Raw genomic sequence first — 45,889 nt, 5'->3', positions numbered from 1 at the left:
GCCCGCCTACGGACCCTTTAAACCCAATGATTCCGGATAACGCTCGGACCCTCCGTATTACCGCGGCTGCTGGCACGGAGTTAGCCGGTCCTTATTCTTACGGTACCGTCAGACACCTACACGTAGGTGCGTTTCTTCCCGTATAAAAGCAGTTTACAACCCATAGGGCCGTCATCCTGCACGCGGCATGGCTGGATCAGGCTCCCGCCCATTGTCCAATATTCCTCACTGCTGCCTCCCGTAGGAGTCTGGTCCGTGTCTCAGTACCAGTGTGGGGGATCCCCCTCTCAGGGCCCCTAACCATCGCTGCCTTGGTGGGCCGTTACCCCACCAACTAACTAATGGTACGCATGGCCATCCCTGTCCGATAAATCTTTAACCGAAATATCATGCGATATAACGGTACCATGGGGCATTAATCCAAGTTTCCCTGGGCTATTCCCCTGACAGGGGCAGGTTCCATACGCGTTCCGCACCCGTGCGCCGGTCGCCACCAGAAAAGCAAGCTTTTCCGTGATGCCCCTCGACTTGCATGTGTTAGGCCTGCCGCTAGCGTTCATCCTGAGCCAGGATCAAACTCTTCATTGTATTTCCTTGAATGTCTGTCCGACACCCGGAAATCCGAGTCCCTGCATCAAAATGGTTCATTCTTAATTCTACGCTGTCGTTACAATATGTATATGAACTTCTTTTGTTTTTTCCTTCGGATAACGCCTCTCGGCCCCTCCAAAGCGCCCTGCCTTATCAGCTAAGCGGGTGCAAATATACGCACCTTATTTCCGTACCGCAAAACAATTTTCAATATTTTTTTAGAAAAAAAATCAATTGATTTATAAGTGCTTGTTTTTCAGTATTTCTTTATTTACTTCTCATCAAATTTTATGAAAAGAAATTCCAGACCAGCCCAAACCTGATAACAAAATCACGGTACGGATAGTTTGGTGCTGAGTAATAATTGGGTTCTGAAAAAATGGAATTGAGATGTTCTGCCTTTAAATAAATCCTGGTTTGCTTCACTTTGGCATTTATAAAAACGTCCATTAAAGGATATCCTCCCAACTCCTCATTGTTCTGGATATAGAATTCGCCCAATAATGGATTATAGGCATTCATATTATATGAAGTGAAGTATTTAAAGGTCACTCCTGTTTGAAGGAACATGGCTTTCTTAAACACATCGCTTGAAAAGTATAATGTATTTCTTGTAACCAGCTGGGGAAGATTGAGTACCTGATTGTCCTGGGTTACTTCTTGATACATTACCGTATTCATCAACGCCCACTTTCTCCATTTTAATTCCTTTTTATACTTCACCTTTAGGTGGTTGACAGTACCTGATTCCTGGAACGGCCTCACGAAAGCTGTTTCTTGCCCCAATCCTATTTGTTCCTCGTTGGCGGAAGAAGCAAAATAGGTATAATTGTTCAACAGACTGTACTCAGCTTCGATTTGACCAAAATAATGGGAATCAAAACCAAACTTGATACTCTGTGTTTGCACCTTATCGAAGGTATTGTTGTTTTGCCAGTTGAAATTACGGTAATCACTTTGATACAGTAAATAATTAAAGTCTGGCATTCTCGAGGAAACATTTATGCTCCCTGTGATTGTGTTTTTATCATTTAAACGATATCTCGCCAATGCATCAATATTATTCCCCGTAAGTTCCCCAGAAACGGTATAGTTCACATTTCCTGAAAGAAACAATGGCCCTATGGTATTGTGATAGGACCCGCCTACCGAAATTTCCTCCCCCTGTAATTTGTTCTGAATCGTCCCTTCTTCGGTAATGAGAATACTGTTGAAGAAGTAATTATAATTGTACAGGCTTACATTACCTGACAATTTGCCCAATGTTCTGTTTGAAAATGCGACGGTTCCCCTATTGAACATGGTCTTTAATCTGGCCCTATCTTCAATGGGTGTTAAAAATGGATCTTGTCCAAAGGCATCATTCTGTCGGGTTTGTTCAAAATCGTAGATTTTGGATTCGTAACTGAACTCATGTCCAATCGTCAATGTTGTTGGCTCCTTGTCCGTGGAATCTTTTTTATGATTGACGAGTTTGAATTGTTGGTCCAAGTAATAGCGCTTTCCCAATATCCGATTGTTGGCGTCTTCATACAACAAATCAATTTTAGCCCTATCCTGAAAATCGTCCAGATTATCTTCAAATTGTCTTCTATCCAATAGCCCCCCACTTTCTTCGCTTTGCAACTCTTGAGCCGCAATATGCCCCCTAAGCCCATACTTTTCATTTTTGGTGATGTAGGTAAGGGTTACCCTAAACTTTCCGTCCTGTGCTTCTTCGTACCTATATTTACCCAAGGACCGAAAACCATTGTAAGCGATAGATGCATTTAGCCTTTCCGTCATATTAAAGGTTAACAGTGCATCGAGATACTGCCCCTGCTCCATGGTTGTTTTGAACATAAGTTCGGTCATTGGAGTGGGAACATGATAATAGTTGATATCCTCTTTTTCAAAATACCCCGGATGTTTTGCAGTGGCACCTATTCTTGGATAGTAGGGCGTTCCAGAAAAACTCTTACCGAGTTCGTTGTAGGGTTGTCCCATATTGGCAAAGGGCATTAATTCAAAATCATCTTCCCTAATATAATTGTACTTGTAATCTTTTTTAATGGTAAGGGAGGTATCCACAAAAGTGGTGTCGCGTTGGTACGAAATTATTTTATAATCACTAATGCCAACGGAATCTTTCTTCTTGCTCGCCATCCCACGCATTTTTTTGTCCTTTAGTTTTTGTCGAGCAGCGTCTTTTGCAATGGAGTCCTTGGAGGTCATCAAAAGAGAATCTTTATCCTTTAGCCTTAATGAATCCAACCCTTTTACTGGTGGCAGTGAGTCTTGCTGTGCCAAAAGGAATTGTCCAAAGCATAAAAGTAGGGTCAACAGTATAAATCTCATTCCATGATATTGGTTGGGCAAAGGTAAAAGTTTTGTTACTAAGGAAATGTGAAAAGTTGATTGACCTGCTCTAAAAAGAATTTACATTTTTATATTGCCTAAATTTTATCAAAACTGGCTTGGTCAAATTTTTACGGTATATGTTGAAACAATATTATCATTCTTTATTTGAGGCAGGAACCGATGAAGCCGGGAGGGGTTGCTTGGCAGGTCCGGTTACCGCTGCAGCCATTACTTTGCCCAAAAATTTTACCAATGACGTATTAAATGACTCCAAACAGCTTTCAGAAATTAAAAGGATTTTGCTAAAGCCCGTTTTGGAAAAAGAAGCTGTTTCTTTCTCCGTCTGCCACGTTTTCCAAGATGAGATTGATGAAATCAACATTTTAAACGCCTCTTTTTTGGCCATGCATCGTGCCATAGACAAGTTACAACCACAACCCGATTTTATAATCGTGGACGGAAACCGCTTTAAAGCTTACCCAAATATTGACCACGAATGCATAATTAAAGGGGATGGGAAATACATGAGCATTGCAGCAGCTTCGGTTTTGGCAAAGACCTATAGGGATGAGTACATGGCCAAAATACATGAAGAATTCCCGATGTACAACTGGAAAAAGAACAAAGGATATCCCACCAAAGAGCACAGGGAGGCCATAAAAAAATACGGCATTACCAAATATCACAGAAAAAGCTTTAGACAACTACCCGAACAATTGACACTGGATATTTAAAAATCCTAACTTTGTGTCAAACTTCAAGAATGAGATCAAAGGCACTTTTTTGTTTGCTCCCCATTTTAATTGCATCCTGTACAAAAGAGATAAAGACCAAAGATTCCCTTTTGGCACATCTGCCGCCCAACCCAGCACTCGTTTTAAAGATCACCAACCTGACCAATTTTAAAAGTGAGCTTAAAAACAATTCCATCCTTAAAAGTGTAGAGAGTTTTTCCCATATAAAGCAGGTTTCGGATAAGATTCAAGGCTTGGAATATCTAACCACCGATAAAACCTGTGTTCTTGCACTTTATGAAGTAGGCAAGGACAACTATGATTACATATTGGTGGCCAAAAACAGTTCAGGACTATTTAATGTGGACAGTGTAGCCAACAAAACAGTAGAAACTTTAACCTACGAGGGATCCCATGTGACCAAGTACGAGCTAGACGGCCTGGAAGTCTTCAGCTTGCAAAAAAACAAGGACATTTTAATGAGCTCTTCCATGATGCTCATGGAGAACATTATCAGGGTAAGCGAAAACACACCTGTTGACCCAACTTTGAAAAAACTTTATGAGGCAAGTTCCCTTGATAAGTCCGCCACCATTTTCATCAACCCAAGCGTAAACACTTCTGTATTGTCCTTAAAGGAAAGTTCTACCACCCTGGAAAACCCCTTTTCTTCTTGGGTTTCTTTGGATTTCACGGCAAATTCGGACGAAATCAACCTTAATGGTGTGGCGATGGCCCCCGATTCCACTAAAAATTTCATTAATTTATTCAAAGGCACTTCGCCCTTGGCCAACAAAACCCCTTCCTATACACCTTTAACGGCTCAGGCTATATTGTCCTATACTTTTGATGATTATCAAGTATTTGCCAAAAACCAAAACACCTATCTGGACAGAGTAAAGAAGAACGACTCCCTTTTCAACACCATTGAAGAAGTAGGGCTGATGTACTTGAACAATGAAAGAGCAGTCCTATTGAAATCCTTCGGGACTGAAAGCCTTTACGACTATTTGGATAGCAAAAAATCGGCTTCAGAGAATTATCAGGGCAGTGAAATTTTGGTGTTGGATGAAACAAATCTAGTTGAAGATGGATTTACCCCCTTGGTCAAAGATTTTGATTCCAATTACTGCACCATCATAGAGAACAGTTTCATCTTCTCCGAAGAAAAAGAAGTGTTACAGACCGTCATTAGCAACCACAAGAGCTCCTCATCTTTTGATGATGATGAAGGCTTTCAAACCGCTAAGGCTTCCATGGCCAACGAATCCAGCATGCTTTTTGTCTCTAATGCTTCGGGCATTGGTTTTTTTGCCGAACATGAACTTTCGCCAGAAGTTTTTGAGGATATAAAGGACAACGACTTTAAAGAACACGTCTTCGCATCACAAATGGTAATGGACCATGGCTTTGGCCATTTCAACGTTCTCGCTTCCAAAATCAAAAAAAACCAAGAAAAAAATACGGTGTCCCCCTTATTCACCTTGGAGCTGAACACGGACTTGGCCACCGAGCCACAATTTGTGAAAAACCATCGGACCAAGCAACAGGAAATCGTGGTACAGGACCAGAACAATGTGCTCTATCTGATTTCAACGGACGGTAAGGTACTTTGGACCAAGCAACTGGATGGCAGAATACAAGGGGAAATACAACAAGTTGATATTTACAAGAATGGAAAATTGCAGTTGGCCTTCACCACAAACGACCAATTCTTGGTCTTAGATCGCAATGGTGATGTAGTTCCTCCTTTCAACATTGATTATGAGGGTGGCAACTTAAATCCTTTGGCGGTATTTGATTATGACGGGAGCCGAAATTATCGCTTTGTGGTCACACAAGGCCGTAAGGTTTATATGTACAACAATCAAGCTGAAATAGTTCGAGGATTTACTTTTTCCGAGGCCCCTAGCAATATTTTGGGTGCTCCAAAACACTTTAGGGTGGGCAACAAGGACTATTTGGTGTTTAAGCAAGACAATAGTACCCTCAGAATTTTACATCGTGTGGGCAGCGACCGAATTAAAGTACCCGAGAAAATTGATTTTTCGAACAACGAGGTATTTCTATACAAGAACAAGTTCTCGGTAACCAATAAAACTGGTGTGCTGCACCAAATTGACACCAACGGAAAACTGACAGCCACCAATTTTAATCTTAATCCCGACCATGGGTTTTATGCAACCAGCAACACTTTGGTATTTATGGATGACAATGTACTCAGCATTAAAGGAAGAAAAGTAGAGTTGGAACTGGGCGTATATTCCAAACCAAAAATCTTTTACATCTACGATAAAATCTATGTGGGCGTGACGGATATCCAGAACCATCAAATCTACTTGTTCGACAGTCAGGCGAAACCTATCCCCAATTTTCCCATATTCGGCAGCTCTTTGATTGATTTGACCGATATGGACAACGACAAAAAACTGGAATTGGTAGCCAAAGACCAAGACAACTCCCTGATTGTCTATACCATAAACTAATACGCCATCTTGGTGCGACTTATACAATTCCTGCTACGGAACATACATTTTTAAAAAGACTGAAGGTTTCATTTAAGTAGTTTAGTTTGAATTACTTTATCAACAAACTAAAACACTATTTAATGAAAACCTCGAACAAACTCTGCTACTGTATGTTCTTTGCCCTCCTCTTGGGCAATAGCTCAGAAGCACAGTTCTTTAAGAAATTGGCCAAGAAAGCTGAAAAAGCGGCCGAACGCACGGTTGAACGACGTGTAGAAAGTGAAACTTCCAAAAAAACAGATCAAGCCCTAGACAGTATCTTAGAACCCGGTTCTGGTGGAAAACAAGCCCCGGATACCCAAGGCAACGGAAACACCACTGGCACCAACAGCGAGAGCACAACATCTACTGGCTCCGTTGCAACAGGGCCCAAAACCATCCAAGTCTACAGCAAATTTGATTTCGTCCCAGGAGACAAACCGTTGTTCTACGACGATTTCAACGATGAATTTATGGGTGATTTTCCATCCAAATGGAATACAAATGGTTCGGGAGAGGTGGTGACCATTGGGACACTGCCGGGCAAATGGTACTCCGTGGCCAACAGAAGCCTTACCATACCCAACTTGGGAACCACACTTCCAGAGGATTTTACCATGGAGTTTGACCTTAAGGTGGTCAATTTGAGCAGAAATACCGGTTCAGGGGCCATTTTGGCCATTTACCTTTCCGAAACCGATGGACTCAAGACCAATGAAAACTATGTAAAGGCGAATCTGAATTTTTGTCAATACATCGCCATCGGGGTGAGGGTGGACAATAATTTTAAAGGAGACCCCGCTCCCATTGCAAACACCTTACAACAAGATTTTAGAGAACTATACAAAGATGTGGTCCATGTTTCCATCGCCGTAAACAAAAACAGGTACCGACTTTGGCTCAATGAGAACAAGGTTGTGGATCTTCCTCAATTTATTGTGAGCCCAGAATTGATCAATTATGTTAAGTTTTATGTGAATGGCATCGATAAGCAAAAGAGACAGGAACAAGTGTTGATCAGCAACCTGAAAATATCCGAAGGCGGCGTTGATTTGAGAAGAAAACTGATGTCCGAAGGGAAAATTTCCACCAACGGCATACTCTTCAACTCAGGTTCAGCAGACATTCTGCCACAATCCATGGGAATCATAAGACAGATTTCGCAAGTGCTGAACCAAGATTCCTCCATCAGTCTCAACATCGTTGGCCATACCGATTCCGACGGTTCTGACGAAAGCAATATTACACTTTCCAAGGACAGAGCGGAAGCAGTAAAAAAAGCCTTGGTATCCGTTTATGGCATTTCTGAAGACCGTTTGAGCTCCGAGGGAAAAGGAGAGGCGGAACCAGTTGCCGACAACGGAACGGCACAAGGCAAAGCACAAAATCGCAGAGTTGAATTCATTAAAAAATAATACTTAAAAACATGAAACAATATTTTATATTATTCCTAGTGGCTGTATTTGCAGCACAAACATCCAATGCACAATCCAGCTGCAGTACTTATTATCCTTTGGTTGATGGCGCCAATTTCCAATACACCAACTACGATAAAAAGGGCAAAGAGGAAGGTCAAATCAATTATACGGTAACCAATGTGGAAAGTAGTGGCGATAACGTAAGTGCCACTATGATGATGGAAATGGTAGACAAAAAAGGCAATACTTATACCTCCGACTACAATATGGCCTGCGAGGGCAATGTGGTAAAGATTGATTTTAAATCTTTGATGAACGAACAAATGCTGAGCCAGATGGGAGATGTTGAAATGGATATTTCCGGAACCGATGTTGAATTGCCCAACAGTCTTTCCGTAGGACAAGAACTCCCCGATGCCAATATGCAGCTCAAAATGAAAATGGGCGGTGCCATAAACATGAACACCAATGTGGAAACCATTAACCGTAAAGTGGAAAAGCAGGAAAGCGTGACTACGCCTGCCGGCACTTTTGATTGTTATGTAATCTACAGCGAGACCAAGACCAAAATGATGATGACCAACCAAACCTTCCCTTCACGCACGTGGTTGGCCGAAGGCGTTGGTATGGTAAAACAGGAATCGTACAACAAAAAAGGAAAGTTAATGGGCAGTATGTTGCTCACCCAATTTAGTAAATAGGTGTTGTTTTATATAAGCAAAAAACCGAGGTTGATACCTCGGTTTTCTTGTTATTACATTTTTTTAGATTTTAAATCCAAGACCAAGACTTATCACGGAAGTTTTATAAAAATTGTTAAGCTCAATCAACCCCAAACCATACCTTGCATTCAATTCCAATCTATCGGTAATTTCAAAACCCAAACCACCATTGAGTCCAAAATCAAATCGGTCTAATTCTGATAGCGGGAATTTGTTTTTTTCACCTTCCAAGGAAGGGTCATATGGTACCTTTTTAAGCACTTCCTGTATTTTCACGAGATAGCCTGCCTGCATCCCCAATTCCAAATGAAGGCGATCTATCAATTCTATCCTAAAATTGACAGGCAATAAAATCACCAATTGGTTTATGTTGCTAACAATTTCACCTTCCGCTATCACTGGTTCACCAATATTAAAATCATTATTAATTTCTATTGAAGTTTTGGTTCCTTGGTTGGCCAATAGTAATTCAGGCCTTATACTTGTCTTATCTGAAATTCTGATATTAAAAAACCCACCAACATAATAGCCGATTTTTCTTTTGTAGGTATCATAATCCGCTATATACTTGGAATAATTGGTGCCAGCCTTGATACCAAAGCTATTATCGAATTGTGCTGATGCGGTAAAACAAATTACTAGTGCAATAAGTAGGTTTGCTTTTTTCATTTTTAGATATAAGGTGATTAATTATTTAAATGACCGAGACTGATTCGGTGGCGGGGAAAGTAGCAAGTATGGGGCAGATGGCATACCGCAAATTGACGGATGCCCCTTCTCGATTGACGGATGAAGAAAAATGGAATGAAAACTCCTCCGAAATCTGTACAAATGGTTTAAAAAAAAGAAAGAGGGTGAATTCTAAAAAATCTTCATAACTTGATTTGTCAGGTTGAGCCTGTCGAAACCGATATTGATTATCAGTAAGTTGAAAATATTTCGACAAGCTCAATATGACATCGCCTTACTTTTTAGGCATCCTCTTTTCTGTAGAATCAATTCCTATTCCTTATCCGGCAAAGGAGAAATCATAATATGCGCCCTGTGCGTGCCCGGGTTCATGATCCAAGGATGGTTTGGCCCAACAGGCTTTTCGGGAAGCCCGGTAGATTCTGCCGTGGCAAATGGCAAATAGACTACATAACGGTATTGCGCTCCTTCGACCTCATGGGTTTCTGGATTGTATTGGTCACTTTCCCCATAATAAATATGTAGGGTAGTCCCAGGTTTTCCCATATCCAGTTTACCTGATTTTGCTTCTTGTTCCCTGATGTCAAAGATTTCAGGTCCTGTTTTTCCCTCGGCTCGTAATTCTCGCCCTCTTGCCATAAAAGGTTCCAGGCTTTTGTGATAGCAGGCCGCATTGAATCCTGATTTTTTAGGGTCGTCGGCGAGGACAATGAATTCGTTATCCCCTTCCCGAAGTGTTACAAATTCGCCCGCCATATTGTACCCAATGACTTTGCACCCCGCTCGGCTTTCTTCTGGAGCGGCCATTAATGATGCGGCGATCAAAGCTTCGTCAGAGTCAATGGGAACGTAATTGGTTTCGACTTGTTCAACGGTATTGCTTTCCGCTGTTGCGGAATCATCCGTATCTTTTTTGCTTTCACCAGCATTCTTGCAGGAAATCAAAGCTCCTGCAAGGGCAATTACTACGAGAAATCTTTTCATGGTATGTTGAATTTAGTTATTGGAATATGAAGACCAAACAGGAGAACTTACTTTATACTCCGGTTTGCACCCCACATGTACCTTTTTAGTGCAAGTAGTAAGTTATAAAATATTTGGCACAAGAATAAATAGGAAGCATTAACACTGAAATAAGCACTTACGCATCCGTATTTCTATTAATAGTTAGGGATATTGCACTTATCGGTTAGTCTAAACCTATGTAGCGATACATTAGATGAAAGCTTTAAGGTTAGGACTAATTGAGTTGCAATATAAAGATTCTATAAAAAAGTAGGAGTGGAGCTATTTGGTTTAGGCATTGTTATCTGCTTTTATTTTATTTCTGATTTGCTAAAACTTATTATTTCATCGACAAGCTCAATTAATACTTGCAATCGCATATGAATATCTTGCCCATCTACATTAAGTTCAAGTGTTTCTTTCTTATAGGTTATTGGCAAGTGCTTTTTATCCTTTTTATGAAATCTCCATTTAAAGTCATGCGACATTGAGTTTACAATTAGTCTGGTGAATTGATACCAACTCTTTGACTCCATTTCTTCAAGTTGATTTGTGTCTGAACAGTAGGATTGAGCTAGTCTAAAGACTTCTTTGAGTAAGTTTCTTGTCAGAGCCCTATTTGCGTTTCTTTTAGTTTCAACTAGTGCTTTTTCACCTAAACTATTCACTTCGTTGACAAAGGAATCAAATGTCAATTTTCCTTCGGGTAGAATAGTCGCAAGTTCCTTTAAATTATTCGTTCCTTTATGGCAGTTTTTAATAAACTCATGCAAACATATCTGTCCGAAAATATCGTAGATAGCTGCATATCGTAGACTTAAAAGACTACCTGATAATTCTTGAGCTGATTTAATATTTCCTAATGCCATTTTAATTGCAGATAACGTTTAAAGATATGATTCGTTTTTAAATGAATTATATCGACCGATAAGTGAAATTAGTATTTTTCTGGTTAAAATTCCACCAGAAATTGACGAATGGTGCTTTTGACTTAACGAATAAAGAGATAGCTAAACCCCTGCCTTTTCCTTGATCAACTCCGCCTCAAAAAGCGTAGTAAAATGTTTCAGCAATTTTTCCTTTACGGTTGACATATCCACTTCCTTTTGGCCCAGCTCCACATTTAGGGAGGTAACCGCTTTGTCCTTGATGCCACAGGGAATCATCATATCAAAATAACCCAAATCCGTGTTTACGTTAAGGGCAAAGCCATGCATGGTTACCCAGCGGCTGGCACGTACGCCCATGGCGCAAATTTTTCGGGCAAAGGGAGTGCCCACATCCAGCCAAACACCCGTTTCTCCTTCGGAGCGCTCTCCTTTTAGGCCGTATTCGGCCAAGGTGAGAATCACCATCTCTTCCAAAAAACGAAGGTATTTGTGAATATCGGTAAAGAAATTGTCCAAATCCAGAATGGGATAGCCCACCACTTGTCCCGGGCCATGGTAGGTAATATCGCCCCCACGGTTTATTTTATAAAAAGTTGCTCCCTTTTCTGCCAGCTTTTTTTCATCCACCAACAAATTGTTCATATCACCACTCTTCCCCAGGGTGTACACATGGGGGTGCTCTACGAACAAAAAATGGTTGGGCGTTTCAAGACCTGCATCTTCCCGTCGGTTGCGGACTTTGGTATCCACAATATCCTTGAAAAGCGCTTCTTGGTAATCCCAAGTTTCCTTATAATCCTTGAATCCTAAATCCTGTAGGGCAACTTTCTTGTTCATACCGCAAAGATACGAAGCTCTCTAATGGAAAACTACTTCTCCAATTCCACTTCCAAATCCAGTACAGACGGGTTCTTCATCAAGTCCAGGAAATTGACCTCATAAATCAAGGTTTTTCCATCCTGGCTAAAAGTAGCTTCCTTTGCTGTTGTTGACTTGATTTTTTTCGGAAAGTGGTATTTGAGTGTATACGTAGACCCTGAAAGAAACATTTCCGATCCCTGCAAGCTGTCCAATTGTTGCTCAAACAACTCTTGGTCCACAATCTTGGCGGTACGGGTAAACTTATTTTTCTTGAATGTATAATTCACCTCCGTTGGTTGTTCGGCGGGTTTCATTTGTCCTTGCTGGGGATTCGCCTTACCTCCAATGGAACTGGCGTCTTGAAAGGCACTGAAAGCATCGTTCACTTCGTTTACATTTTTAAACTCGCTGAACAAATTAAACTTCATCACCTTTTTTTCAGGGTCCATCACCATACGCATGTTAAAAGGTTCCAACTTTTTTAACTTCTCTTGTTCTTCCTTTGGCAATTGAGCAATACTGTCCTTTTTCTCTTCCAAAAAATCCTTAAAAGAGATGATGGAATCAATAGGTTCCTCGTTGGTCTTGGTCAGTTCATCACCCGCCATATCCATCATTTCGGAACCATCAAAATTAATGGACAACTTTCCGGAACCATCTTCTTGTAAATGGATTTCCTCGGTAAAATTACAGGAAGCCGCCACAATGATCAGTGCGGCAACCAGTGCGTATTGAATTTTTTTCATGATTTGCCTCTTAATGGTTAGTATTTGTACTATTTGTCTTGATTCAAAGTATCTTATTAAAATCAAAAGTACCACAATCAACCAATATCTAAAACGACAAGAACGTATTTTGAACAATTGACCCCAAGTTTGCACTCCTCAGTAAAGAGACGGTACAACGGGTCGATACATTTAATTGGGATTGTTTAGAATGACCAAAGCGGCGATTACACCCGGCACCCACCCGCACAGGGTTAATAAAAAAACGATAAGAATAGAGCCACACCCCTTGCCTATTACGGACAATGGGGGGAATAGAATAGCAAGTAAAACTCTCCAGAAACTCATTGATTATATGATTTGATTGATGATACTTATAGGTAGCAAAAAAGCGTGTTTTGTTACAAAAAACTACTATTTTTAACCAAAATCGATTGAAAAATGCGGTTTTTCGTCCTCATCCTACTTTTAATCAACTCATCTGTCCTTTTCGGGCAATACCACTTTTCCGGGGAAGTTTCTCAAGAAAATGCTGGCAACGCCATTTATTTATCATTGGTAGAGGACTACCGTAAATCTTCACGCGTGTACCTTGACCAAATTGTTCAGAAATCGGAAGTGGATTCTTTGGGCCATTTTTATTTTGAAGGAAATAATCTCAACGAGCAAAACCGAATTTATCGCATCCACTTGGATGGATGTTCGGACAATACCGGAGCCAATCACTTTTTGGGCCAATGCAACAACAGTAAAAATGTACTCTTTATCGCCAATAACAAAGACACTTTAGAGTTCCCCACCTCTTTTGAAGACCAATCGCTTTGCACTATTAACTCTACCAATCCAAAATCGGGCCTGCTTTTGGAAATTGAAGGCTTAAAAGAACATATGGCCTATGATTTTGCGGACTACCCGAGTGAAGCCAACAAAAAATTGAATCTGGCGAAATGGTTCCGTACGCTACATACTTTTGGAAAGGAAGCCAATGAACCACTGGCAGAACTGTACATTTATGATTTTTTATCGGATAAACGGAACGAAACTTTTCGGTTTTATTTGGAAGACTTAACAACCACCGATTATTATGAAAACCTGTCCGAAAGATTGACAACAAGCTATCCCGAAGCTGAATTCACACAGCAATACCATGCTGAAATAACCACGGACAAAGAATTGGCCAGTTTTAACAAGCCCAAATCATCCAAATGGAACAGGACCATCCTTGCACTTTTGGCTGTTTCGCTATTGGGCAATGTCTTATTCTTTCTTGGCAAGAAAAAAAAGAACACTTCTCAATTGCTTGAAAAACTGACACCACAAGAGCAAAAAATCGTCAACCTGATGCTGGAAAACAAGACGAACAAAGAGATTGCTTCAGAACTTTTTGTGAGCGTAAGCACCATAAAAACACATATCAATAATTTGTATAAAAAATTGGATGTTTCTTCTCGCGAAGAGATGGCAGTTCGCTTCAAAAAATAAATTTCAACCCCCGGTCTAGTCCTGATTTCCAACGCACAAAAATTCGTTCGGCTATTGATTTTGGTGAATTTGGCCATCAAACCATAAATCAAAGAAATTATGAAACAAGTTTTAACTGCATGACTTATGCTATGCATTGTTGGTGTTTCGGCACAAGAATTCAACAAGGAAATTACCACCGAAAACGGACTTCAATTCTTAGTGGGCCAAATTAATCTGGAAGGCTTACAATCACAACCCTACAGGAATTGGTTCCAAAATAGGTACAACAACTACCATCCGGACGACACCATGGTTTTGCTATTCAAAGAAAAACTGTCAGACTACAACATCAAACTGTTTTTGGGCACCTGGTGCGGAGACAGCAAACGGGAAAGTCCCAGATTCATCAAAATATTGGAAGCCGCAGATTTTCCGATGGAGCAGTTGGAAATCATCGCCCTGGATTATCGCAAAGGACATTATAAAACCAGTCCCACTGGAGAAGAAAAGGGCTTGAACATCATAAAAGTGCCCACCATTATCTTTTTAAAAGATGGAAAAGAAGTCAACCGAATCGTGGAAAGTCCCCTGGAAACTTTAGAGCAAGACATCGCCCAAATTGTATTTAAAAAGGACTATGTACCCAATTATGCATATTAAGTTTGGCCAACGCTAAGGATTTAAAGCGCAAAAGTGTAATTTTGCGCTTTAAATTTTTACAGATTATGCAACTATCGGAACAAGAGATCGTTCGAAGGGAAAAATTGACCAAACTCAGGGAAATGGGCATCAACCCATATCCCGCAGCATTGTATCCTGTTGATGCCACTTCCAAGAGCATCAAGAATGATTTTGAAGAAGGAAAAAAGGTTGTGATTTCCGGTAGATTGATGTCACGTAGAATTCAAGGAAAAGCTTCTTTTGCGGAACTTCAAGACAGCGAAGGACGTATCCAAGTCTACTTTAACCGTGATGAAATTTGTCCAGATGATGACAAAACCTTGTACAACGATGTATACAAAAAGCTGTTGGACATTGGGGATATCATAGGTATTGAAGGGGAACTTTTCACCACTCAAGTTGGTGAAAAAACTGTGATGGTGAAAAACTTTTCACTTTTGAGCAAAAGTTTAAAACCGTTGCCACTACCAAAGGTAGATGACGAGGGAAAAGTATACGATGCTTTCAACGACCCAGAGCTACGGTACCGTCAGCGGTACGTGGATTTGGTAGTGAACCCGCACGTAAAGGACACCTTTATAAAAAGAACAAAAATCACCAACAGTATCCGTGAGTTTTATAATCAAAAAGGATATTTGGAGGTTGAGACCCCTATTTTGCAACCTATTCCAGGAGGAGCAGCGGCACGTCCGTTCTTAACGCACCACAATGCATTGAACATTCCGTTGTACCTGCGCATTGCCAACGAACTATATTTAAAAAGATTGATTGTTGGCGGGTTTGACGGTGTCTATGAATTTTCCAAAGACTTTAGGAATGAAGGAATGGACCGCACCCACAATCCAGAGTTTACCGTAATGGAACTTTATGTAGCCTACAAGGACTATAACTGGATGATGGATACCACCGAAAAACTATTGGAAAAAGTGGCCATTGATGCAACAGGAAGCTCCAAAGTGAAAGTAGGGGATCACGAAATTGAGTTTAAAGCGCCGTACCCAAGGGTTCCCATTTTGGAAGCCATAAAAATTCATACGGGTTACGATGTGGCGGAAATGGATGAAGACGAACTTCGCGATGTGGCCAAGAAATTGGATATTGAAGTGGATGAGACCATGGGTGTCGGCAAATTGATCGATGAGATTTTTGGGGAAAAATGTGAGCACCACTATATCCAGCCGACTTTTATCATCGATTATCCGAAGGAAATGAGTCCGTTGACCAAAGAGCACCGCACCAACCCAAGACTTACCGAGCGTTTTGAGTTGATGGTGAACGGAAAGGAATTGGCCAATGCCTACTCCGAGCTCAACGACCCTATTGATCAGCGTGAGCGTTTTGAAGATCAGCTCAAGCTTTCTGAAAAAGGGGATGATGAAGCGATGTTTATTGATCAAGATTTTTTGCGTGCCTTGGAATATGGTATGCCTCCAACCTCTGGTATCGGTATCGGAATTGACCGTTTGGTGATGCTGATGACCAACAATTCCTCCATCCAAGAAGTATTGTTCTTCCCGCAAATGCGACCAGAGAAAAAGCAGGTGGAGCTTACCGAAGAGGAAAAAGTTGTTTTGGATATTCTTAAACCACAAGTAGAAATGCCATTGACCAATCTAAAAGAAAAAGCAGGTTTGAGCAACAAAAAATGGGACAAGAGTACCAAAAGTTTGGCCAAGCACGGACTTATTAAAGTAGAAAAAACAGAAGATGCTTTGCTTGTAAAGTATACAGGTTGATTTTTATTATCTTGTTGAAAACCAATAATTTTCAACAAAATGAATACGATTGCTTTTTTCGAGATCCAGTCCACCAACCCCAAACGGGAGGTTGATTTTTACCATGCCATATTTGGTTGGGCAGCCATTTTGGACGAATCAGCGCCCATAGAGCTATACCGATTGGAAACGGATGGCATTCAGGGGGCCATACTAAAAAGACCCGTGGACAATCCACCGACCCATCAAGGCACCAACGCCTTTACATGCTCCATCCAAGTTCCTGACTTTGATGCAACTGAAAAGGCCATCATTAAAAACGGTGGACACGTGGCGATGCCAAAATTTGCGGTTCCCGGTAAATGTTGGCAAGGGTACTTTTTGGATGCCGACCATAATGTTTTTGGCATTTTTGAGGTCGATGAAAATGCGAAATAGTATTTTTTTAAGTTTCAATTAAAAATCCTAGCTTAGAACCCCAATGGAGCTAAGCAAAAAAATTGGGTTGGTCCTCGGGCCGGTTGCGTTTCTTGTATTAAACCTGTTGCCTTTTGAAATGGTATCCGAAAAAGGAGACCCTGTGATTTCAATAGCTGCCTGGATGCTCATTTGGTGGATTACCGAAGCGGTCTCTATTTCCGTTACCGCACTCCTCCCCTTGCTTTTGTTGCCCCTTTTAAAAGTATTGCCCATTGCAGAAGTTGGAGCCAATTATGGCAGCCCCATTGTATTTCTCTTCTTCGGTGGATTTGTAATGGCACTGGCACTTGAAAAGGTCAATCTCCACCGTAGAATTGCACTGAATATCATCAGGCTTACGGGAACCACACCGAACAAAGTGATCTTAGGTTTTATGATTGCCACGGCCACCTTGAGCATGTGGATCAGCAATACGGCCAGTACAGTGGTTATGCTGCCCATTGCGATTTCCGTTATCAATCTGTTGATCAATGATGAAGATGGGTTTACCAAAAATGACCAAAATTTTGCTTTGAGTGTTATGCTCGGAATTGCTTTTTCGGCCAATGCCGGAGGAATAGCTACGGTTATAGGTACCCCGCCAAACTCCGTATTAATCGGATTGCTGGAAAACGAATACAACACCGAAATTTCCTTTTTAAAATGGATGACCATTGGATTGCCTTTCTCCATCATTATGGTGGGCATTTGTTATTTGGTCCTGGTCAAATGGATGTTCCCCAACCGCGACCTAAAGTTTACCGCATCAAAAAGTGTAATTCAGCAGGAACTGAAAAAATTGGGGCCTACCTCTGGTAAGGAAAAGATGGTATTGATCATTTTTGGAATAACCGTTTTTCTATGGATTTTCAGGACCTTGATCAACAATGTCTTTCCGAATTTAGGGTTGACGGACACCATGATCAGTATTTTCGCCGCTGTGGCTCTGTTTGCCATTCCGTACAACATTAAAAAAGGGGATTTTATCATCACTTGGAAAGACACCTCCAAATTGGCTTGGGGAATCCTAATCTTGTTCGGGGGAGGGCTTGCCCTCGCCCAAGGGATGTCCACAAGCGGTATTGTTGATTTGGTTGCCAATGGTATTGCTCAAAGCGAGATCAGTATTTTGTTCACTGCTGCCCTTTTGATATTCCTGATGTTATTTATGACCGAATTGATGAGCAACGTCGCCTTGGTGGCTGTTTTGGCGCCGGTGGTGGCAGGTATTGCCATTGGCCTTGACATCCCTATGCTTCATTTGTTGATTCCGGTTACCATTGCCAGTAGTTGCGCTTTTATGCTGCCCATGGCCACGCCGCCCAACGCCATTGTATTTGCGAGCGGCTATGTAAAAATTCCACAAATGGCACGTGTTGGCGTTATCTTGAACCTTATTGCGGTTTGTTTGCTCATATTGGTGTTTCAGTTTGTGATCCCGCTATTGTTTTAAATCAAAAATGCCCCTCCGGGCGGAGGGGCATTTTTACAAACTAACTAACTCAAAAAAATGTAAGAAACTAACTTAACCAACGCTACTTGCTTTTTTTTTTAGCAAGCGAAGCGTAACTCTTTGTTAGGTACAAAGTTATAACCCTTTTATGTGAAATATATTGTAATTAGTTTTTTGTTAACGCTACGATTGGCACTGAGTGATAATTCGTTTTGTGATACAACTATCAAAAATGTGATAAAATCACATAAAAACCTTCAAATCGATGCATAATCTACACTTCAAAAAGCGTTTTCATGAAAATTCCATCGAGAAAAACCTCATGTTATTTTTTTGTTAACCAGCAACTTATAGGTTTTTCTTAACAAACAAAAAGCCCTCTCGCGAGGGCTTTTACTAACTAACTAAATAATTTGTAAAATGAAAACTTAAACATTTTACTGATTGACCCTTTCATAAGGATCAAAATCTTCTGGGAGATACTTGGAAGTATCAAAACCCAGGTCAATTTCTTCAACTTCCATATAGTTTACAGAAGTGATGGCGATCACATCGGTGTAAGCATCAAAACCTTTTGGCAATAAATACCTACTGTTAATACCCAATTCAAGTTCAACCTCATTTTCTACATAAGGAATAGCTTTTAAATCAACATAAACCTCGTAGGGAGAAAAATCTTCTGGCAAATAGTCCTTGGTGTCAAATCCAAGATCCATATCCTCCTCTTCCATGTAATTGATGGAATGTACATCCACTACATCCGTGTAGGGATCAAAATTTTCCGGCAAATACTTTTGGGCATTAAAGCCTAATGAAAGTTCAACGTTGTTTTCGAGGTATATGATGGAATTCAAATCAAAATAGCGTTCGTAAGGGTTGAAACCTTCTGGAAGGTAATCAGCCGTGTCAAAACCCAAATCAATTTCAGGTTCATCCTCTATATACACTACTTCGTTTAAATTCAAATCATAAGATGCATAATCTGCCGTCTCTGATGTTGAATCGTTTAACGCTGCACCGAGGTTCAATGTGGTTAAACTGTTTTCTAAACTACCAGGTGTCTCGGTTTGCACTTCGACGACCTTGGTTTTTTGTTGGTCGTTTGCTATGGCGGTACTACTTAATAATACACTTCCATAAATTAATAATAACTTGTTCATTTTTTGATTGAATTTTATGATTGATGTTATGCCTATATGACTGATCAAAACCAAAAACGTTACAGTCTTTAGGATTTTTTTACGAAAATTGAATACCCGTTGAGCCCAGCTATACGGGGCGATTCACTCCAAACCATCAGTAAAACGCAGGACTCCCAACGGTTAGGACATTCCGTTAAAAAAATGGCCGTTAATATTTATTTAACAGTTTGTTCTGTCGAATTTTAGGTTCTTTGAATCTTCTTAGTTATTCAAACAAACCTATAATGATCAAAAAATTACTTTCTCGACTGCTTATAGTCGTTATTTTAACGGGTGGATTCCAAACTGCGGAGGCCCAACTTTTCAAAAAGAAGAAAAAAGAAACCGAGCAAAAAAAGGACGACAAGTCCAAACCTGGGGATATTAAACCTTATGATAAAGTCATCACCGAGGATGCGGAAACGGATGAAGGCCTTTTTAGCGTGCATACCGTAGACGACAAACATTATTACGAAATTCCCGATTCCTTATTCAACCGCGAAATGCTGATGGTGAGCCGAATCTCCAAAACCGCTACCGGCATTGGTTTTGGTGGTGGAAAAATCAATACCCAAGTGCTGCGTTGGGAGAAAAAGGACAAAAAAGTATTGGTCCGTGTAGCATCTTACGAAAATGTGGCAGCGGATTCTTTGCCGGTTCACGAAGCGGTGGTCAACTCCAACTTTGAACCCGTGCTTTTCGCTTTCGACATTAAGGCCATCAACAAAAAAGATTCCCTCAACCCAGCTACGGTCATAGAAATAGATCCGCTGTTCACCAAGGATGTAAAAGCCCTTGGTTTTCCCAACGGTTATAGAAAAAGGTTCAAGGTCACTCGTATGGATGGAGATCGCAGCTATATCGAATCCATTAAAAGTTACCCTTTAAATATTGAGGCGCGCCATGTAAAAACCTATTTATCCAGCGAGCCCCCAAGTAATTCCAGTCTTGGTTCCATTTCTTTGGAAATCAACAACTCTATGATCCTATTGCCCAAAGAACCGATGAAACGTCGCTATTTTGATCAACGCGTTGGTTGGTTTGCCCGTGGACAAGTGGATTATGGTCTTGATGCCCAAGAAAGTAAAACCGTGACTTACTTGGACCGATGGAGGCTCGAAGTAAAAGACGAGGATATTGAAAAATACAAAGCCGGCGAATTGGTAGAGCCCAAAAAACCGATTGTGTATTATGTGGACCGCGCCACACCCGAAGAATGGGTTCCGTACATTAAACAAGGTATTGAAGATTGGCAAGTAGCTTTTGAAGCTGCTGGTTTCAAAAACGCCATCATCGCCAAGGACCCTCCTTCACCCGAAGAAGATCCGGACTGGTCCCCAGAAGATGTTAGGTATTCCGTGGTACGTTACTTGGCCTCACCAATCCCTAATGCCAACGGCCCACACGTAAGCGACCCCAGGAGTGGTGAAATTCTGGAATCCGACATTAACTGGTACCACAATGTAATGAGTTTATTGCGCAACTGGTATTTTGTACAAACGGCAGCTATTAACCCAGAAGCCCAAAAGACACAGTTCAAAGAAGAAATCATGGGCAGGCTAATACGCTTTGTATCATCCCACGAAGTGGGCCACACCCTTGGATTGCCACACAATATGGGAAGTAGCGTTGCTTATCCGGTGGATTCTTTGCGTTCCGCCAGTTTCACCAAAAAATATGGTACGGCACCATCCATTATGGACTATGCACGTTTCAACTATGTGGCACAACCAGGGGATGAAGGCGTTGCCTTGATGCCCAATATCGGTATTTACGACAAATATGCCATCAAATGGGGATACAAGCCTATTTTGGACAAAACAGCGAAAGAAGAAAAACCCATATTGAATGATTGGATTTTGGAGCATGCCGGAGACCCCATGTACCGTTTTGGTCACCAACAAGTGGGCGATATCCACGACCCGAGCTCACAAACCGAGGATTTAGGGGATGATGCCATCAAAGCCAGTTTGTACGGTATTGAAAATTTAAAACGTATTGTTCCCAAGTTGATGGAGTGGACCACAGAAGAGGGCGAGAATTATGATGATCTTGAAACCATGTACGGACAGGTAGTCGCTCAGTTTAGAAGGTATATGGGTCATGTGTCCAACAACATTGGTGGGGTTTACGAATATCACAAAACCGCAGATCAAGAAGGCGCCGTTTACACCCACGTAAGCAAGGAGCATCAAAAAAATGCAATGAACTTTATGCAAGAGCAGCTTTTTGAGACCCCAGAGTGGTTGATCGATAAAGATATTTTCAACAAAATTGAATATTCTGGTTCCGTGGAGCGTATCCGCGCCACCCAAGAACGCTATTTGAACACCATGTTGCAACTGGGCAAATTGGCGCGAATCATTGAAAATGAAACCCTTAACGGGGATGAAGCCTATGGTTTGGTAGAAATGATGCGCGACCTTCGCAGCGGTATCTGGTCCGAAACGCGAAGCGGCAATACCATCGATACCTACCGAAGAAACCTTCAAAAGGCACACATTGACCGCTTGGAATATTTGATGACCGCCGATAGTCAAGGTAAACAGCCCGACTTTGGAGGATATAGAAAATCAACCCCCATCAATACCAGTCAATCGGATATTCGCTCAGTGGCTCGAGCAGAACTCAACAATCTTAAAAGAGATATCAGAAGCGGTTTGGGTAGAATTTCCGATACTATGAGCCGTTATCATTTGCAAGATGCTTTGGAGCGCATAGACCTTATTTTGGAGCCTGTCAAGTAAGCATCTTTTATGGATTTATAAAAATCATCAAGGTGTGGTCGATACGTTCATCGATCACACCTTGTTTTTTTCCTCATACACATCTTTAAAAAGTCATTTCACAACATATCGCTGAGAATCCAAATGGGAATCATTACTTTAGTAATCCCAAATCTCACATCATGAACTACAAAACAAAAAGCTTAGTCTACTTTATCTGTTTCGTGGCAGCCTCCACACTTTATTATGTTGTAGACCAACACGACGAATTCCAAGATCATCTAAATTCCAAAACGTACGTTGAGACCCAATTCGAAGATGCCGACGACTACATAGATGATTCCAAAGAAGATTTGGACCAAGAACTCAAGTAATTCCCTAAAACATTTTTTATTGTTAAAAGCTTCATAAACTATGTTGCAATGGTTAAACCTTTGGATGTAGTTGCTGTCCAAGGAACAAATCATTAAAGTTTAAACCTATGAAGCAAATAGCAGTAGTAATGGTTATGCTAATAAGTATTGGTATAACCGCCCAAAGACATGATGGCAAAAGTATGCGCAAAGGTCCTAACATGGACATGTCCGCCGAAGAGATGGCCACCTTGCAAACAAAACGTATGACCTTGGCGTTGGATTTGACCGAGGCCCAACAGGATAGAATTTATGACATCCATTTGGAAAACGCAACGTTCAGAAAAGAGAAATGGAACGAGATCAAAGCATTGAAAGAAAGTGGGAAATGGGAAAAACCTACATCCGAAGAACGATTTGAAATGGAAAATACGCGTTTGGACCGTCAAATCGCAATGCAGGAAAAAATGAAGAATATACTGAACGAAGATCAGTACGAGACTTGGAAAAAGTTCTCCAATCGCAAAAAATCTATGCATCATGGCAAGAAAAAAATGCAGGAGAGAGGGAGAAGAGGATAGTGTTTTTTGTTGATTTAAGAAGCCGCGCCTGCCATGGTCGCGGTTTCTTTTTTTTTGGACATTGGCCAGTATCCCGTTTTACAGGCTTTTTTTGATGATAGTATTGGTTATCTGTCATATTACCGATATATTTGATTATCTGCCATTTTACAGATATTTAAAATTATCTGCTAATTAACGGATATTTAAGATTATCTATCTTTAAAAAGATATGCATCAAAATAAACCAATTATGATTGCCATACTTACCGGCGACATCAAAAATTCCTCCGAACACAAGGCCAGTAAATGGTTGCCCATCTTGAAGGAGGCGCTGACCCATTATGGCAAGGAGCCCAAAGATTGGGAAATTTACCGCGGCGACAGTTTTCAGTTGCAGACCACGCCAGAAAATGCATTGAAAGCAGCAATCCAAATAAAAGCCAGTATCAAACAAATCCGCCATTTGGATGTTCGGATAGCCATAGGGCTGGGGGAGAAAAACTACGACGCCCCAAAAATTACCGAATCCAATGGTCCAGCTTTTGTAAACTCCGGGGAATGTTTTGAGCAGCTCAAAAAACTGAACTTGGCCATCAAAACGGCTAACAAGAAATTTGACGTGCAAATCAACCTATTGCTGGAACTGGCCCTTTTGACCATGGACAATTGGACACCCGCAATTTCCAAAACGGTAAAATGTGCCTTGGAAAACCCAAAAATGAATCAAAAAGAACTCGCATCCTTGCTCAACAAATCACAAGGGAACATTAGTGAGGAATTGAACAAGGCAGGATTTGACGAAGTCCAAAAAATGATCCATTTTTACAAAACCCAACTCACCCAACTATGACGCTTTTAGCCCTAAAATTGATATTGGCCCATTTTATTGGGGACTTTGTGCTCCAACCAGGCCATTGGGTTGAGGATAAATTGGAAAAAAAGGCGAAATCGAAATACCTATATTTTCATATCGGCGTGCATTTACTGATGCTCTTGATTATACTACAATTTCAATATGTGGGTGCTATTGCTTTTATCGTCATTACGCACTTCCTCTTTGATTTGGGAAAACTGTACTTGACCAATCCCAAAAACTACCGTTGGCTTTTTGTGGCAGACCAAATACTGCATCTTCTGGTATTGGGCGGAGTGGTGTACTGGATTGCACCATTTCCATTGGACTTTACCGAACTATGTACAGAAAGCACCCTCCTCTTCATTACTTTTTTGGTATTTGTCACCTACGTATCCGGGATAATTATGCGCATGTTATTGGCTCCTTATATTGATGAGGTGGCCAAGAGTGACGAGCCTGGAGAGGGCGGTTCCCTTAAAAATGCAGGCACCTACATTGGTATGTTGGAAAGGCTCTTTGTATTTGGCTTTATTTTGATGCAACAATGGGCCGCCATTGGCTTATTGATCGCTGCAAAATCCGTGTTCCGTTTTGGGGACCTCAACAAGAGCAAAAACCGAAAGCTAACGGAGTACGTCTTGATCGGAACGCTCTTAAGTTTTGGACTGGCCATGCTATCGGGCATGTGCTACCAATATCTGGCCGACCTGCTTACCTCCTAAAAAAACCGTCCCAAAGGGACGGCTTTCTCCGAATAAAAATCTATTGCACTTAAACACAACTTGTACTTGTGCCCTGTTCAGCATCGTAACATAGGCTTACAAAAATAGTTAAAAATCATTATTTAGATTTATTTTAAATTGTTTAACTTTATAGAGCAATGTATTAGATGTGTATAGCTGTACACCATCTTTTGCCCGTTGTATTCAATTGAGTTAGTTTAAGTGAAAGCGGGATAAACGTCCCGCTTTTTTTGTACGCTATTAAGACACTAAAAAAATGGTTTGCGTTAAGTCCAATAATCAAAAAATTGTTACTTTATAAAGACCTATTTAATAAATGAAGGACGACATGGGAGTAATAGCAACAAACAACAGGGAAGTAAAACTATTCTATAACGCCGAAACCAACAAAGGCATGCAGACCTTGGCCTATCTAAAATCTTCCAAGAAAAAAGTGTTGGACATAGACCTGTCCAAGACCAAGGTAACAGGCACCCAATGGACCGAACTGGCCAAACTGCTGGGCAAGCCCATAAAAGACCTGATCAATACGGAGCATCCGGATTTTATGACCAAATACGGTAAGAATCCCGATTTATACGATGATGAGGATTGGCTCAAAGTGATGGAGAACAACCCAAAGGTCGTAACACAACCCATTTTGGTGAATGGCGATCAGGCCGTTCAAATTGATACACCCTCGGAAGTAATGCGATTTTTGGAGGAAGAAGATTGAATTCTAGCTCATCCGCGAAAATAACCTACCAAAATCTTTAAAACCCATATGCCGAAAAACAACAAGTCCCGAATCTTAAAAATAGGAGGTGGATTACTCCTACTCTTTATCTTAGCAGGGGTGGCGGCACAACTATTGTTCACTAAAAAAGTAAAAAAAGCACTCAGCGAGCAAGTGCCCAAAGAAATCAACCTCACGTATTCGGAGGTGAGCACCAACGTGTTTTTGGGGAAAATCAGCCTTACCGATATAAACGCCAGCTCCCCGGACGGCCAAATCAATTTTGAGGCGAAATCCGTTACCATTTCGGGATTACGCTATCTGCCCTTGCTTCAACATGGCGACATCGCCCTTGGTGACATTACTTTGGAATCTCCAAAGCTTGTCCAACATCAAAAAGAAAAAGATACCACAGCAAAAAAAGACAACAAAGCACCCTCAAAAAAGTACAGCGTGGACAAGGTTAGCATCCAAAATGGAGGCTATTTTATGCTAAACCAAACATTGGACAGTGTGGCTACCTTGGTCAACGTTGATTTCAGTCTTTCCGATATCCATTTTGACAAAGAAACCGCAACAGCAAACATTCCCTTCACCTATGGTGATTACCGGCTCAACACCGGAAAAGGCCGTTACGCGTTGAGTGCGTTGGAGTTTATTGCGTTTGAACAAATGCAGTTGACCCCGGAGGTTGCTGGATGGCAGCACTTCCTGTTGCGCACCAAATACAGCAAAGCCGAGCTTTCCCGCAGAATCACGGTGGAGCACGACCACTACGACTTGAGCATTGACGAAATCAACCTGAAACATTGGGATGTTGGCTTTGAAAACGAACTGCCCCATCTCCATTTGAAAGAATTGCAATTGCAAACCCCCATTTTCCATGTGTACCGCGATAAACTGTTGCCCGACGATACCACACACAAAAAACTGTACAATCAGGCGCTTCGCGACCTTAAAATGGACCTTCAGGTGGACAGCATACAGATTTCGGAAGGACTCATTACCTACAAAGAGCGTTTGGAAGCGGACATAGACCCCGAGCAGCTGAGCTTTGCGGACATCGAGGCGACCATCAAGAACCTGCACACCAAAGGTGAGGGCAAAGTAAACATCGACATCAATGCCAAACTGATGGACAACGGGCCATTTACCCTGGATTGGTCCTTTGACCCCCAAAACCAGGCCAATACTTTTTTGGTGCAGGGTGCACTCTCCAATTTTCAGTCGGAAAGTATCAATCCTTTTTTAAAGACCAACCTCAATGCCGAGGTGAAAGGCACCATACAGCAAATGTATTTTACGATCAGTGGCAACGAGCTGGAGTCGCAGGGCGACATGAAGATGAAATACGACGATTTTGAGTTCACGGTGCTCAAAAAAGATGGTTTGGGCGTTAACAAAATACTGACCGCCGTGGTGAACCTGTTTACCAAAAACGGTGAGAAAACCGATAAAGATGGCTTTCGGCACGGCAATTTTAAAGTGGAGCGCAAGCAGGACAAGTCCTTTTTCAACTATTTATGGATCAACCTCCAAGAAGGTTTGGTGGATACCATGACCGGACGCGGCAAAAAACGGGATTGAGTTTGGAGTTTGGAGTTTGGAGTTTGGAGTTTGGAGTTTGGAGTTTGGAGTTTGGAGTTTGGAGTTTGGAGTTTGGAGTTTGGAGTTTGGAAAGCAAGCTTATTTTACGGAGAAAAGCCCATTTTCAATTTTTAATTTTCAACTTCCACCCCACCCTTGACCGTATTGTAAATTGGTCATTGTTAACTGCTCATTGTTAATTGATAATTGTCAACTGTTCATTGCAAATTGTAGATTTCCCCTAGTTTTTTTAAGGTTTTTCCGTAATGCTGTTAATTTGAAAATTAGTAGTTTGCGAATCTCCCCCATTTTCCCCTGAACTTTACAGCACATTATGCTTTCGGTTATATCCAATATGGGTGTTTATGCATATTTAAACAGGTTGTGTAACATTTCCCAGAATGAATTGAATTGTAACAAAATAAGAATGTCAACAAAATTAAACGAGATTCAGAAAAGACGTTTAAAAAGTCTAAAACCTCAATTCGAAAATGCTATAAGAGATAAAGACTTTAATAATGCAAAAATTATAATGCGTGATATTCAAAACGTTTTAAATCTGAATAATCATAAAACCTTATTAGCAAAATATAAAAATTGGTTGTTTGAACTAGCTTTAGATTTAGAAAAATATGAATATGCAAAAAATGGTTTTATAAGTAATCGGACAATTACAAATAAAAATACTAGAATACATCTAGAATCTACTGCTCTCTTGGCAATAACCTATTTAAGACTAGAGGATATTGATAAAGCCAAACCTTATATCCAAGAAGTACTTCAAAATAAAAATGTTATAAAAACAGATAGAACTAGAAAAATTTTTAATGAAAAAATTATAGAAAGATTTGATGAAGAAATTGCTCTTTCGAGCATAAGGGAAAAAAATAAAACTTCTTACGATTTAGATGAAATTGAAAACGAAATTGCAATGTTGGTTTCATCAAAAACAGAAGATGAAATATTTAAACTCATTGGAAAAAGTTTGCCTTCTCAAACAAAATATTTACTCTTTGAGGTTGATAATTTCGCAAAAAATCAGTTGTCTTCAGCCGAAAGGAAATTACTCCCATCTTCAGAAGAAATCATTAAAGACGAAAAAGCTGGAAAAACAGTTTTCAAATCTTTAAAAAGAGTACTTTATAATTCTATTTGTGATTCAAATAGTCAAGTATTTAAAATCTGGAATGAAAAAATTACTGGAGCCGTATTTGACACCAAATATTTGATTTCCGCTATAACGCTGTCACTTGCACATATCAATATCGGGATTAAAGCTCTAATAATTTCAGCTTCTGCACTCATTATAAGATTTGGATTGGATTTTTATTGCGAACACTTTAAGCCGATTGGAATAATGGAAACACGAAAAATAAATAAAAACGATACCCAACTTTGACTATAAGTAATTGCTTGTTCTCGCCTACTTCTGAAAATCCTTGCGGGTTTTCAGTTTGGCCTGTACTTGCAAAGTTAATCGCTAACCCACGCAACTACTCATAGCCGAGACCGTTAGGGTAAATTAAAACCAATATATGACAAAAGAAGAAAAAACATTTATACTAAAGCAGGTGTTCTCACCAACTTCACCAATAAAACAAAAAGATTTTTTCTATGGCAGAATTAATCAACTTAATAAGGTAGCTGATGCAATAAACGAAGAAGGTCAGCACGCAATTCTTTATGGTGACAGAGGTGTTGGAAAAACATCACTAGCCAACATAATGGCAACTTCTTATACAAATTTATATCCTATTAAAGTAACTTGTAACAGGCAAGACAATTTTCGAACACTTTGGGAAAATGCTTTGGATAGTGTTCAATTCTCAAGAAAAACTGACGGCATAGGTTTTAATCCTCAACAAGCGGAAGAAATTGTTAGAATTGGCAATCAATTAAGAGGTATTAAAAATGTTCGCCCCAATCATATAGTACAAATTTTAAATTCCCTTCCCGCAGGAAAACTCTTGTTCATTTTTGATGAATTTGATAATATTTCTACTCAAAAAGCTCGGTCATCATTTGCTGATTTAATTAAATCAATGTCGGATAACAATACAAATTCAACGATTGTTCTTGTAGGAATATCTGACAGTATTGAAAATTTAATTGGTAACCATCAATCTTTAGAGCGTTGTCTTAAACAAGTGAAAATGCCAAAAATGAAAGATGAGGAATGTGAAGAAATTATTGTCAACGGTTTAAATAGATTAGAAATTGGAATTGACGATAAGGTTAAAGAAAAAATAATCGAATTTTCATCAGGATTCCCTCATTATGTTCACTTATTGTGTAAATACGGAGCTAAAGAAATTATTGAAAACGAAAAAAGAATTTTTTCGGAAGCCTATTTGGGGATTGCAATAAGATTAGGAATTGAAAACACTTCCGAACAATTAAGAATTTCATACAGAAAAGCAATACTTACATCAAATAGTAGTTCTAAATGGAGGGATTTATTATTTGCTTGCGCGATTGTGAAAATTGACGAATTTAACGCATTTACTATAAGTGATGTTGTAAAAATATATAATAAAATATCAGGTCGTAATGTGAAAAATAATAGTATTACTTACAATTTAAACCAACTTGTTACTGAAAATCGCGGTGAGGTTTTAGTTAAATTAGGAAAAGGAATGAGTACTCGCTATATGTTTAAAAACCCAATGATGAGAGCATTTGTTAAACTGAAAATAAATGCTGAATAATAATGTGCTCTAACAATGTAACCTCAAATATGGCGGATTCGACTAAAATTCTCCTATCCATTTCGAAGTCATTTCGAACCGACAGCAAGGAGCGTGAGAAATCCCAAGCAAGAACAGGTCTAACAGATCTCAGTCGCTACGCTTCTTCAAAACGGCAGCTTAAAACACCTTCCCCACCGCCTCAATCGTCCTATCCAAATCAGCATAGCTGAGGGCATCGTTTAAAAAGTAGCTTTCAAAAGCAGAGGGCGGTAAGTACACCCCGTTCTCCAACATCCCGTGGAAATATTTCTTAAAGGTATCGTTGTTGCCTTTCGCCGAGCTGGCAAAATCCACCACGGGCTCGTCTGTAAAGTGCACGGAGATCATACTGCCATACCGGTTAATCTGGTGGGTCACGCCTTTTTTGGTCAGCACCATGGCAATGCCCTTGTGGAGATACTCTGTTTTTTCGGCCAAGCTGGTAAAAATTTCAGGCTGGTCGTTCAAGGCGGTGAGCATCGCCAGTCCGGCACTCATTGCCAAAGGGTTGCCGCTCAAGGTGCCCGCTTGGTACACGGGCCCTTCGGGTGCCAAATGCGCCATGATCTCCGCTCGGGCCGCAAACGCCCCTACGGGCAGTCCGCCCCCGATCACTTTTCCGAACATCACAATATCGGCATCAATGCCCAAGGCTTCCTGTGCGCCTCCTTTGCCCAAACGAAAGCCAGTCATAACCTCATCAAACAACAACAATATGCCCTCTTGGGTGCAGATGTCGCGCAAGCCTTTAATAAATTCATCTTTGGGGATAATGCAACCCATGTTCCCCGCTACGGGTTCCAAAATAATGGCGGCAATTTCGCCCTTGTTGGCTTCCACCAAGGCTTTTACCCCTTCCAAATCATTGTAATCCGCCAACAGGGTGTCCTTGGCCGTGCCCTGTGTTACCCCGGGGCTGTTGGGGCTGCCAAAAGTAACGGCTCCACTCCCCGCTTGTATCAAAAAAGAGTCGGAATGGCCGTGGTAGCAACCCGCAAATTTAATGATCTTTTCCTTGCCCGTGTACCCGCGCGCGAGGCGAACGGCACTCATACAGGCTTCGGTTCCGCTATTCACAAAACGGATTTTGTCAATGTTCGGCACCATGGACACCGCCAATTTGGCGATTTCGGTCTCAATTTCGGTGGGCGTTCCAAAGGAAGTTCCTTTTTTGGCCTTGTCCACCACCGCATCGATCACCGGTTGGTATGCATGTCCCAAAATTAGCGGCCCCCACGAAGCAATGTAGTCGATGAGCTGGTTGCCGTCTTCATCGTACAAGTAGGCACCTTTGGCCTCCTTGATAAAAATAGGGTCACCCCCTACCGCATTAAACGCTCGTACGGGCGAGTTTACGCCTCCGGGGATGTATTTTTTGGCCTCTGCGAACAAGGCGCTGCTTCGTTGGTAGATCATATATACGCTATGTCATTCCCGCACTTCGGCTATGCTCAGCATAAATTCCGGCAGGAATCTATTTTATTATTTCCTTTCGTCATGCTGAATTTAGTTCAGCATCTCATTGTTTTAGACAAAACAGGACCCTTCGACTCCGCTCAGGGTCCTATTTTATGAGAACCTGAAACGAGTTCAGGTTGACATACGTGTCGCAAAGGTAATGAGGATCATTCGTTTTGGGAAATGGAAAATCGTGAAGCAGCCCGGTTTGCTGTAAAAAACAAGTTGCGTCAATTCGAATGATCCACTTTAGTGGATTGTATCGAGAATCGGCAACGGTGAATCAGTTCTCGATACATCTTGACCTTTGGTCAAGCCACTCGAACTGACCAGTTGCCCTATGCATCATTATGGCTAAACCTACTGCGCCACTCGAATATTGAGCACTTGCCCAATGGAAATAACATTATCGTTGAGATTGTTGAGGCGTCGAATCTCATCCACCGAAATGTCGTAGCGCTTGGAAATACCGTAGAGTGTATCGCCTTTTTCCACCCTATGCGTAAAAACCTCGTACTGTCGCGGTTCGCGTACCGTGGACAACCCATTTTCCACCACTGCTTCGTCATATTCGTGCAAATCGTAACGCTCGATGATGGCGATCAATTTTTGCGGGTATTTGCGGTCGGTGGCATAGCCGGCTTGTCGCAAACCGTGCGCCCATCTTTTGTAATCGTCCCGTTTTAAGTTGAACAAAAAGGCATAGCGCGAGCGCGTGGACAGAAAAATACTGTGGTCGCGGAAGGAGTACATCGGGTGGTTGTATTTGCGGAAACATTCGCCTTTGGCGTCATCATCATGAAAATCGAACTCTCCCTCCCAACCTGTATGGCATTTAATCCCAAAATGATTGTTGGTTTTTAAGGTCAGCTCTCCCTTGCCCGAGCCACTCTCCAAAATACCCTGCGCCAAGGTGATACTGGCCGGTATGCCAAAGGCACGCATCTCGTACTGGGCAACCTCGGCAAAGGTTTCGATGTAGTCTTGGGTGTCCGAAATGGGAAAGCGTTCAAAACGTCCCCTATCTTCGGGCATGGGATACAAATCCCGAACCTCTTCCGTTTCCATATCGCTGGTAGTCCTTGAAGTCGGTCTTTCCGTGTTTACCACTACGGGCGCACCTTTTTTGTGGGTCGACCTTCTTTTTTTGGCGCCACAGCTAGTGAGTAAAAGCGCCGCAATCAATACATATATTATTCGCCTGATCATACGTCCAATAACGGTAAATTTTTCTCTTTCAATATAAGGTTCATTCCCTGTATGCCCTGTAATCCTCCCGTATGGATGGCCAAAATTTGGCTTCCCGGTGAAAAAACATCCCTTTTTACAAGTTCAAAAATACCAAAAAGCATTTTTCCCGTGTATATGGGGTCTAAGGGTATACCTGTTTCATTTTTAAAGAGGTTGATGAAATCAATCAGCTGCTGGTCCACTTTGGCGTAACCTCCAAAATGATAATCGGTTACGAGTTGCCAACGCTGATTTTGAGCAAAGGTACGAATCTCCTCGATTAGAAAATTACCTTTCAGCGCAGGGAACCCCAATACGGTTTGATGGGGCCGTGATGCATTGATGAGTCCTGCCACGGTGCCACCTGTACCGACCGCGCTGCAGATGTAATCAAAAGTTGCATCATCTTCGGTCAAGATTTCTGTACAGCCCTTAACGGCCAATTCATTGGTGCCGCCTTCGGGCAAGAGGTAAAAATCACCAAACTGTGATTTCAAATTTTTAAGAAAAGAAAGTTCATTTTTGAGACGGTAATCGCTTCGGGATACAAAATGGAATTGCATACCGTGTTCGTGCGCCATGTTCAGGGTCGGATTGTTTTGCCACTTATCTTCCAGCTCTTCACCGCGGATTAGCCCAATGGTTTTCAGCCCTTGCTCTTGCCCTGCATAGGCCGTGGCCGCAATATGGTTGGAAAAAGCCCCACCAAAGGTGAGCAGGGTGTCTTTGCCCTGTTTTTTGGCTTCAAGCAAGTTGTATTTGAGTTTGCGGTATTTGTTCCCAGAAACGAACGGATGAATGGTATCTTCCCGTTTTAGATATAGCGTGATTCCCTTTTCTCGCAGCAGGGGTATATCAATATGTTGATTTGTAGTAATCAAATTGTTGATTTAGAGAGATCCATAGTTCCGAATCTAGAAAAACACCCACTTTTTGTGTTAAAAATTACTATATATTTGTAAACAAAACAGATACAAATATAAGTTGAAATGTTAGATATCGTCTTAAATTACAAAAGCCTTCTTGAAAACATCAACAAATATATAGAGGAAAGCAAGTTCAAAAAGGAGTACATTATTGATGAGCTTGGTATTTCCAGAGCAACCTTCTACAACAAATTGAAAAAACAAAGTTTTAGCGTTTCCGAAATGATTAAATTAAGCTGTCTTCTTTTTCCAGAGGATGTGAAGGCTTTGGAAATAAAACAGGCTTTGGAACGAAGTCGAAAGGATAGTGCCTCTGGCCTTGTTTTGGAACATAAGTCCGTAATTGATGATGCCAGGAAAAAAATATCCCTGTGAAAGTAGTATGGACCTACGAGGCAAAAAAGTCCTTTGATGACATATTGGACTACCTTATGAATATCTGGTCTCGAAAAGAAGCTTTGGCCTTTATTGATTTAGTAGAAGGAACCATTGAAAAAATACAGCACAACCCAGAACTTTTCAAGATTTCCCGATATAACGAAACAAGCCGTGAAGCTTTCATAACCAAACATACCACAATGTTTTATAGGATTTTGGAAGGATTGATCGAAATCGAGTATTTCTGGGGCAATTTCCAAGACCCCGATAAAATTGACAAGCTTCTGAATTAATCATTGAAAACCAATGCCAAAGTGATTGTCAAGTAAAATTAACGGGTCATGTACTGTAAAAAACCAAATGCCTTGCGTTTGGAAGGGTAGTGCATATCCTTTTCGTTGGCATAGGCCTCACGTTCAAAACTGATGTTCTGGTAGGCGCGGTAACTATCCAAATATAGCACAGTTCGGAACAGCCATTCGGCAACATACCAAAGGTAAAATGGCAATATCAACAGTTCTCGCTGTTGCTTCAGATGGATGCGTTCGTGGTTGATAAGCACCTCATCAGCCTTCAGGGCATCTTCCTTTAGGATAATGAAAGGCCACAGCGAAAGTCCCACATAATTTTTATAGAAGAAATGTTTAAAGACTAGTATCACTTGATTCCTATCCTTTGGTTGGTCCAACAAATATAACAGCAAAAAGTGCTCAATATTGGGCAGTTAGCAGAAAACGATCAACATTTTCGGTGAATAACCTTGTTTCCAACAATATTAAAACCTTCGTCAATTTGCCATGAAAATCGTAAATTTATATAGTAAACCATAGTTTGCTTTTGGGGCAAGCCTCGTATTATTTATCCCGACAACTATGGGGACGATTATCGCGTAAAATGGCGCAATTATTATGAAAGAACACATTCCCTTGGAAGAGGATGATTATTACGTTTCGGAACAAGGATATCGGGTATTTACCGAAAAATACCACCTAAAACGTGGTTACTGTTGCGAAAGTGGTTGCCGCCACTGTCCATATGGATATAACACTAAAACAAATACCCAAAACTAGGTATTCGGCATAATAATTGTGGTTTATTTAATGACATCTCAAGAATTTAAAAAAAGTACTATGAAAAGTTTAAAACGTTTTGCATTGTTTGCCTTCTCCGTTGCTTTATTGGGCTCCTGTAGCTCTGTGCAAGTGATATCCGATTATGATCAAAAAGCTGATTTTAACACCTATAAAAGCTACGCCTTCTACAAAACAGGCATAGACAGAGCCCAAATTTCGGATTTGGATAAGAAAAGAATTTTAAGGGCCATTGAGTCAGAAATGAGTTCACGTGGCTTTGTAAAATCCGACAGCCCGGATGTATTGATCAGCATTTTTACCAAGGAACGGGAACGTGTAGACATCTACAACAACAACTTCGCCTGGGGCGGATGGGGTTGGGGTGGCTTTTACAACCCATGGGCCTGGGGTCCCGGATGGGGCTGGGGCTGGGGAGGCAATAACGTGAGTACCAGCACCGAAGGTTCTTTGTACATAGACGTTATCGATGCCAATAAAAAAGAGTTGGTATGGCAAGGTCGCGGCGTAGGCACCTTGAACAATACCAAAAACATTGAAAAGAAGGAACAACGCATCAAAGAATTTGTTACTCAGATTCTAGAGGAATACCCACCAGCCACGGTTGTGGCCGTAAACTAAAAAAACAGGAGGTTGCCTAAAAAGCATTGAAATGCGTCATTCTGAATTTATTTCAGAATCTCATCATACTGATAAACCAATTGTTTTGAGAACCTGAAAAAAGTTCAGGTTGACGGAAACCTAATTTTCAGGCAACCTCTTTTTATTACCCTTAACTTTCCTTAAGAGAAATTCCACGCTCTATTTCGTATCTTTAAGTCGCACAAAGGTTGTCGCGTCCAATGAATGCTCCTAATTATCAAAACCGTCAATTCGAGTGAAATTCCAAAGAAATTTTATATCGAGAATCGGTTTTGAGGATTTGAAGTTCTAGTTCTCGATACGATTTTTACAAAATCACTCGAACTGACACACTTCATTCATATGACATAACAACTTAGATAAAATTAAATGTATGAGCTACGAATCCAATCCCATACTGGACAAACTGCCGAAGCACCTTAAACAATTCATAAAACCACAAAATTATGAATCCTACACGGCGATCAATCAAGCTGTTTGGCGTTATGTGATGCGCAAAAATGTGGATTACCTCAGCAAAGTCGCCCATAAATCCTATGTGGATGGCCTAAAAAAAACAGGGATTTCCATTGACCACATTCCCAATATGTACGGGATGAACCGCATCCTAAAAGAAATTGGATGGGCCGCGGTCGCGGTGGATGGTTTTATTCCTCCTTCCGCTTTTATGGAGTTCCAAGCGTACAATGTACTCGTGATCGCTTCGGACATTCGTCAGCTTGAAAATATTGAATACACCCCAGCTCCCGATATTATTCACGAAGGTGCGGGACACGCTCCCATCATTGCCAATCCCGAATACGCGGAATACCTGCGCCGTTTTGGAGAAATTGGTTGCAAGGCGATTTCCAGTGCCAAGGATTACGATCTGTACAATGCGGTGCGACACCTTTCCATCATCAAAGAAGCGAATGGCACCCCACAAAGTGAAATTGACGAAGCCGAAAAACATATAGAACACCTCCAAGAAAATATGGGCGAGCCCAGTGAGATGGCCCTCATCCGAAATCTGCATTGGTGGACCGTGGAATATGGTTTGATAGGAACGGTGGACAACCCAAAAATTTATGGCGCCGGACTACTGTCATCCATTGGGGAAAGTACGTGGTGCATGACGGATAAAGTGAAAAAGATTCCATACTCCATTGAAGCAGCTCACACGGAGTTTGACATCACCAAACCACAACCACAACTCTTTGTGACGCCAGATTTTGCCTTCTTGAGTCAGGTTTTGGAAGATTTTGCCAATACCATGGCCGTGCGAACCGGAGGGCTTTCCGGAATTAAAAAATTGATCGGTTCCAAAGCATTGGGCACCATCGAACTGAGCACGGGACTGCAAATCTCCGGAGAGTTCAGCAATGTGATTGAAAGCGAAGGAAAACCCATATACATTCAGACCACAGGCGGGACAGCTTTAGCCTACCGTGAAAAAGAATTGGTAGGTCACAGTACGGCTCACCATGCCGATGGTTTTGGTTCCCCGATCGGTAAATTAAAGGGCATCAACATTGCCATTGAAAATATGGGTCCCCGAGACCTCAAGGCCTATAAAATTTATGAAGGCGAACAAATCGCTTTGGAATTTGAAGGAGGCATCAAAGTGGAGGGAACCATTGTAACGGGCACTCGAAACTTAATGGGTGAAATCATTCTCATCACTTTTGAAAATTGCACGGTTACCCACGGTGACAACGTCTTGTTCCAACCAGAATGGGGATTGTACCATATGGCAGTCGGGCAAAAAATTGTTTCTGCCTATAATGGTCCGGCCGACTTAAACAGTTTCGACCTTATGACACATCAAATTACGGAAAGCACCATCAAATCCAAGAAAGATGAAAAAAGATTGGAGTTGGAGCGGTATTATGAGCAAATCAGGCATTATAGAGAAGGAAAAAACACTACGGTTTCCAGAACCAAAGTATTCCAGGCCCTAAAAAAAGATCATCCGAAAGACTGGTTATTGCCAGTGGAGTTGTACGAACTTGCCAAACAAGACAACAACCAAGAATTTCAACAGGAGATTTTGCAACACTTGGAAAACATAAAACGGGACAACCCCAAGGTGGGTCATCTGATTGATGATGGTCTACAACTGGTCGACACTACCTTGGTTAGCTAAAAACCCAACTTTTTCAATATTCCTTGCAGTAGGCTTCAATTGTGGTATTGCGGCTTTGGTCACAGGATAAAAGGAAATGTTGAGTTCTTCACCATTTCTTCTTAGCCCCAACTCCACTTGGCGCTCAATATTGCCTTGCCAAATACTTCGAGAAAACACTTCGTCACCTGCGCGAACACCAGCTTCCCAAGCTTTACTGCCCTCAATAACGCTTGCAATCCCCTTTCTGTCCTCCGTAAATTCAAAACCCAGCTCGTAAACATCACTTTCGGCACTGTATTCCAAACCAAGCTCTTCAAATAGGGTTCCCAAATCCATTTTTTGGCCATCCTCGATATATTTTTTGAAAACCACATCAAAACCTTCATCCCAATAGGAATTCATCACCTCGTTGAAATACGCATGAGTCAGCTTTTGACCCTTGGTGGTCGCATCGGCATAAATTTGATGCATCACATCATCCAAACTTTGTTTGCCGTCACTTGCCTTTAGAATTTCTTCATCCAAATAAAAAGCGAAAATCGTGCCCCGCCAATAAGGGAGTTTGGAGTATTCATAGTTGGTCCAAAAATTATCATAATTGATTTCGGCATTGGGCGCCTCCCCTACCGATGAAGTATATAGATTACGAATGGTTCGGTTGAATTCATCAATAAAATAATCCCCGTCAAAACCATTGATTTTGCTCTTCGCAATGTTTTTGTAGGTGTAATATTCCGTAAATCCTTCACTGAACCAATATTGCTCCTCTTCGTTCTCATTTTTGATGGTATGCCCTATCCAATTGTGCATCAATTCGTGGTTGAAGAGATATACCAACTGTCCAATATCCGTTAAATCGTTATTGGAAACCGAAGTGGCAAAAGAATTGGTGAGCCCGGTCCCTTGAAAACTGCTCCCGTTTTCTTGCGGAAAGGGCTGCATCGTCACGGTAAAGTATTTCTGGGAATGGTCGTTCCAAAAATTTCGTTGATAGGTCAACGTTTCCTCCAAAACCTCGAAAACATCTTTATCCCTAAACGGAATCCATTCGCCACGCATGGCCAAACTGATTTGATTGCCTTGGATATCGCCATTGAAGATTCTAAAATCACCTCCAACAAAAATGGCGCTTCCAAAAAGCTCTAGGTCCATCCCCTCTAACAATTGTACTTTTTCTTGACTCGAAAAACTGTTATGAATGGTGTATTCCTCTGGAAAAGCAGACCAATCCAGAACAATGTCCAAATTCTCTTCCGTATTTTCGGGCACCATAAACATATTATGCGAAAACAGATGGAAATACTGTTTGCTGATAATAGGGCGGTAAATTTTGCTGGTTGAAATTTCACCCTCAAAATCTTGTTTTAAGAAATACTCAAATTCCAGTTCTTTCTCACCTTTTGGATGCATAAGTACGATCCGGCTGCTATCCGCGTCTTTTTCAACAACCCCCTCAACATTCAACAATTGCATTTTACCCAACGATTTAAAGAGGTCTTCCTGTCCCCACGCATCATTCGGAAATGAAAGGGTTGTCGTACCATCGGAATCGGCATCCAAGGTCATTTTGATTTTAAGTTGTGGGATGCTGTCGACCACTACGGGAGAAATCTCATAACTGATATCCGATTCGGGTTGTTGCTGACAGGAAAATAAAAATATGGCTAAAAGGGCGGTTAGCAGTACTCTTTTAAACATGGTTTTGATTGATTGATGTACCTAATAGACGCATCAAACGGCAAAATGTGACAGCTTAATCCAAAAAAGTTTTTAACTGCTCCGTGTTTTCCAAGGGAATATCGTTGTAAACCAAAGTCCAGCCCATCGTATGGGTCAATACCAAAATCCGTGAAAGTTCACTGATCAAGCGATTTTCTGCATTGGATCTCAAAGAGGAGGCTTCGATTTTTTTCATTAAAGAAGCGTTTACATTTCTTTTGATGGCATTGTAGTCACCTGCATTAAAGGGGTTCAGGTAATCTGCGGTAACATCGTAGTACTCAAAATCGGGACTTATTTTTATTTCCGGTTCGGGAATCCGTGTGATTGTGAGCACTTTGTTTTTCTCATCAACCTCATAATTAATTTTGGATAGATCATAAGCAATGGACACATCAGCATTGACCACCACCAACGCCTTTTTGTATGCCGTAACCAACGGACCGAACAGTTCTTTGGAATCTTTGTAATTGTACACCTCGGCAAAATGCCCTTCGGTAACCACCAACTTGGATACATTTCGTAATTCCTGTTGAATCAACATGGAACTTTCTTCCAGAATTGATTTTTGTTCACGGTCATCCGTGCACGATTTATAGATCAAAACCGAAGCCAATGCCAATACTGCTCCAAATAATACTTTCTTCATAAAGAACTCATCTTGAATTGTCCATATTCGCTGCAAATTTATCTTTTATCCCCATTCTTCGTCTTTTTAATCCTTCCGTAGCCCTGCTATGCAACTCAAAAAATCCTTCAACTGGGCACAAAATCTTAAATTCTCGCTTTAATCTCACAGTTCAACACGAGTTCTATTCAAATTTCATGAAAGGATACCTTTCTTGAAGATACGTAATTTTTGTACCGAGCGATGTCTTGAACTTTTGATGCGCTTCGGAATCGGGGTTAAAGGGTCGGTGCAGCAAGCCTTTTTGAACAGCTTCTACCTTATCCATAACAGGGTAAGCCTCTTCCGCTATCCACACCCATTTGAAGCGCTCCCAAATGTAAGCGACAGCCAATTCGTTGGGATGCACCATATCTTTCCCGTAAAAGCGATAATCGCGGAGTTCATCCATCATAATTTCGTAGGATGGAAAGTAGGACAGTTCTCTCGACTGCGCTCGAGATGACAAAACGGAATGTATCGCAGTAATCAAATGCGCCTTGCTTCGTTGGTTTTCCACAAAACCATCTTTTACATGGCGAACGGGCGAAATCGTGAAGATGACCTGTGCTTTGGGATTCACTTTTTGAATCAATGTCAGCACATTTTGAAGACTGACTTCAATGTCTGCAACGCTCAATAATTTTTTAGTGAATTCCTTCTGCGGAACCTTATGGCAATTGGCTACTGTTTTTCCTGAAGCCTGCTGCTCATAAACCCAAGCCGTTCCCAAGGTGATGATAATGTGGGAAGAAGTTTCCAGATTTGTTTTAGTTTCTTTCAACCTTTGGTTGAGCAGTTTCAACAATGCTTCGGGATTATCGGAACGCAATTCGGAATGGGCATCAAAACAGTGCCAAATGCCATCTTGCTCAAATATTTCTTCTTGCTGATACGTTTTTCCTTCAAGGGCTCTTTGCGCCAAATTTTCAATAGCAAGTGGATGAAACAATATCCCAAAGGGATTTTGCAGTTGCTGGAACTTGAAGTATTCCAGCTTAGCGCCTATATTTTCGACAAAACAAGAACCCAAAAGCACCAACTTGCTTTGATAATCGATGGGATTATCGCTGGGTGTTAAAGGTATCTTGGTTTGTAGTTCCATTTGTTCGGCTAAAAATGTAAGTTCGAGCGCGGTTAAGTATTAAAAATGCAAGTTCAAATCCATTACAATTGAAATTCGTCAGTTCGAGTCCCGAAAGCTTTCGGGAAGAACCAGACATTATTTTATAATCAAATCTCGATGACTCCTTCGACTGCGCTCAGGGTGACATCTCAATGTAAAATCTTAGTTAATGCTCTATTTCAATATGATTGAAATTTGTCAGTTCGAGTGATTTTTGTTTCAAAAATCGTATCGAGAACCAGAATTTCAATTCAACCCCCAATTCTCGATACAAAATTCCTTCGGAATTTCACTCGAATTGACGGGTTTTGGCATATGAAACCTCCAGTACTACAAGTTATTTAATATATGCTCTTACATTATTGAGCGCATCGGAAATCCCAGCAGGATTCTTACCTCCAGCAGTCGCAAAGAACGGTTGTCCACCGCCACCACCCTGGATGTATTTGCCTAGTTCACGAACGATGGTTCCGGCATTTAGGTCTTTTTCGGCCACCAAATCCTTAGAGATATAGCAGGACAATATGGCCTTGCCATCTTTTTCCGAAGCCAAAAACAGGAACAAGTTATCTACCTGACCGCCCATTTCAAAAGCAAGGTCTTTTATACCCCCAGCATCCAAATCCACTTTTTTGGCCAAAAATTGGATCCCGTTTACATTTTCCAGTTCCGCGATCAACTCATTCTTGAGTCCTTTGGCTTTATCCTTCAGCAATTGCTCTACTTGCTTTTTCAGGGCAAGGTTTTCTTCTTGCAAACTGGCAACCGATTTAACAGGATCTTGCGAATTTTTCAACATATCCTTAATCTCAAAAAGCATTCGGTTATTGTTGAAATAAAAATCTTTAACGGCATCTGAAGTAATCGCTTCGATTCGGCGGATTCCGGCAGCAACAGCTCCTTCAGAAACGATTTTAAAATGCCAGATATCGGCTGTGTTTTTTACGTGCGTTCCGCCACAAAGCTCAATGGATTGTCCAAAACGGATGGTACGAACAGTATCTCCGTATTTTTCCCCGAAGAGCGCCATTGCACCTTGCTCCATCGCCTCTTTCATCGGGACATTGCGGCTTTCTTCCAAAGGAAGGTGCCCATCAATCCGTGCATTGACGAAATTCTCAACTTTCCTGAGCTCTTCTGTAGTCAACTTGGAAAAGTGGGAGAAATCAAAACGTAAATATTTGGAATGTACCGCAGAACCTTTTTGTTCCACGTGAGTGCCCAACACCTCGCGCAAAGCTTGATGCAACAAGTGCGTAGCAGTATGGTTGCACGCAGTTCTCCAACGCTGCTTTTCGTCCACCACCGCTTTAAAAGAACCTGAAACATCTTTTGGCAACGACTTGGCAAAATGAACAATTTCGTTGTTCTCACGTTTGGTGTCCACAATATAGGTTACATCACCATTAGGAGCCTCTAGATAACCTTTATCCCCAACCTGACCACCTCCTTCGGCATAAAACGGGGTAAGATTGAACACCAATTGATATTGGTCGCCTTCTTTTTTACTGGTCACTTTTCGGTATTTCACCAACTTCACCTCAGCTTTGAGACTATCATAACCAATAAATTCCTGCTCCGTATCGGTCATCAATATGTTCCAATCGTCTTTGGAAACTTCAGAAGCTGCTCTGGAGCGGTCTTTCTGTGCTTTCAAGGCTTTTTCAAACCCCTTGGTATCCAATTGATAGCCTTTCTCTTCCAAAATCAAGGCAGTCAAATCTATCGGGAAACCAAAAGTATCGTACAATTCAAAGGCTTTTTCACCTTCAATAGTTTTGTCCTTGGATGACTTTATCACAGAATCCAACAACACCAACCCTTGCTCCAAAGTGCTCAAGAAAGAGCTTTCCTCTTCTTTGATCACGTTTTCTATCAACTGATATTGTTCCTTCAACTCTGGGAAGGCTTTGCCCATTTGTTCGCTCAACACCTTTACCAATCTGTAAATAAAGGGTTTGTTGGTATCCAAAAAGGTGAATCCGTAGCGAATGGCACGGCGTAAAATCCTTCGGATGACATAACCGGCACCTGTGTTGCTCGGCAATTGCCCATCGGCAATGGAAAAGGCGACAGCTCGAACATGGTCAGAAATAACACGGATAGCAATATCGGTTTCTTCGTTGGTGCCATATTTTTTTCCCGTGATGATTTCCACCTCACGAATAAGCGGGGTAAAAACATCGGTATCGTAATTGGATTGCACCCCTTGAAGCACCATGCAGAGGCGTTCAAAGCCCATTCCTGTATCGATATGCTTTTCGGGGAGTGGTTCCAGACTTCCGTTGGCCTTGCGATTAAACTGCATAAAAACCAAGTTCCATATTTCCACTACTTGCGGGTGGTCTTGGTTCACCAATGAGGCACCATCCACTTTTTCTTTGTCCTCCTTAGATCGAATATCCACATGGATTTCCGAACAGGGTCCGCAAGGGCCTTGATCGCCCATTTCCCAAAAATTGTCTTTTTTATTCCCTTTTATGATTCGGTCTTCGGGCACAATCGCCTTCCACAAATCGTAGGCTTCTTGATCAAGCGGTAAATTATCCTCTTCGCTTCCTTCAAAAACCGAAACATAAAGACTGTCCTTATCTATTTTGAAAACCTCGGTAAGCAATTCCCAAGACCATGCAATGGCTTCTTTCTTAAAATAATCCCCGATGCTCCAGTTCCCCAACATTTCGAACATCGTATGGTGGTAGGTATCCTTCCCCACTTCTTCCAAATCGTTGTGCTTTCCGCTAACCCGAAGGCATTTTTGAGAATCGGTGAGCCGTTTGCTCTTTGGAACGGAATTCCCTAAAAAGTATTCCTTAAACTGGTTCATGCCCGCATTGGTGAACATCAAGGTCGGGTCGTCCTTCATCACCATGGGAGCGGATGGTACAATTTTGTGGTTCTTTTCTTTAAAAAAGTTTAAAAACTGGTTTCTAACTTCTTGGGATGTCATTGAATTCCTAGGGTTTTCTTAAATTTAACACTTTAAGCAAAACAATTTTTATATTTGTTTGTTCTGATTAAAATGAGTGAGCAAAAATAGGATAAAATCCATTCATGTCTAAAGTAAAGTACTATTACGATCCGGATACACTTTCGTACAGAAAGATAGAACCGAAGAAATCCAAAAGATACAGGAATATTTTCCTGTTCTTGCTCGGCTCTGCGCTATTCGGTTTTATTGGATTGATTATTCTTTTGAATACCCGTTGGGTCAACACTCCCAAAGAACTTTCCTTGGAACGTGAGGTTCGGAACTACGAACTGCAATATGATATCCTGAGTCGAAAAATGGACCAAATGGAACAGGTTTTGGCCAACATTGAAGACAGGGACAACAATATTTATAGATTATATTTTGAAGCGAACCCGATACCCGAAGAGCAGCGAAGAGCTGGTTTTGGAGGGGTCAACCGCTACAAAGACCTGGAGGGCTTCAACAACTCTGAAATTATTATCGATGCCACCAAACGGTTGGACATTATTCAAAAAGAAATGGTGATACAATCCAAATCCTTGGACGAAATTGCCAAACTGGCGGAAGAAAAGGAGAAATTATTGGCTTCCATTCCGGCCATACAACCTGTTAGCAACGAGGACCTTACCCGAATGGCCTCTGGTTACGGTTGGCGATCCGATCCATTTACCAAAGCTCGAAAAATGCACTGGGGAATGGATTTTACAGCACCACGAGGCACTCCAATCTATGCCACTGGGGATGGAAAAGTGGTCCGTGCCGACAATAGATCTTCAGGTTACGGAAAGCACGTTCGTATCGACCATGGTTATGGCTATATTTCCTTGTACGGACATATGAGCAAATATAATGTTACCGTAGGTCAAAAAGTAAAACGAGGCGATCTTATCGGTTTTGTCGGCAGCACGGGGCGTTCCCAAGCACCGCACGTGCACTACGAGGTCTTCAAGGACGGTGAACGCATCAACCCCATTAACTTCTACTATGGAAGTTTATCGGCTGAAGAATTTGAGAATATGCTCAGGTTGGCAAATCAAGAGAATCAATCGCTGGATTAATGCACGTAGATCTACCCGAAAAAAGATATTATGGCATTGGAGAAGTCGCCAAGGCCTTTGGGGTGAACACCTCCCTGATTCGTTTTTGGGAAAAAGAGTTTGATGTGCTCCAGCCCAAAAAGAATGCCAAGGGCAATCGCAAGTTTACGCCTCAGGATATTCAAAACCTTCAATTGATCTATCATTTGGTGAAGGAACGCGGATTTACGTTGGAAGGTGCCAAAATCCATCTGAAAGAGGAAAAACAAAAAGCCCTTTCCAATTTTGAGGTGATTCAAAAACTGCAAAAAGTGAAAGCTGAGCTTCTGAAAATAAAAGAACAACTATAAACAAACACTAATACTACAGGAAAATGAAAAAATGGTTAATACCACTAATAATTGTTGTCATCATTGCCTTTGGTCTCTACCAATGGGCAGTCAGCTTCAACAATACAGCCGTGCAATATGAAGCCGATGCCAAAACAGCTTGGGCCAATGTGGAAAGCTCTTACCAAAGAAGAAACGACCTCATCGGTAATTTGGTGAAAACCGTTCAAGGTGCTGCCGATTTTGAAAGAGGTACTCTGACCGATGTTATCGAGGCGCGCGCCAAAGCGACATCCACCAATATTGATGCAAACAACATTTCTCCGGAACAATTGGCCGAATTTCAACAAGCCCAAACCGGGTTGTCCTCTGCCCTTTCCAGATTATTGGTTACGGTAGAACGGTATCCCGAATTAAAGGCCAATCAAAACTTTTTGGAACTGCAATCACAGTTGGAGGGTACCGAAAATAGAATCAATGTAGCACGGGACAGATAC

43 protein-coding genes and 1 rRNA gene (1 of these 44 cut by a window edge) are annotated in these 45,889 nt (G+C 41.3%); 27 read left to right on the top strand and 17 right to left on the bottom strand.

The features are described 5' to 3' along the window. Together J4E06_RS05495 and J4E06_RS05490 are read right to left on the bottom strand one after the other, a co-directional pair. Window positions 1-588 (bottom strand): 16S ribosomal RNA (locus J4E06_RS05495); the annotation flags it as partial. A gap of 291 nt (window positions 589-879) precedes the next feature. Then, window positions 880-2,928: a putative porin gene (locus J4E06_RS05490; protein ID WP_349523030.1), complete on the bottom strand. Its 2,049-nt coding sequence runs from the start codon at window positions 2,926-2,928 to the stop codon at window positions 880-882. A gap of 140 nt (window positions 2,929-3,068) precedes the next feature. Between J4E06_RS05490 and rnhB the strand changes: the two genes are divergently transcribed. From rnhB to J4E06_RS05470, 4 genes are all read left to right on the top strand, one after another. Continuing rightward, the gene (gene rnhB, locus J4E06_RS05485) at window positions 3,069-3,665 is read left to right on the top strand and encodes a ribonuclease HII (RefSeq protein ID WP_349523029.1); all 597 of its coding nucleotides are present in this window, start codon (window positions 3,069-3,071) and stop codon (window positions 3,663-3,665) included. Between the two features lie 29 nt (window positions 3,666-3,694). Then, a complete protein-coding gene (locus J4E06_RS05480; protein ID WP_349523028.1) occupies window positions 3,695-6,151 on the top strand; it encodes a ribonuclease HII in 2,457 nt (818 codons plus the stop codon). Between the two features lie 122 nt (window positions 6,152-6,273). After that, window positions 6,274-7,587, top strand: a complete 1,314-nt coding sequence (locus J4E06_RS05475) for an OmpA family protein (RefSeq protein ID WP_349523027.1) — start codon at window positions 6,274-6,276, stop codon at window positions 7,585-7,587. A gap of 11 nt (window positions 7,588-7,598) precedes the next feature. Continuing rightward, on the top strand, window positions 7,599-8,291 hold the full coding sequence (locus tag J4E06_RS05470; RefSeq protein ID WP_349523026.1) for a TapB family protein: 693 nt from the start codon (window positions 7,599-7,601) through the stop codon (window positions 8,289-8,291). A gap of 63 nt (window positions 8,292-8,354) precedes the next feature. Here J4E06_RS05470 and J4E06_RS05465 read toward each other — a convergent pair whose 3' ends face one another. Next, the gene (locus J4E06_RS05465) at window positions 8,355-8,981 is read right to left on the bottom strand and encodes a porin family protein (RefSeq protein ID WP_349523025.1); all 627 of its coding nucleotides are present in this window, start codon (window positions 8,979-8,981) and stop codon (window positions 8,355-8,357) included. A gap of 29 nt (window positions 8,982-9,010) precedes the next feature. On the opposite strand from J4E06_RS05465, the gene J4E06_RS05460 reads away from it, so the two are divergent. Next, on the top strand, window positions 9,011-9,190 hold the full coding sequence (locus tag J4E06_RS05460; protein WP_349523024.1) for a hypothetical protein: 180 nt from the start codon (window positions 9,011-9,013) through the stop codon (window positions 9,188-9,190). A 124-nt stretch (window positions 9,191-9,314) separates the two neighbouring features. Here the strand turns inward: J4E06_RS05460 and J4E06_RS05455 are convergent, their stop codons facing one another. The 5 genes from J4E06_RS05455 to J4E06_RS05435 form a co-directional block, all read right to left on the bottom strand. Then, window positions 9,315-9,986 carry a hypothetical protein gene (locus J4E06_RS05455; protein WP_349523023.1) on the bottom strand — a complete coding sequence of 224 codons (672 nt, stop codon included), beginning with the start codon at window positions 9,984-9,986 and terminating at the stop codon, window positions 9,315-9,317. A 332-nt stretch (window positions 9,987-10,318) separates the two neighbouring features. Next, a complete protein-coding gene (locus J4E06_RS05450; protein ID WP_349523022.1) occupies window positions 10,319-10,876 on the bottom strand; it encodes a hypothetical protein in 558 nt (185 codons plus the stop codon). Window positions 10,877-11,017: 141 nt separating this feature from the next. Continuing rightward, window positions 11,018-11,734, bottom strand: a complete 717-nt coding sequence (lipB, locus tag J4E06_RS05445; RefSeq protein ID WP_349523021.1) for a lipoyl(octanoyl) transferase LipB — start codon at window positions 11,732-11,734, stop codon at window positions 11,018-11,020. A 32-nt stretch (window positions 11,735-11,766) separates the two neighbouring features. Continuing rightward, on the bottom strand, window positions 11,767-12,504 hold the full coding sequence (locus J4E06_RS05440; protein ID WP_349523020.1) for a hypothetical protein: 738 nt from the start codon (window positions 12,502-12,504) through the stop codon (window positions 11,767-11,769). 171 nt (window positions 12,505-12,675) lie between these two features. After that, window positions 12,676-12,831, bottom strand: a complete 156-nt coding sequence (locus J4E06_RS05435; protein WP_090291467.1) for a YqaE/Pmp3 family membrane protein — start codon at window positions 12,829-12,831, stop codon at window positions 12,676-12,678. A 93-nt stretch (window positions 12,832-12,924) separates the two neighbouring features. Here J4E06_RS05435 and J4E06_RS05430 point away from each other — a divergent pair, with 93 nt between their 5' ends. From J4E06_RS05430 to J4E06_RS05410, 5 genes are all read left to right on the top strand, one after another. Then, window positions 12,925-13,965 (top strand): response regulator transcription factor, encoded by a 1,041-nt coding sequence (locus tag J4E06_RS05430; protein ID WP_349523019.1) that lies wholly within the window; start codon window positions 12,925-12,927, stop codon window positions 13,963-13,965. Window positions 13,966-14,091: 126 nt separating this feature from the next. Further along, window positions 14,092-14,607, top strand: coding sequence for a thioredoxin family protein (locus tag J4E06_RS05425; protein WP_349523018.1), 516 nt, complete (start codon window positions 14,092-14,094; stop codon window positions 14,605-14,607). 65 nt (window positions 14,608-14,672) lie between these two features. Further along, on the top strand, window positions 14,673-16,364 hold the full coding sequence (gene lysS / locus J4E06_RS05420; RefSeq protein WP_349523017.1) for a lysine--tRNA ligase: 1,692 nt from the start codon (window positions 14,673-14,675) through the stop codon (window positions 16,362-16,364). 39 nt (window positions 16,365-16,403) lie between these two features. Next, window positions 16,404-16,781 carry a VOC family protein gene (locus tag J4E06_RS05415; protein WP_349523016.1) on the top strand — a complete coding sequence of 126 codons (378 nt, stop codon included), beginning with the start codon at window positions 16,404-16,406 and terminating at the stop codon, window positions 16,779-16,781. Window positions 16,782-16,824: 43 nt separating this feature from the next. Then, the gene (locus tag J4E06_RS05410; protein WP_349523015.1) at window positions 16,825-18,255 is read left to right on the top strand and encodes an SLC13 family permease; all 1,431 of its coding nucleotides are present in this window, start codon (window positions 16,825-16,827) and stop codon (window positions 18,253-18,255) included. 437 nt (window positions 18,256-18,692) lie between these two features. Here the strand turns inward: J4E06_RS05410 and J4E06_RS05405 are convergent, their stop codons facing one another. Further along, complete coding sequence (locus tag J4E06_RS05405; protein WP_349523014.1) at window positions 18,693-19,415, bottom strand: hypothetical protein; 723 nt, start codon at window positions 19,413-19,415, stop codon at window positions 18,693-18,695. Between the two features lie 266 nt (window positions 19,416-19,681). On the opposite strand from J4E06_RS05405, the gene J4E06_RS05400 reads away from it, so the two are divergent. The 9 genes from J4E06_RS05400 to J4E06_RS05360 all read left to right on the top strand — a co-directional run bounded on the left by J4E06_RS05400 (window position 19,682) and on the right by J4E06_RS05360 (window position 29,687). After that, window positions 19,682-22,183 carry a zinc-dependent metalloprotease gene (locus J4E06_RS05400; RefSeq protein ID WP_349523013.1) on the top strand — a complete coding sequence of 834 codons (2,502 nt, stop codon included), beginning with the start codon at window positions 19,682-19,684 and terminating at the stop codon, window positions 22,181-22,183. 161 nt (window positions 22,184-22,344) lie between these two features. After that, complete coding sequence (locus J4E06_RS05395; protein ID WP_349523012.1) at window positions 22,345-22,536, top strand: hypothetical protein; 192 nt, start codon at window positions 22,345-22,347, stop codon at window positions 22,534-22,536. A 107-nt stretch (window positions 22,537-22,643) separates the two neighbouring features. Further along, entirely contained in the window at window positions 22,644-23,096 is a 453-nt protein-coding gene (locus tag J4E06_RS05390) for a DUF4890 domain-containing protein (RefSeq protein ID WP_349523011.1), read from the top strand. Window positions 23,097-23,328: 232 nt separating this feature from the next. Then, complete coding sequence (locus J4E06_RS05385; RefSeq protein WP_349523010.1) at window positions 23,329-23,928, top strand: transcriptional regulator; 600 nt, start codon at window positions 23,329-23,331, stop codon at window positions 23,926-23,928. Continuing rightward, window positions 23,925-24,656, top strand: coding sequence for a DUF3307 domain-containing protein (locus J4E06_RS05380; protein ID WP_349523009.1), 732 nt, complete (start codon window positions 23,925-23,927; stop codon window positions 24,654-24,656). Before J4E06_RS05385 ends, J4E06_RS05380 begins: the two co-directional genes overlap by 4 nt. Before the next feature lie 349 nt (window positions 24,657-25,005). Then, window positions 25,006-25,392, top strand: a complete 387-nt coding sequence (locus J4E06_RS05375; RefSeq protein WP_349523008.1) for an arsenate reductase family protein — start codon at window positions 25,006-25,008, stop codon at window positions 25,390-25,392. A 48-nt stretch (window positions 25,393-25,440) separates the two neighbouring features. After that, a complete protein-coding gene (locus tag J4E06_RS05370; protein ID WP_349523007.1) occupies window positions 25,441-26,979 on the top strand; it encodes an AsmA family protein in 1,539 nt (512 codons plus the stop codon). Window positions 26,980-27,406: 427 nt separating this feature from the next. Further along, window positions 27,407-28,378, top strand: coding sequence for a hypothetical protein (locus tag J4E06_RS05365; protein ID WP_349523006.1), 972 nt, complete (start codon window positions 27,407-27,409; stop codon window positions 28,376-28,378). A gap of 136 nt (window positions 28,379-28,514) precedes the next feature. Beyond that, window positions 28,515-29,687 carry an ATP-binding protein gene (locus tag J4E06_RS05360; RefSeq protein ID WP_349523005.1) on the top strand — a complete coding sequence of 391 codons (1,173 nt, stop codon included), beginning with the start codon at window positions 28,515-28,517 and terminating at the stop codon, window positions 29,685-29,687. Between the two features lie 159 nt (window positions 29,688-29,846). On the opposite strand, the gene hemL is transcribed toward J4E06_RS05360, so the two are convergent. The 3 genes from hemL to J4E06_RS05345 all read right to left on the bottom strand — a co-directional run bounded on the left by hemL (window position 29,847) and on the right by J4E06_RS05345 (window position 33,277). Further along, entirely contained in the window at window positions 29,847-31,124 is a 1,278-nt protein-coding gene (gene hemL / locus J4E06_RS05355) for a glutamate-1-semialdehyde 2,1-aminomutase (protein WP_349523004.1), read from the bottom strand. Between the two features lie 402 nt (window positions 31,125-31,526). Then, window positions 31,527-32,375, bottom strand: a complete 849-nt coding sequence (locus J4E06_RS05350; protein WP_349523003.1) for a glucosaminidase domain-containing protein — start codon at window positions 32,373-32,375, stop codon at window positions 31,527-31,529. Further along, entirely contained in the window at window positions 32,372-33,277 is a 906-nt protein-coding gene (locus tag J4E06_RS05345) for a 1-aminocyclopropane-1-carboxylate deaminase/D-cysteine desulfhydrase (protein WP_349523002.1), read from the bottom strand. The genes J4E06_RS05350 and J4E06_RS05345 overlap by 4 nt, the downstream gene beginning before the upstream one ends. Before the next feature lie 108 nt (window positions 33,278-33,385). Here J4E06_RS05345 and J4E06_RS05340 point away from each other — a divergent pair, with 108 nt between their 5' ends. After that, window positions 33,386-33,697: a hypothetical protein gene (locus tag J4E06_RS05340; protein ID WP_349523001.1), complete on the top strand. Its 312-nt coding sequence runs from the start codon at window positions 33,386-33,388 to the stop codon at window positions 33,695-33,697. After that, entirely contained in the window at window positions 33,694-33,993 is a 300-nt protein-coding gene (locus J4E06_RS05335; RefSeq protein WP_349523000.1) for a type II toxin-antitoxin system RelE/ParE family toxin, read from the top strand. The genes J4E06_RS05340 and J4E06_RS05335 overlap by 4 nt, the downstream gene beginning before the upstream one ends. A 38-nt stretch (window positions 33,994-34,031) precedes the next feature. Here the strand turns inward: J4E06_RS05335 and J4E06_RS05330 are convergent, their stop codons facing one another. Continuing rightward, window positions 34,032-34,361, bottom strand: a complete 330-nt coding sequence (locus tag J4E06_RS05330) for a hypothetical protein (RefSeq protein ID WP_349522999.1) — start codon at window positions 34,359-34,361, stop codon at window positions 34,032-34,034. A gap of 247 nt (window positions 34,362-34,608) precedes the next feature. On the opposite strand from J4E06_RS05330, the gene J4E06_RS05325 reads away from it, so the two are divergent. The 3 genes from J4E06_RS05325 (at window position 34,609) to J4E06_RS05315 (ending at window position 37,558) form a co-directional block, all read left to right on the top strand. Beyond that, the gene (locus J4E06_RS05325; RefSeq protein WP_349522998.1) at window positions 34,609-34,770 is read left to right on the top strand and encodes a C1orf53 family protein; all 162 of its coding nucleotides are present in this window, start codon (window positions 34,609-34,611) and stop codon (window positions 34,768-34,770) included. Between the two features lie 60 nt (window positions 34,771-34,830). Beyond that, a complete protein-coding gene (locus tag J4E06_RS05320) occupies window positions 34,831-35,412 on the top strand; it encodes a DUF4136 domain-containing protein (RefSeq protein WP_349522997.1) in 582 nt (193 codons plus the stop codon). A 394-nt stretch (window positions 35,413-35,806) separates the two neighbouring features. Next, window positions 35,807-37,558 carry an aromatic amino acid hydroxylase gene (locus J4E06_RS05315; RefSeq protein WP_349522996.1) on the top strand — a complete coding sequence of 584 codons (1,752 nt, stop codon included), beginning with the start codon at window positions 35,807-35,809 and terminating at the stop codon, window positions 37,556-37,558. Here J4E06_RS05315 and J4E06_RS05310 read toward each other — a convergent pair. The 4 genes from J4E06_RS05310 to alaS all read right to left on the bottom strand — a co-directional run bounded on the left by J4E06_RS05310 (window position 37,526) and on the right by alaS (window position 44,002). Then, window positions 37,526-39,238 (bottom strand): M1 family aminopeptidase, encoded by a 1,713-nt coding sequence (locus J4E06_RS05310; RefSeq protein WP_349522995.1) that lies wholly within the window; start codon window positions 39,236-39,238, stop codon window positions 37,526-37,528. The two genes, J4E06_RS05315 and J4E06_RS05310, sit on opposite strands and share 33 nt — an antisense overlap. A gap of 55 nt (window positions 39,239-39,293) precedes the next feature. Further along, the gene (locus tag J4E06_RS05305) at window positions 39,294-39,908 is read right to left on the bottom strand and encodes a DUF4230 domain-containing protein (protein WP_349522994.1); all 615 of its coding nucleotides are present in this window, start codon (window positions 39,906-39,908) and stop codon (window positions 39,294-39,296) included. Window positions 39,909-40,071: 163 nt separating this feature from the next. Continuing rightward, window positions 40,072-41,031 (bottom strand): GSCFA domain-containing protein, encoded by a 960-nt coding sequence (locus tag J4E06_RS05300; RefSeq protein ID WP_349522993.1) that lies wholly within the window; start codon window positions 41,029-41,031, stop codon window positions 40,072-40,074. A gap of 358 nt (window positions 41,032-41,389) precedes the next feature. Further along, window positions 41,390-44,002, bottom strand: coding sequence for an alanine--tRNA ligase (gene alaS, locus J4E06_RS05295; RefSeq protein WP_349522992.1), 2,613 nt, complete (start codon window positions 44,000-44,002; stop codon window positions 41,390-41,392). Between the two features lie 104 nt (window positions 44,003-44,106). Between alaS and J4E06_RS05290 the strand changes: the two genes are divergently transcribed. The 3 genes in view from J4E06_RS05290 to J4E06_RS05280 are tightly spaced (at most 23 nt apart) and all read left to right on the top strand, a layout consistent with a single transcriptional unit that may run on beyond the window. Beyond that, a complete protein-coding gene (locus tag J4E06_RS05290) occupies window positions 44,107-45,084 on the top strand; it encodes a M23 family metallopeptidase (RefSeq protein ID WP_349522991.1) in 978 nt (325 codons plus the stop codon). Continuing rightward, on the top strand, window positions 45,084-45,413 hold the full coding sequence (locus J4E06_RS05285) for a MerR family transcriptional regulator (protein ID WP_127137505.1): 330 nt from the start codon (window positions 45,084-45,086) through the stop codon (window positions 45,411-45,413). Before J4E06_RS05290 ends, J4E06_RS05285 begins: the two co-directional genes overlap by 1 nt. Window positions 45,414-45,436: 23 nt before the next feature. Continuing rightward, on the top strand, window positions 45,437-45,889 hold the 5' portion of the coding sequence (locus J4E06_RS05280; protein WP_349522990.1) for a LemA family protein. Its footprint extends 147 nt past the window's final position; the window shows 453 of its 600 coding nt (coding positions 1-453); it begins with the start codon at window positions 45,437-45,439; its stop codon lies off the right edge, out of view.

It is taken from the genome of Allomuricauda sp. NFXS6, assembly GCF_040148835.1.
GTDB lineage: Bacteria > Bacteroidota > Bacteroidia > Flavobacteriales > Flavobacteriaceae > Flagellimonas.
This window is presented reverse-complemented; position numbering and strand designations above follow the sequence as displayed.

What these genes read in the sequence shown, in the direction of transcription:
- J4E06_RS05490 (WP_349523030.1), bottom strand. Translation starts at nt 2,928, where the DNA reads ATGAGATTTATACTGTTGACCCTACTTTTATGCTTTGGACAATTCCTT.
- rnhB (WP_349523029.1), top strand. Translation starts at nt 3,069, where the DNA reads ATGTTGAAACAATATTATCATTCTTTATTTGAGGCAGGAACCGATGAA.
- J4E06_RS05480 (WP_349523028.1), top strand. Translation starts at nt 3,695, where the DNA reads ATGAGATCAAAGGCACTTTTTTGTTTGCTCCCCATTTTAATTGCATCC.
- J4E06_RS05475 (WP_349523027.1), top strand. Translation starts at nt 6,274, where the DNA reads ATGAAAACCTCGAACAAACTCTGCTACTGTATGTTCTTTGCCCTCCTC.
- J4E06_RS05470 (WP_349523026.1), top strand. Translation starts at nt 7,599, where the DNA reads ATGAAACAATATTTTATATTATTCCTAGTGGCTGTATTTGCAGCACAA.
- J4E06_RS05465 (WP_349523025.1), bottom strand. Translation starts at nt 8,981, where the DNA reads ATGAAAAAAGCAAACCTACTTATTGCACTAGTAATTTGTTTTACCGCA.
- J4E06_RS05460 (WP_349523024.1), top strand. Translation starts at nt 9,011, where the DNA reads ATGACCGAGACTGATTCGGTGGCGGGGAAAGTAGCAAGTATGGGGCAG.
- J4E06_RS05455 (WP_349523023.1), bottom strand. Translation starts at nt 9,986, where the DNA reads ATGAAAAGATTTCTCGTAGTAATTGCCCTTGCAGGAGCTTTGATTTCC.
- J4E06_RS05450 (WP_349523022.1), bottom strand. Translation starts at nt 10,876, where the DNA reads ATGGCATTAGGAAATATTAAATCAGCTCAAGAATTATCAGGTAGTCTT.
- lipB (WP_349523021.1), bottom strand. Translation starts at nt 11,734, where the DNA reads ATGAACAAGAAAGTTGCCCTACAGGATTTAGGATTCAAGGATTATAAG.
- J4E06_RS05440 (WP_349523020.1), bottom strand. Translation starts at nt 12,504, where the DNA reads ATGAAAAAAATTCAATACGCACTGGTTGCCGCACTGATCATTGTGGCG.
- J4E06_RS05435 (WP_090291467.1), bottom strand. Translation starts at nt 12,831, where the DNA reads ATGAGTTTCTGGAGAGTTTTACTTGCTATTCTATTCCCCCCATTGTCC.
- J4E06_RS05430 (WP_349523019.1), top strand. Translation starts at nt 12,925, where the DNA reads ATGCGGTTTTTCGTCCTCATCCTACTTTTAATCAACTCATCTGTCCTT.
- J4E06_RS05425 (WP_349523018.1), top strand. Translation starts at nt 14,092, where the DNA reads ATGCTATGCATTGTTGGTGTTTCGGCACAAGAATTCAACAAGGAAATT.
- lysS (WP_349523017.1), top strand. Translation starts at nt 14,673, where the DNA reads ATGCAACTATCGGAACAAGAGATCGTTCGAAGGGAAAAATTGACCAAA.
- J4E06_RS05415 (WP_349523016.1), top strand. Translation starts at nt 16,404, where the DNA reads ATGAATACGATTGCTTTTTTCGAGATCCAGTCCACCAACCCCAAACGG.
- J4E06_RS05410 (WP_349523015.1), top strand. Translation starts at nt 16,825, where the DNA reads ATGGAGCTAAGCAAAAAAATTGGGTTGGTCCTCGGGCCGGTTGCGTTT.
- J4E06_RS05405 (WP_349523014.1), bottom strand. Translation starts at nt 19,415, where the DNA reads ATGAACAAGTTATTATTAATTTATGGAAGTGTATTATTAAGTAGTACC.
- J4E06_RS05400 (WP_349523013.1), top strand. Translation starts at nt 19,682, where the DNA reads ATGATCAAAAAATTACTTTCTCGACTGCTTATAGTCGTTATTTTAACG.
- J4E06_RS05395 (WP_349523012.1), top strand. Translation starts at nt 22,345, where the DNA reads ATGAACTACAAAACAAAAAGCTTAGTCTACTTTATCTGTTTCGTGGCA.
- J4E06_RS05390 (WP_349523011.1), top strand. Translation starts at nt 22,644, where the DNA reads ATGAAGCAAATAGCAGTAGTAATGGTTATGCTAATAAGTATTGGTATA.
- J4E06_RS05385 (WP_349523010.1), top strand. Translation starts at nt 23,329, where the DNA reads ATGATTGCCATACTTACCGGCGACATCAAAAATTCCTCCGAACACAAG.
- J4E06_RS05380 (WP_349523009.1), top strand. Translation starts at nt 23,925, where the DNA reads ATGACGCTTTTAGCCCTAAAATTGATATTGGCCCATTTTATTGGGGAC.
- J4E06_RS05375 (WP_349523008.1), top strand. Translation starts at nt 25,006, where the DNA reads ATGGGAGTAATAGCAACAAACAACAGGGAAGTAAAACTATTCTATAAC.
- J4E06_RS05370 (WP_349523007.1), top strand. Translation starts at nt 25,441, where the DNA reads ATGCCGAAAAACAACAAGTCCCGAATCTTAAAAATAGGAGGTGGATTA.
- J4E06_RS05365 (WP_349523006.1), top strand. Translation starts at nt 27,407, where the DNA reads ATGTCAACAAAATTAAACGAGATTCAGAAAAGACGTTTAAAAAGTCTA.
- J4E06_RS05360 (WP_349523005.1), top strand. Translation starts at nt 28,515, where the DNA reads ATGACAAAAGAAGAAAAAACATTTATACTAAAGCAGGTGTTCTCACCA.
- hemL (WP_349523004.1), bottom strand. Translation starts at nt 31,124, where the DNA reads ATGATCTACCAACGAAGCAGCGCCTTGTTCGCAGAGGCCAAAAAATAC.
- J4E06_RS05350 (WP_349523003.1), bottom strand. Translation starts at nt 32,375, where the DNA reads ATGATCAGGCGAATAATATATGTATTGATTGCGGCGCTTTTACTCACT.
- J4E06_RS05340 (WP_349523001.1), top strand. Translation starts at nt 33,386, where the DNA reads ATGTTAGATATCGTCTTAAATTACAAAAGCCTTCTTGAAAACATCAAC.
- J4E06_RS05325 (WP_349522998.1), top strand. Translation starts at nt 34,609, where the DNA reads ATGAAAGAACACATTCCCTTGGAAGAGGATGATTATTACGTTTCGGAA.
- J4E06_RS05320 (WP_349522997.1), top strand. Translation starts at nt 34,831, where the DNA reads ATGAAAAGTTTAAAACGTTTTGCATTGTTTGCCTTCTCCGTTGCTTTA.
- J4E06_RS05315 (WP_349522996.1), top strand. Translation starts at nt 35,807, where the DNA reads ATGAGCTACGAATCCAATCCCATACTGGACAAACTGCCGAAGCACCTT.
- J4E06_RS05310 (WP_349522995.1), bottom strand. Translation starts at nt 39,238, where the DNA reads ATGTTTAAAAGAGTACTGCTAACCGCCCTTTTAGCCATATTTTTATTT.
- J4E06_RS05305 (WP_349522994.1), bottom strand. Translation starts at nt 39,908, where the DNA reads ATGAAGAAAGTATTATTTGGAGCAGTATTGGCATTGGCTTCGGTTTTG.
- J4E06_RS05300 (WP_349522993.1), bottom strand. Translation starts at nt 41,031, where the DNA reads ATGGAACTACAAACCAAGATACCTTTAACACCCAGCGATAATCCCATC.
- alaS (WP_349522992.1), bottom strand. Translation starts at nt 44,002, where the DNA reads ATGACATCCCAAGAAGTTAGAAACCAGTTTTTAAACTTTTTTAAAGAA.
- J4E06_RS05290 (WP_349522991.1), top strand. Translation starts at nt 44,107, where the DNA reads ATGTCTAAAGTAAAGTACTATTACGATCCGGATACACTTTCGTACAGA.
- J4E06_RS05285 (WP_127137505.1), top strand. Translation starts at nt 45,084, where the DNA reads ATGCACGTAGATCTACCCGAAAAAAGATATTATGGCATTGGAGAAGTC.